Source organism: Neobacillus rhizophilus (genome assembly GCF_018343535.1).
Taxonomy (GTDB): Bacteria; Bacillota; Bacilli; order Bacillales; family Cytobacillaceae; genus Neobacillus; species Neobacillus rhizophilus.
Genome location: NZ_JAGYPF010000003.1, coordinates 115343 through 173013 on the forward strand (window position 1 = coordinate 115343; position 57671 = coordinate 173013).

Sequence of the window (57671 nt, forward strand, 5' to 3'; positions counted from 1 at the left end):
TCATCGATGCCGGCTTTTCACATAGAACATGCTTGCCATGCTTTGCCGCTTCCATCGTCCATTGTTTATGTAAATGATTTGGAAGCGGGATATAGACGGCATCGATCTCGGGGTCTTGAAGAAGCTCTTCATAGCTGCCGTAGCATTTGGGAATGTTAAATTTCGCCGCTACTTCCTCCGCTTTTCCGCTTCCGCTGGCGATAGCAGCCACTTCCGCATTTTGCGCTCGGCCAAATGCGGGGATTAACTCTCTTTGGGCAATTTTTGCAGTACTTAAAATACCCCAACGAACCTTTTTCATTTCAAATCATCCTTTATATTTTAGAATTAAACACCAAAGTAGGCCATAAAACACCGTCAACATGAACTGTAATCCCTGTTGTTTTTTTCCCTCCTGCTACACCGTTTGATAGTCACCCTATAATCCTCAAAGGGCTTTCCTAATAGTTTATTAGAGAAAGGATGCCGAGTAGTCAGCATCCTTGTCCATTAAAAGCTTTTTCTAAAGAAAACTCGCCGATTGGCGAGCCCCTAAGGGCGGTTCATGAGGCGTAGTTGCACTTATGCATTAAGAAAGTATAAAGCTTTCGGCAGAAAGTTTATACTTCTTATTAGCCGGAATATTAAACCTTCAGTATATTGGAATCGTTTGCAGGTTTACTTCTATCCTAGCATATCCTTTTTTATCAAATCAATAATTTATTCAGTAAACAAACAAATTTTCCGAATATATTGTAATGAACAAAAAAACGCCTAGAGCAGAATTACTCTAAGCGTTTTTTCTCCATATTTTCACCGTTACTATTGTATACTTCTTTTACCGCAATACTCTCGCTGCACTTGAGAATTTGGATGGGTCATAAGATGCAATCTTCACCACATCACCCGTTTGCGGCGCATGGATATACTGACCGCCGCCAATATAAATACCGACATGATAAGCAGGGCTACCCCTAAATACTAAATCTCCTGGCTGCACTTGGCTTGGTGAAATTCTTGTTCCAACACCTTGCTGGGAACTGGACACTCGTGGAAGATTGATCCCAACTGCATTTCTGAACACGTACGAAGTAAATCCAGAACAATCAAATCCACTCGGCGTTGAACCGCCCCAAACGTAAGGAACACCTAAGAATTGTTTTGCATAAGAAATAACCTTATTTGCCGCATCAGGGTCAGATGGATTAGCAGCTGCAACCGTTGGTGCTGGCGCTGGGTTTGAAGCAGTTTTGACAGAAGACTGCTGCACCTGCGCTGGCTGTTGCTGCTGGGCCAAACGAGCTTGGCGCTCTGCCTCTTCCCTTGCTGCTATTTGAGCCTGACGCTCAGCCTCTTGTTGAGCAGCGAATTGGTCCTGTTGGCCTTGTAATTGGGTTTGAGCTGCCGCCAATGCCTGCCCAACTGAAGCCTTATCTTCTTCAATCTGTTTCTGTTCAGCAGCTAATTCTACCTGGCTCTTTTTTAAATTAGCTAGCTCATTTTGAAGTTTATCTTCTGCATCTGTTAATGCTTGTTGTTTTTCCTTTAACCCGTTTAGTTTATCAGTGTCATTTTGAATAATTTGCGAAATCGCTGAAAAGCGTGTTAAAAACTCAGATAGATTATTAGAAGAAAGCAAAACCTCTGCGTAAGCGGCGACCGAGATTTTACCCTCTGACTGAATACTTTTTAACCGCTCGGTATAAGCCTGTTTGTAAGCTTCCAAGTCATTTTTTGCTGTTTCAATTTCAACCTTGGATTTTTCGATTTCCCCTTGTTGAGTTTGAATTTGGTCGTTCAATTTTTGACTTTTCTCTATCGCTAAGTTAATTCGGTTATCTAATTGTTGAACTTGTGTTTCAAGGTCATCGACATGCCCTTGAGTCGCATTTATTTGACTTTGTGTGACTTGTCCTGGTTCTGCAAAAGCAGGTGTTGCTTGTATCAAAGATGCGAGGACGACAGCCGATACTGTATATGTAAAAAATTTTTTTATCATCACAAATCTCCTCTAACTACCTATTATTATTTCAAATTCTTAATCTATTATTAGTTTATATTCCCATTAGACTAAAAACAATGAAACTGTCGGATTTGTAATGTAATTGTAATTTTATGTAGAAAAATATTACAAAAATTTCGACATCCCCCTGTTTTTTACTTTTTAAAGACAAAAAAAACCCAAATAAATCTATTTATTCGGGTGGAATTTAGAAAGCTAATAGGAGCTGCTTGAGATTGTGTTAAAGAATATTTACTAATCCCTCAGGAAAAATCCCCTTTTTAAAATCCAGCCAGGTGCTTTAAGCAGAGATAATACGAATTTTGAATATCTCTGTACAACTTCGTATCATTTATAGCAAGGGGGAAGGGTATCATCCACAAAGCGATGACTCAACTCAATAATCCAAATATGTTTATTTTTATCAACAGCCATATCCACTCCTAAATCGCCAAACAGCTTCCCTGATTGCTTCTCTAAACATTCAGCCGCACGACAGGCAACAGTGAAGAATTGCTGTTTCAGGTCCTCAGTTGTTTCCGATGTCAATCCTAAGCTTTCCTGTAAAGTATAAAAAGCCGGTTGAACGGTACCGCCATTACTATGATTACTAACAATGCTCCCCGGCACGCCGTTTTTTGCCACCCAACCAGTACATAGCCATTTTCCTGTTTGGTCTTTGGCAAGGTACAAACGGTAATCAATGACTTGATTATTGTAGAAATTCAAATCAAGCTTTTGCTGGATTATATGTTGTTTTCTTCCAATCTTGTTGGAGGAGACATTAATGATAATATTTCGAAGAAGATTATTTAATCCTAATGACAAAGGTGAGGAACTTTCCCTCACCTTTTACTTTATACAATAAGTCTAATTAATTCATCTTTCATTTCGACACTCACATCTTTGCTTGGAATCACATCTAAATATTGACCGGAATTGGTAATGACTACCGGAGTTTTAACATCGTAGCCTGCTGCTTTAATTCTTTCAATGTCAAATTGAATCAGCAAGTCTCCCTTTTTAACGGTATCCCATTGTTTAACATGCGCAGTAAAAAATTGACCGTTCAGATTAATGGTATCTACCCCAACATAAATTAAGATTTCAGCCCCATCTTCTGATGTAATACCAATAGCGTGATCAGTTGGAAAAAGAGTGGTAACCATACCATCCACCGGAGAAACCACTTCTCCCTTGGATGGATCAATGACAATGCCTTTTCCTACCACTTCAGTTGAAAATAACGGATCTTCAATTTTGGTTAAAGGAATAATTCCTCCGCTTAATGGGCTAAAAATGGTTTCTCGTTTTACACCCGCTAGTCCAAATTCTTTAATCGTTTTAGCCGATTCAGCGTTATTTTTTCCTTCATAGCCAATCACTAATGTAAGAACCAGTGCAAGTATTAACGCTGCAATAGTCCCAATTAAATAGAGTCCGATTGGTGTAAAGACAGGAATAGACAAGAAACTCGGGAGAGCAAAGGCAGTCCCTTTTACTCCAAATGCCCCATTAATAGCTCCACCAATTGCTCCGGCTATTGCCACAATTACCATCGTTCGTTTGTACCGTACAAGGATACCATATGTAATGATTTCAGTTGTCCCAGCTAAGGCACTAGGAATAAGCCCAGATCCAGCGAGTGTTTTCAAGTCCCTATCCCTAGTTTTTAAGAGAACCCCAAGGCCCATCCCAATTTGCGCAAATGGAGCAGCAGCTACCATCGGGCTAATCGGGTCACCGCCAGTTGCTAAATTAGCAATCATGATTGGAACAACTGCCCAGTGAAGACCTAATATGGTCAAGAATGACCATCCAGCCCCCAGCACTGCTCCAGTCAGAATGCCGCTTTTTGCACTTAGAAATTTGATCACCAATGCTAAGCCCCCTCCCACATATGTACCAAAAGGGCCAAAAACAAGTACGGTCAAGGGAACAATAATAGCTAATGAAATAAGAGGATTCAAAAACATTTGTAAGTCTTTATATATCACTTTTTTCAAAAACTTATCTAAAACGGCATAAATGGAAACAGCAATTAATATAGGAAAAACGGTTGAGGAATAGTTCGCCAATATAACCGGAATCCCTAAGAAATCTACGTTTTGAGCTTTTGATGCAACTAAATCCGTATAATGGGGTTCCAATAGTGCAGCACCGATCGCACCACCAACGTAGCCATTAGCTCCAAGTTTTGTGGCTAATGTGATGCCGAGAAAAACTGGGAAGAAGTAAAAAATAGCATGTCCAGCTGCAGAAAGAATGGCAAAGGTTCCGCTTTTAGGAGATATCCACCCTAATGTCATTAAAATTGATAATAACGCTGAAATTAATCCGGATCCAGCAAGAACCCCTAAAATAGGCGCGAAACTTCCACTGATTACTCCTAATATTTTATTCATGACCGTTTCTTGTTTTTCTTCAGCAACATCTCTCGAAGTATTAATCGCGTTCACATTTATGATCTCCTTGATTGAAATTTACGTTATCAATTGTTCCTATAGTAAGAACTTTACAGCGGGTACTTCTTCTTATAATTACTCTTTCTAATAAAATCATCCTTAACTTTGCCTATAAAAAATAAAACCATTCGTAAAGAACACTTTTACGAATGGTTTCTAAAAAATTTTAGCTTTTGCTAGTTGCGTACGGTTTCTGTTGAGCACACAAAAACTTGAGATTGTACGTTTTCTTCACTTGGTTTGTTGACAAATAATGAACAGATGAACAAAAAGACTGAAATTCCTGTAACAAAGTAGAAGGCATATTTTACACCTGCCGCTAATATTTCTGCTTGCGAGGCATCGGGAACATCGCTGGCAAAGCCAGTTTGACCTGCAGTAAGCAAAGTAATGGCAATCGCTGTACCTGATGCACCAGCAACTTGGTTTAATGTATTCATAGCAGCTGAGCCATCTGCATAAAACTCACGCGGCAATGCATTAAGTCCATTTGTTTGTGATGGGATCGTTACCATCGTTAACCCAAAGAATAAAACCATAAATGCTATGACAATTTGCCAAGCAGGTGTTGTCGCTGAAATAGAAGCAGCGAAAATAATATTACCAATCAATACAATAATGGATCCTGCTAATGCTAATTTACGCGGTCCAATTTTATCAAACATCGTTCCAACAATCGGTGACAGAATAACATTGACAGCATTACCTGGCAGTAATAATAGACCAGCCACTGCAGCACTAAATAATAAAGATCCCTTTAAATACATTGGCAATAAAATAGATGTTGATAAAATGACTAAAATACTTAGGAACATCATCGCTGTTCCTAATGTGAACATGGGATACTTGAATACCCCTAAATTAATCATCGGCTTATCCATTGTATTTTGACGAATTCCAAATAATACAAGGGCAATAATCCCTACTAGTAAAGGTGCCCATACTAATGGAGCAGTAAAAGGTGCACCTGCCATAGAAGCCAGACCATAGATTAATCCGCCAAAACCGATTGTGGATAAAACAATGGATAACGCATCGATTTTAGGTTTCGTAATTTCCCCTACATTTTCTATTTTCGCTACAGCAGTAAGAGTCAGTAGTACATAAAAAGCGGCGCTAATCCAGAAAATATAATGCCAGCCTAAAGTGCTAATAACGACCCCTGAAAGTGTTGGTCCTAAAGCTGGACCTAATGTAATCACCAGACCCATAATTCCCATGACTACTCCGCGTTTATGAATAGGGAAAATCACTAAAAGTACACTTACCATGACCGGTATGATAATACCTGTGCCGATTGCTTGAACGATACGGCCAGTTTCTAAAATTGCAAAACTTGGAGAAATGGCTGTTAGAATCGCTCCTACTAGCGAAATAACAATTCCCCCAATAACTAATTTACGAGTACTAAACCATTTCATTAAAAGGGCTGAAATAGGCACTAATATAGCTAATGTTAATAAATATCCTGTTGTCAGCCACTGTGCAGTAGCCGCTTGAACAGCAAATTGATCCATGACATTTGTTAATGCCATATTTAAGGCTGTTTCACCAAATAATCCAATAAAGGCACCTAGCATTAAGATCGCTGCCATGACCTTAGGACTTTTTACTTGTATTTGCGTTTTCATAAAACTCTCCTTCGTAAATTAATAAGACCAATCTTGTAAAACCCGGAAATAATTGTTAGTGATTCACGGGCCAGTAATTGTATCTTTTTCACCCAAATTCAGCTGATTATTTTCAATCATTCCAATCAGCTTGTGTTCCATTCCCGTTGCACACCCCCACATACCAACGGACCAGCTAACTATATCAAAAAATTTTTTCTAACGTCAACCAAGTTGACAAAAATTTTTTTTAATGTTAATATGGTATTATCAACTTAGTTGACATCAATTTGAATTGGAAGTGATTAAATGTTTAGTATTGGAGATATGGTCATCTATTCCGTACATGGCATATGCAAAATTGATGATATTTGTGAAAAAACAGTATCGGGTAAAACAAGCCTGTATTATGTATTACATCCTACGGAAGGCAATAATCATTTAACAATTAGTACTCCAGTTCATAATAGTAAAGTAGTTATGCACGAACTTCCTGATAGAGAGGAAGCAAATGAAATAATTGAGTCCTTTAAATATCCGGGGGTAAAATGGAATGACAAACCTAACGTACGGCACCAGTTATATTCCAACATTGTAAATACAGGTGAACGAAAAGAAATTGCTAAATTGGTAAATACGCTTATGAGGCAAAAAATTGAAGTCGATCTACTCGGAAGAAAACTTTACGAACAAGACCGCAAACTTTTGGACACTGTACAAAGCATCTTATTTAAAGAATTAGCTATTTCGTTGAATACCACTTCTGGTGAGATAAATGAAATGATCATTGATTTGATAACTGAAAGTAAATAAAAAAGTGTTTTTAACGGTATAAAAACCTCCTCTTGTTTATCACAAGAGGAGGTTTCTATTTAACCTAGCAATGTTTATTCTATTCCCCAATCTAACTTTAATAGCTCCTTAAGGATTTTCACTTGTTCAGCACCTATTTTTTCTGCAATTTTATTCTCAAACTGTTCTTTAAGAGCCGCGTTTTTTTCGTAGCATTCTTCCCCTAAGACTGTTAACTGGATACACTTCTCTTTCTTGTTGTTTTCTGCATTGCTAATCTCCACTAATCCTTTTGCAGCAAGGTTTTTCATAAATTTATGAGTCGCCTGGCGGGAAATTTCTACATTTTTCGTAACATACGAGATGGTAGGTCTCTTTTTATAAATCCTGGCCATGATATACCACTCAGAATTTGAAATATATATATCACTTTGGTCATTCCATGCTTTCTCCGAAATTCTTCTGACCAAAGTATGACGCTCGCTTAATAAATCTATAAGGTCTAAATTTTGTAATCCAGAGGCGGAATTCAAACGATTCACTCCAATCATCATCTTCGCCACTTACTATACAAAATTCCGTTATAAAATGTCAACTTGCTTGACATCTATTCATTGCAACCTATTTAGCATTCACATCCGGTTGATGAATCCCAAAAATATTCCCTTCGGTATCCAGATAGTATCCTTGCCAGGCCATCCCAGGCAGGGCATATTTGGGCATAGCAACCTTGCCGCCATGCTCAAGAATTTTAGCTTCAGTTACGTCGTAATTTTCCACTCCCATTGTACAAGCAAAAGCATTTAAAGCTTGGTTTGTTTCCGGCGGAGCACTTTGACGTTGCATCAAGGCACCATTAATTCCAGGTTCGTCTTCACTCCCTGTCACTGCTCCAAAGTAAGGCATTCCAGCATAGTCACTCCAATCTTGGAATGTCCATCCGAATACCTCTCCATAAAACTTCTTTGCCCGTTCCATATCATTCACATGAATTTCAAAATGAACTAATCTTCCCATGATAAACCTCCTAATATTATAAAAAATTTTCCTTTAAATCTATTCGTCTGTTATCTTGTAATTCCCTCTCTATTATCGTGGAATTTTTGGAAAAATATTCAATTATCCTTCATGTTCCAAGCTTCAGAAAATTGCTGCGGCTGTTGTTGTATAAGTACTAACCTAATGCCACATCTAGAATCATCATCAACACGAAACCAACCATTAAACTCATGGAAGCCAAATCTTTATTGCCATTTTCTTGTGAACCTGGAATCACTTCTTCCGTCACCACAAAGATCATGGCCCCAGCCGCAAAACTTAATGCATAGGGTAATAATGTTTCAATAAATGAGACAGCAAATGCACCAAAGAGAGCAGCAATCGGTTCGACCATGCCCGAGAATTGGCCGTACAAGAAGCTCTTTCTTCGAGACATTCCCTCTCTTCTTAGTGGCATGGAAACCGCAACGCCTTCTGGAAAGTTTTGAATACCGATCCCAAGGGCCAGCGTCAAAGCTCCCGCTAAAGAGGCTTCTGTACCCCCATTTGCAAGCGCACCAAAGGCAATCCCGACAGCCAGCCCCTCTGGGATATTATGCAATGTGATCGCGAGTACCAACAGTGTACTCCTTTTTCTCCCTTTCGGATGATAACCCTCCGCTTTACCAATAGGCGAATTCGGATGAAGATGGGGTAAAACTTTATCGATCCCCCATAAAAAAATGCCTCCTATTAAAAATCCAAAGGCGGCCGGAAACCAAGTTCCTATAGGATGATTTCCAGACATTTCGATGGCCGGAGCCAGTAATGACCAATAGCTGGCCGCAATCATGACATCGCCCGCAAATCCTAACATACTATCCATTAATCTTTGGTTGATTGCTTTCGTGGCAAAAACCAGAGCAGCCCCAATTGCAGTCATCCCCCAAGTAAATAGAGTAGCTATGAAAGCTTGCATTATAGGATTGAATTCCTGAAAAAACTCCACCATTATGTTGGGCCCCTTTTTAAGAAGAAATAATGTTATCAAATCATTACCAATCATTATTTCTAGATTTTTGAAATTTACTCTTTTTATATATTCTGAGTGCTTGCAGCCATAAGGGAGAAAGTTACCTGAGCTATTTTTCCCCCTACCCAGGTATGGTACACTTAAAAAGTGAAGAAGTTTGAAATAATTAAGAGGTGGCAGCAGTGAAAACAGTCGTAGTAATTGGCGGCGGTATTACGGGGCTATCAGCCATGTATGAATTGCAAAAATGGAAAAAGGCGAATCAAGCAGATATGAAGCTTGTTCTGGTTGAAGCGTCCAATCAGTTGGGCGGAAAAATCCGTACTGTCAAACAAGATGGCTTTATCATGGAGGCAGGAGCAGATTCCATCGTGGCCCGTAAAATGGAGTCCATGCCTATCTTAGAGGAACTTGGTCTGGAGAAAGAAATTGTCTACAATGCAACAGGCCGTTCGTTTATTTATGCAGATGGAGAATTGAAGCCCATTCCGGTGGATGCAGTGTTCGGAATTCCAGCAAGCATTGAATCGCTGGCAAAAAGCACGCTCGTTTCAGCTGAAGGAAAAGTGGCTGCACTGAAGGATTTTTATTCAAAAAATGAAACATTCACCAAGAATGACTCTATCGGTTCCTTTCTGGAGCATTTTCTTGGAAAGGAATTGGTTGAAAAACAAATTGCCCCTGTCCTTTCCGGCGTCTATTCTGGAAAACTTAGTGACTTAACTATCGCCTCCACCCTTCCATATTTAATTGATTATAAAGAAAAATACGGAAGTATCATCAAAGGCCTCGAAGCCAATAAGCAGAAATTTACAGGCGGAGAAAGGAAGTTTCTTTCTTTCCAAAATGGCTTAGGCTCGCTTATAGATGCGTTTGAGGAAAAGCTTGATGAAGTGGAAATTTTACTTAATTCAAATGTCACGAAAATAGAAAAAGAAGGCAGTAATTACCTAGTGGTTCTAAACAATCTGGAAATCATCGAAGCGGATTACGTTATCCTTAGTATTCCGCATACGGCTGCTGAATCCTTAATCACTGACCCGGACCTGTCAAAAGATTTCGCTGGGTTGAAAAACAGTTCATTGATAAGTGTGTATGTTGGTTTTGACGTGCCTGACAGTGTCCTTCCTGCTGATGGAACAGGGTTTATCGCCGCGAATACAGATGAGTTGTCCTGCAACGCCTGTACTTGGACAAGCCGGAAATGGGAGCATACATCAAAGTCAGGGAACCTGCTTGTCAGATTGTTTTATAAAAGCAGCCACCCATCCTTCGCTTCATTAAAGGAAATGGACCAAGAAGAACTACTCAATGTTGCGCTTAGCGATATTAACAAAGCCCTTGGCATTACCGCCAAGCCTGCTGACAGTGAAATCACCAAATGGACCGAGCAAATGCCGAATTATTTGATTTCCCATCCTAAAAGTGTCGAAGCACTAGAAAGCAAAATGGCAGCCGCTTACCCAGGGGTTATCCTTGCCGGTTGTTCTTACTATGGCGTGGGAATCCCTGATTGCATTGAAAACGGAATAGATTCAGCAAGAAAGATTATTCACACATTCTAACATTTAGAGGATAGCTGCTTTTATTCAGCTATCCTCGTTTTAAATCAAACATTATCAAACCGGTAATTCAACTATAAAAGTAGTCCCTTCATTTTCCTTACTGCTTACTTGAATGTGGCCGCTATGCAAATCTATGATCGTTTTGACTATTGACAAACCGAGCCCTGTACCTTCAATAGTTCTTGTTCGTGCCTTGTCTGCCCGATAAAAGCGGTCAAAGATCCTGTCTAATTCCAAATTATTCATCCCTATTCCTGTATCATCAAAAGTCACGTATACGGATTGTCCTCTTTTTTCAATGGAAATATCAATAGTCCCATTTGGTCTATTATATTTCATGGCATTGGACAGAAGGTTATCCCAGACCGTATTCAGCATGGAGGGGTCCCCGACAATCTCGATATCCGGCAGGGAATAGCTTAGCATTATCTCTTTTTCATTTATTGCCCATTGATGATTTCGCACCAATTCCTTTATTTGCGCACCGACATTAAATGGATTTTTCCTTAAAATATCCTCATTTCGATCTAGCGAGGCGAGAAGCAATAATTGCTTTGTTAAGGTGGAAAGCCTGCTAATTTCACCATTAATGATGGATAAATATTGTTCTCTTTCTTCTTTACTTAACGATTGATTTTCTAATAGGTTCGTATATCCTTTAATATTGGAAAGCGGCGACTGGATATCATGAGAAATATTCGAGATAAATTCCTTTCTCATGTCTTCCATTTGTGCTAATTTTCTCGCCATCCGCGAAAAACTATCGGATAGTTCTCCTAACTCATCATGGCGGGTACTATCCAATTCCACATTAAAATCACCATTTGCCAGTGATTTTGTGGCTTTTGTCAGGTTAGAAATTGGCTTCACCAAATATTTTGTATTAATCAGGACCATTACGATGGTCAAAGTAATTGCTAGTACAAGGATCCAACCAAATAAAATGTGCATCTCGTTGAAAAGGAACTTGATATCCGGCCTAATAAAAAGAGCATAGCTTCTTCCTTTATGTTGCAATGGAACACCGATAGTATTCTTTAGTTCATCAGCAAAAAAGCCTGTAACAAATGTTTCCTGTGGAAAATGAAGCATCCCGTGAAAAATATCGCCCTTTAATACATCCTGTTGAGTGGAAACTGGAAGACTTTTATCCCGAAACGGATCACCAAAAAAGGTTCGGTTTCCATCCTTATCTACAAGGTAAATTTGATAACCGACTTTAGTGATGCTTTTTAGATACTCTGTCAGGCTAATCTCAGGATGCGCCTCAGCAAAGGCAGCAATATCTAATGCCACCTTTGTGTTTTTATCGTCATTATAAGGCTTCAATTTTTGCTGGTAATAGATATTGGATATGACAAAAGCTAAGATAAAGCTTATCAACATCATTCCAATCGTAATCACGATAAATTTCACATAAAGTGTTTTCACTAATGTTGGACCTCCAATAGATATCCGATACCACGGATTGTTTTTATTTGGAAGTCATGCGTCAGCTTAGAAAACCGTTCTCGCAATCTTTTTATATGAACATCTACTGTTCGCGCATCCCCTTCATAATCCAAGCCCCAGATTTGTTCAATAAGGTGTTCTCTGGAAAAAACTTGCTTAGGATTAGATGCGAGATAATATAAAAGTTCAAATTCCTTTAAAGGCAAGAGTAATGTTCGGTTTCCACTCTGAACTTCATAGCTCTTTTTGTTGATTGTTGTACTGCCAACTCTTACGATCGATTCATCTATTTGATGATCATATCGCCTTAACAAAGCTTTAATACGGTATGTTAACTCCCTAGGTTCAAAGGGCTTAACGAGATAATCATCTGTTCCTGCTTTAAATCCCTGCTCTTTATCTTCGATTTGATTTTTTGCCGTCAAAAGAATAACTGGAATGTCGTAATCTCTACGAATCTCTTTTGTCAATTGATAGCCATCCATGAATGGCATCATTACATCCACTACTGCTATATCACAAGCATCCTTTTTCAGCATCTCCAATGCGTCCATTCCGTTCTTCGCCTGGAATACCGTATAGCCTTGTTCAGTTAAGTGAATATTTAATAGCCTTAATATATTGATATCATCGTCTACAATTAAAATATTTGGCATTCATGGTTCTCCTATTTTTCTATATCCTAAAAAATTAAACTGCACTTGGCAAAATCTGGCCATCACTCATTTTAATAATACGGTCAGCAAATGACAGCATTTCCTCATCGTGAGTCACCATTAATGTCGTTATGTTTAGCGTTTTTGTTAAATTGCTGATTAACGTCATCACATCTTTAGACCTTTTTGAATCTAAACTGGCAGTGGGTTCATCCGCAAAGAGGACTTTTGGTTTATGGATTATGGCGCGGGCAATGGCAACTCGCTGCCTTTCTCCTCCGGATAAGGAAGCCGGGTAGGCATTTTTCCGATGATCCATTTCGACTAATTTTAGGATTTTATCAATTTCCTTTTTTTGCTCACGTTTCTTTAGTTTAGATTCAGATACATCCAACATTAGCATCAACTGCTCTTCTACGGTCAGAAAAGGTACCAGATGGGCAAATTGAAAGACGAACCCGAAATTATTAGCTCGGATTTTTCGCACCTGTTCTGAACTCATCGTAGTAATATTTTGCCCTTCAAATATTACTTGCCCGTCTGATGCCGGCTGGAGTCCTGCCGCTATCGTAAGCAGTGTGCTTTTCCCAGAGCCCGAAGCACCCACTAAGGCGGTTACCTCACCTTCTTTTAAAGAAAGGTTAATTCCCTTTAGGATTTCCTCGTTAATTTCACCGATTGAAAAAGTTTTCCGTACTTCATCAATTGTAAATATAGTCATATTATACCTCTCCTTGTTGAATCGCCTGCAATGGCTCGACTTTTTTTATTTGAATGCCAGATAGTGTAGCCCCAATAAAGCCAATCAATAGGAAAATGACGGACAATTGTACTGTTGTTACAAGGGGTAGATGAAAAGGCAATCCTTTAGGTGCTGCAATATTAAATATTTGGCTTAGGGCAACAGATAAACTAAGCGAAATGGCTGTTATAAAAACCATTTGAGTCCACATCATTTTAAACAACGCACTCGTTTTGACACCAATTGCTTTAAGAATACCGTACAATCCAATTTTTTGAACGTTCATCATGTAGAAAAAGATGGCAAACAACATTCCACTAATGACTACCAAAAACCAGATGATCATATTAAGTGACATCTGTTCCGCTTTATAACTCGAAATAGTACTTAGAAACTGATTGTTCGAAAAAGCTTGTAAGCCTGCGAATGATGGTGCTCCATCCCCTCCTGGTATAAAAATCAATTGCATATCGTTAACCCGGTACATTTCTTTGTAGTCCTCCATATTGATAAAGGCAACTGGTGCATGGCTGAATTTTTGGTTATCCACAAAGCCTTTAACAACAAACTTTCCATTATACTGATTGTTTGTAAAAGTATCTCCTATTTTAATACCCTCTTCTTTCATCGACTTGTCCAGGATGATTTCTCCCTTTTTCACATTTTTAAACAGCATTGAATCGGTTGATGTAACAAAGGCTACGCTTCGCTGCTTCCCCTCACTGTCATTCAAAAATCCCATTTGAATGGAAATTGCTGCAGCGTTTTTTTGCTTGTTTAAAACTTTTTCTTGGACACTGTGATTTATTCTTGAAAGGTTGTAGTTTTTATCTGCTTCTTTGGTCATATAAAATGTTCCATCGGGCAGTTTTTTAATTAACGCTGCATTATCTTGTGATAATCCATTGGCCAAGCCAGATATAATAAACGTGAGTAAACTGACGAGAAAAACGATCGAACCTAATATCAAAAACCGCGCTTTATTTTTCTTCATTTCTTTCCAAGCAATGTTCATGTTCATACCTCCAATTCCTTAATGACATCCTTAGTTTATAATCGCTGTGTGAACAGACGGTGAACAGGAGGTTACATTAAATGAAAACTCGCCGATTGGCGAGTCCGTTAGGACGGTTCATGAGGCGTAGTTGAATTTATGCTTTTTGCTAAATAAAAAAAGAAACAATTTCTAATCGCTAGTTTAGAAACTGTTTCTTTTCTTTAGATTGACATTCCTTATAGTAACCCGACCATTTTCAGGCCGTGGAAAATTCCATTGTCATCAACGGATTTGGTTACATATTTTGCGGCTTTTTTCACCTTTTCTTCTGCATTCCCCATTGCCACACTATTCTCTACGGTTGTGAGCATTTCCATATCATTCAGTGCATCGCCAAAGGCATATTGCCGTTCCGGAGGAATTCCTAGTTTTTCAGCTATTCTTTCAATTCCTTTTGCTTTTGACCCTCCCTTTGGAAGAACATCAACAGCGAGGGGATGCCATCTTATATAATCAAAGTCATGGAAATCCCGTTCGTATTGTTTTTCTTCACCTTCCGTACAAAACAGGAGCGTTTGAAACAAATCTCGCCCTTTGTAATAGTGCGGGTCGTGCGTAGGAGTTCGATCGATTTTTAATGTTCCAATGCTTTCATTAATGTAGGCATGGTCCGGCACATTGGCTTTCATATCCTCATGGTCCATGAAGACAACAGGATGATTATTTAAAAGCGCCGTTTCAGTTAGTTTTTCCAACGAAATCGTATTCAGTGGATTGGTATATAAAACTTCCCCGTTTAACACAACATATTGACCGTTGTAGCTTACATATGTATTTATATCCAATTCTTCTCGCAAATCTTCAAACATAAAAGGAGCCCTTCCGGTAGCAATTGCGACAACATGTCCCAGTTCCTTTAATTTAAAAACTGCCTCTTTTGTCGCTGCAGGAAGCTCTTTTTTTGAGTCAAGCAACGTTCCGTCTATATCGAAAAAAATCACGCTTTGTTTCACATTCTGTCCCACTTTCAAAGTATAATATTTAAAAAGTTCGTTTCTTTGTAACATTCCCAAATATTTGTATTCACAACCGTTTGCTTCAATTCATTTATAAGTCTAAATTATGAAACCCGTTTCATGTCAAATGAAAAGAAAAAGGGCTATAATGCCCCTTTGTAACCTTCATCTTCATCGAGATATACATAATTTTCAAAAACTGCTGGGATTCTTCTCCCAGCAGTTTTTTTATTGTGTATAATCTATCCAATCCAACTAGAGTGTCGTCGATTCCAATCGAAATCCTTCCACGACCACCTCTTCATCAACTTCGAGCAGTAAGCATCGTTTTCCTTCGAAGGTGATATATTTGACATTTTTCAAGTCTTTCGGGTTGATGGTTACCTCAGCAACCTTGGTGCTGATTTTTATCGTTTTTGGAACTAAACTGCTCGCTTTGAATTCATGTTTTTCGTCCGCTACGACACTTTTGAAAGCATGTTCCACTTTGGCCGTATCGATATTTTCGACACCGCTGACTGTCAAAATCCGTTCGATGTCCCGATAGTCTAATGTAGGGATTTCACTTTCCTCGTTTTCTATATTCTCTTGTACTACCCTGTCGATTTCCTCGTAAACATTTGAAATAACCGCGGAATCTACTTCGTCTCCTATTACTTCTTTTAAGACCTGATCAAAACTGTCCTTATCTTCCTGAGCGGTAATGATGTCTTCACAATTGAGAACCTCTTCAATAAATGTGAAATCAGGTTGATTTGCTTTCCCCGCACAGTAAAGAATATGGTTCACATCTGCTGCATTGTCATTAAATGCTGGGAACAGAAAACCCGATAATGGAGAGTCTAAATTAATAATAGGATCCACAAAATTATAGGATTTGAATTCTTTCTCGATATAATCAAACATTAATGCCTTTTTCGGTTGATCGGTTTTATTTAGGCTGCAAAGGATAATTCCGCTGGAATAAACCTCATCATCCCCGCCTTCTTCGGACTCCTGGTTCCGCTTCTTCGTCTGTTTTCGGTATTCTGCCCGAATAAATGTTACAACTGTATCAAATTCATAAGCCCCACGCGCAAACATTTTTGTGACGATTTCCAGCATGTATTCCTGCCAGTCTTCCGAGTCTGCCTGCAATCCTTCGTAGAGGAATGATTGTGTGCTGTCTTCCACATCACGCCTGAACTTCAGCTCAAACAATTTGGCATCAAGATGGCCTGTCAAAACCTTTTTAAAGTTTTTCAAAAACAATTCCTGCGTTTCCTGTTCTAACATTTGAAATGGCTGGCTGACTTGATGGTAGATCTCGCCTGATTCTTTCTTTACATAAACATTGAAGATTTCATGAATGTTCATCCGATAATTGTCCAATTTAAATTCCTTGCGGATATTAGCAATGTCTTTTTTATTCATTTGTCTCATCTCCCATCCCTGATTATACTGTCTAAAAAAATATTCGGAAACCTCTATCCTAGCTATGCTTGTACAATTTGGTTTGATTCGTAGACGTGGATTCCTGAAGTGCCTTTTTGCGCAATACGAATCATTGCACCAGCTACCGTTTCTGCATGTACAGGCTTGTACTTTTTCAGTGTTCCTAAGAAGAGAGGGGACAGTATACTAGAAAGGACTGCCGAAATGCGTTCTCCGAATCGAAACTCCTCCCGGTTACCAAGTAAAAGCGATGGCCGGAAAATGTGTAGTGCGGAAAGGCCAAGTCCAAGCAATTCCTTCTCAACCTCTCCCTTTACGCGAATGTAAAATGTCCGGGACGCGGGATTTGCTCCCATTGATGTTATAATGAGGAACTGCTTCGCACCCTGGGCTTTTGCCATTCGGCCAAGTGCCAGCGGATATTCATAGTCTACCAAGCGGAAAGCCTTTTGGCTGCCTGCTTTTTTAATCGTCGTTCCAAGAGCGCAAAACACATCCGCTCCCGCTAAATCTACATCCGACTGCTCCAATCGGTTGAAATCGACGATCTTCTCCTGCAGTTTTGGATGGGCAATCCCTGTTGGCCGCCGGACAATAAGCGTTACAGCTGTGTATGCCGGATTGATTAGTAAAAGATGTACAAGCTCCTTTCCTACCAAGCCGGTCGCCCCAGCAACAACTGCTTTTTGATTCATCCTATAATTCCTCCCAATTTCCCACTAAAAATCTCTTTAAACAAGCTTTTTGTCAATATCTGACGTGTCAACGTGATCGCCAAACCAATCTTTAAGCTTTTCTTTTGCTTTATTTTTTATATCCTCATCAATATACATAGCAACTTGTAATAGCGCGACTCCTAACGCTCCCAAGTCATCCGTGTACCCGACTCCAACTGCAACATCAGGAATTAAATCTAATGGCAGGATGAAATATCCCAAAGCGCCTATAATGATGGTTTTTGCTTTAGCCGGTACTTCCGGCTTTTGAAGTGTATAATATAAGAGCAAAACTGCATATACAACGGATGAACCCGCCTTTTTGGCAAATTTCTTTAATTTATCCCAGAACTTATCATCGGAATAATTTTGACCAGAGGCTTCCATTTGTTTTTTGACATCTTCTTCGTTATTAGCCACTTTCCACAATCCTTTCATTTGTTCATATCATTATTTTACCTCAATTTATTATCATTAGTAGAGTAAGAAACTGATTTCAGAGGGATAGCCTTTCGGCTATCTCTTTTACTTTCAGTTCCTCCTCATCAAACCGTACGTGAAGTTTTCCCTCATACGGCTTTCCGACGTTCTTCTTTCTTTGGCTTTACGGAGACTAACTAGCCAATTTCACTAATAAATGACCAATTTCTTTTCGTACGTCTATTAAATTCCCATGTTTCATACGACTATTTCTTTTCTTGTTATAGAATAATGTTAGGCGTTCTAACACATACCAATCAATCCGATTAAGCCATTTCTTTGCATTAAGTGATATGAGATAGTAATTTTTGAAACCTTGTAGTTTCTTGTTTAATCCGATCACCAAGTCATGAATATCCATGTACAATTTTGCCCTTGGCTCAGTGTATGCCTTAATTTTTGCACGCATTTTCTTCATTGCGTTCTTTTTCGGGATGTGTGACATCACAAATAATGTGTAACCGCCTTTCCGACGGATTGGAAACTTCCTATTATGAAATCCTAAGAAGTCAAAACCCTCTATATCATCCCAAAGATGAACCAATCTTGATTTATCTCGATTAATTGAAAGGTCCAGTTTTCCCATTATTGCTTGAATAACTTTAATGCTTTTAAGTGCATGTTGTTTAGTGTTGCACATGATGACGAAGTCATCCGCATACCTGACCAGTTCACCTAAATGATTAAATCGCTTCTCCCAAATTTTATCCATTGTGTTTAAATAGATATTCGCTAACAGCGGGGAGATAACACCACCTTGCGGTGTTCCAGAAATCGGATTTCTAATCTTACCTTCTTCCATGATGCCCGCCTTCAGCCACTTACGAATTAGCTTTAGAACTCTGCGGTCACTGATACGTTGTTCGACCAATTTCATCAATTTATCTTGGTTGATGTTATCAAAATATCCTTGGATATCGACGTCTACTACCCAAAAACATTTCTTACTCGCTTTTCGTATCTTTGCCATGGCTTGATGAGCATTACGTTTAGGACGAAAACCAAATGAGCAATCATGAAAGTCAGCCTCAAAAATAGGTTCAATAACCATCTTAGTAGCCATTTGTGCAACTCTATCTTTAATGGTTGGGATTCCTAATGGACGTTTCTTCCCGTCATCCTTTGGTATGTAGGTTCTTAGGACTGGATTGGGATGATATCTGTTCTCTTTCAACTCTAGGTAGAGTTCGTTCAAGAACTTCTTCTCTCCGTATTCCTCGACGATATTTACAATCGATTGTCCATCTACGCCCCCACTGCCTTTCTTTCGTTTCACACGTTGCCAGGCTTCCCATAGGATATCAGGACGATAAATTTTGTCATATAAAGCATGAAATCTACGGCTAGTGTTTTCCTTGGCACAAAGATATAACGTCTTCCAGAGTTCTTGAGCTTTTACTTTATTGGTGTAGTTAGCCATTTTCTTGGCATTCACTGACTCTTACCTCCTTCCAACATATGAACGAAGTAGGGTATTGGCTTTTGCCGTCCTTCCCTAGACAATGTTATGTTGTCATTGTCATCATTGGTACTATGACCCCCTCCGACTCCCTCTCATCCATTCACCACTTCGTTTACACTTATAGGTTTCTGCTTTACTTTCGTATGAAAGTGACGAGGAGGGTATCCCCAGTTCCGTTAATTACTTTCCTAACATGTCGCTCCCCTTACCCCGAGAGATTCCTTGGTGCTGCTTTCCCAAGTTCTTCACACCTTCCATGGTCTTCGCCCATATACTCAAGGCTCGACTTCTCTTTAGCCACCGACGGTGGGTTCCTTTGACGAGACGGCAGGATTCACTTAATGTTACAACCTGTTAGTTTGCTCGCACTCTGCTAGAGAGTTACTTTGTCACAGGGCTTCAACCTTAGAGTTTCTTCACCAGTTGCCTGTCAGCTACTGAGCGTCTTGGTACTTACTCAGATTGGACTTTCACCAATTAGCAATTAACGGCTTGCTGGGCACGCAGTAAAAAAGGAACCTCGTCCAATGAACGAAAGGTTCCTTTCTAAATGTATTTAACATCATTTTATTCTAATAAACATCGCGCAGGTAACGTCCTTGCTTCTGCAACTCCTTCAGATATGCCTCGGCTGCCTCACGGTCAAGCGCACCTTCTTTTTCTATCACAGTAATTAGCGCATCGTTGACGTCTTTCGCCATATGTTCCTTATCTCCACAAACGAAGAAGTAAGCGCCTTTTTCCAGCCATTCAAATAATTCTTTGCCATGTTCAAGCATTTTATGCTGTACATAAACTTTTTGATCTGAATCACGGGAGAAGGCAGTATCAAGCTTTGTCAGAACCCCATCTTTTTGATAGGTTTCCAACTCTGCTTGGTATAGGAAATCTGAAGCTGCATGCTGGTCCCCAAAGAATAACCATGTGCGGCCAGCTGCTTTATTAACGGCACGTTCCTGGATAAAAGACCGGAACGGTGCAATGCCAGTCCCCGGGCCGACCATAATAATATCTGTATCAGCGGACTCCGGCAAATGGAAGTGTTTATTTGCCTGAACAAAGACTGGTAAAGTATCTCCCTCTTGAACACGTTCCGCACACAAAACAGAGCAAACTCCTTTTCGCTCACGTCCATGTGATGTGTAGCGAACAGCACCAATAGTTAGATGAACTTCATCCGGATTAGCAGCAATACTGCTTGCAATAGAATAGAGTCGCGGCGTCATTTTTCTTAATAAAGAAACGATCTCCTGTGCAGAAGCCTTCCATGGGCCAAAATCACGTAACATATCAAGCAGATCTCGCCCATAGCAATATTCCTTTAACTGAGCAGCATTTTCAACCAAAATAAGCTTTTGCAGATCTTCGTTTTCTGTGAATGTTGCTGCCTGTTGTAAAATTTTCTTCGATAGCAGTGTAATTTCAAAGTAGCTTGTCAGCGCTTCCTTAAGTGACAGTGTCTCACCCTGCTTGCCAACCGTTACTTCCGCTTCTTCGTCCCAGGTCATTTCCTCAAGAAGGGCAGCCACAAGTTCCGGGTCATTTGCAGGGACAACGCCAAGTGCATCACCTGGATTGTAAGAAAGACCAGAACCTTTTAATGATAACTCAATATGCCTTGTTTCTTTACTAGAGCCTGACCCATTTAAATTAATATTTTTTAGAACCTTTGCCTGAAAAGGATTAGTCCTTGAAAATGGCTGGATGTCACTTTTGGTATTTTTAGTATTTTCTAAAGTAAGTTGCATTCTCCATTACCTCCAAAAGTAATATATATCTAAGATAACATACCACTATCATATCAGATGTATGGTTTAACACACACTGGTAAATAATTTTAAAATTATTGAAAAAATTATTTTTTTGGTAGGATTTAATGATGTAAAGAAGGAGATAGTCAACAAATGGCTATCTCCTTTTTAATGATGAATATTATCCCTAACCATACGTAAGTTTAACTTTTAATATGTTCCAACAAGTATCTTCCCGTGATCGAATGCTCTGAATTGATGATCTTTGATGGTGTACCCTCGACAACAATCTGGCCGCCCTTGCTGCCTCCGTCCGGTCCCATATCAATGATCCAATCCGCTTGGCTGATTACGTCGAGGTTGTGCTCGATGACAATCACGGTATTGCCGGTATCCACAAGGCGGTTCATGATTCCTAAAAGGTGACCGATATCTGACATATGCAGGCCGGTCGTCGGCTCGTCCATCACGTAAATGCTTCCCTTTTTATGCAGCTCGCTTGCAAGCTTGATCCGCTGACATTCCCCGCCAGAGAGCGTGCTAAGCGGCTGACCGAGTGTAAGATAGTTCAGCCCCACATCACTCATCGCCTGAAGCTTTTTCACAACCTCTTTTAGCTGAAAAAAATCCAACGCCTGCTCCACGGTCAGCTCCAACACATCTGCAATTGATTTGCCGTTCAGCTTGTACTCGAGTACCTCTTCCTTAAACCGCCTACCTTCGCATACTTCACATGGCAGCTTTACACTGTCGAAGTATGAAAGGTCCTTATACACAACACCCAGTCCTTGACAGTTCTCGCAAGCCCCCTTGGAATTGAAGCTGAACAATCCTTGGTTAACTTTGTTCGCAGAAGCAAACGCCTTGCGCACGTCATCCATGATGCCTGTGTAGGTCGCGGGATTCGAGCGTGTTGATACTCCAATCGATGATTGGTCGATGACGATTGCATCCGGATGCTGGCTAAGGAATACGTCGTTAATCAGCGTACTCTTGCCTGAGCCGGCGACACCCGTAACGACTGTCAGCACTCCGGTTGGAATATCTACACTCACGTTCCTTAGATTGTGCAGTGTGGCATCCTTGATAGACAGCTTGCCTGATGGCTGCCGTGAGGTCTGCTTTAGCTGGAGCGGCCGCTTCATATGGGTGCCTGTCAGTGTGCCTGACTCCAGCAGTCCTGGGAAGCTTCCTTCATACACGATGGTACCGCCGTGGCTGCCAGCGTGAGGCCCGACGTCGACGATATGATCTGCCACCTTAATTACATCGGGATCATGCTCGACAACAAGAACGGTATTGCCCTTGTCGCGAAGCTTCTGAAGCAACCCATTTAACCGGTGTACATCACGGGGGTGTAAGCCAACGCTGGGCTCATCGAAGATGTAAGTGACATCCACCAGACTGCCGCTCAGATGCTTCACCATCTTGACTCGCTGCGACTCTCCGCCGGACAATGTATCAGTCACACGGTCCAGCGTCAAGTAGTCTAGTCCGATATCCACCAGATGCTGCAGCCGCTCCTTTAGTGATTTGACGACCGGAGCGGCTGCAGGAGCATTAATCTCTTTAAGGATGCGGATCAGCTGCCCGACCTCCATAGAAGACATTTCAGCTATGTTAAGTCCATTGATCCTGCAGTCCAGCGCGGCCTGACTGAGTCTCGCACCGTGGCAGCTGGGACAAATCCCCTCGGAGATGTACGGTGCAACTGCTTGTTGTGTGCGCTCGGAATACGTCTTTAAATCCTTTTTGATGTACTTGTTGGTGAACTTCTCGATGACGCCTTCCACTGTAATATTAACGGTCTTCCCGCCAAACTGTGTCGGCACTTTCCTCGCCTTGCTGTACAGAAGTTGTTTCAGCTCCTCCTCCGAATAACACTGGAGCTTCTTGTCGGGATCGAATGACCCCGACTGCAGGATCATGTTCCATTCCATGCTGTCCACCGAATAGCCCGGCAGCATGATGGCCCCTTCATTCAACGATTTTGACATGTCCAGTGCCTTACTCATGTCGACGGACATACTGCGGCCAATCCCGTTGCAAACTGGACACATACCTAGCGGATCGTTAAACGAGAAACTCGACGCACTTCCTACATAAGGCTGACCCACTCGCGAGAAGAGAAGACGGAGAAGAGGCGAGATATCGGTAATCGTGCCCATTGTAGAATGGGAACCTCCACCCAACCGTTTCTGGTCGACGACAACCGCCATGCTAAGATTTTCAATGGCGTCTGCATCCGGTTGCGGAAAACTCGGCAGAAAGGTACGGACGAATGTACTGAAGTTTTCGTTCAGCAGACGCTGGGATTCGGCGGCAACGGTATCGAAAACGATTGACGATTTGCCAGAACCGGATACTCCAGTAAAGATAGTGATTTTGCGCTTGGGAATACGTAAAGACACATCTTTAAGGTTATTTTCCCGAGCGCCACGGATTTCTATATATTCTTGGGTCATAAAATAACTTCCTTTACTCGTATTAAGGTCTTTATCGACCGAATCTGTTAATTCGTTCCATTACTTATTAATAGAACTTGTAAACTGAAAATCTAATGATATTTCTGCCATTAATTTTTCATTTTTGACAAATGGTATTTGTTTTATTCTCCTATCATCAAGTATATAGGATTAAGCTTCAAAAGTAATGATCACACAAAAAGGGCGAACCCCCATTTTTCTTTTAAGGTTTCGCCACTTATTCGCTCACTATTTTTGTTTATAACACCTTGCTTAAGAAAGCCTTCGTTCTATCATGCTGTGGGTTGCCGAATAATTGATTCGGTTCATTTTCTTCGACAATATACCCACCATCCATGAAAATGACACGGTCTCCAACTTCTCGGGCAAATCCCATTTCATGCGTCACAACCACCATCGTCATACCTTCTTTGGCAAGCTGTTTCATAACTTCTAAAACGTCTCCGACCATTTCCGGGTCAAGTGCAGAAGTCGGTTCGTCAAAAAGCATGATTTTTGGATTCATGGCCAATGCCCTTGCGATGGCAACCCGCTGTTTTTGTCCGCCGGACAGTTCTCCCGGATAGCTGCCTGCTTTTTCTTTAAGTCCTACCTTATCAAGTAATTCAAGAGCCTTTTTTTCAGCTTCCGCTTTATCTTTAGAAAGAATTTTAATCGGCCCTAACGTGATATTCTCTAAAACAGTTTTATGAGGGAACAGATTAAATTGCTGGAAAACCATTCCAACTTCTTGTCTGACTTTATTGATATTAATTTTCGGATCAGTGATATTATGTCCGTTAATCACCACTTCGCCGCCTGAAATTTCCTCCAGACGATTTAGACAGCGAAGGAATGTACTCTTTCCCGATCCAGAAGGACCGATTACACAGATAACTTCTTTTTCTTGCACTTCAGCATTAATATCTTTTAATACCTCTAGGTTCCCGAATGACTTTCTTAAGTTTTTTACAGTAATAATGCTCATCGCACCTCGATCCTCCTTTCTATAAAGTTAGCAAGTATGGTTAATAGATAAATAATGATAAAATAAATGACACCTACAGTCAGCCAAATTTTAAAGGCTTCAAAGGTTGCAGCTGCCTGTATTTGACCCTGTTGTGTTAAGTCAGCAATACCGATAACGGATAAAAGAGAGGTGTCCTTTAAACTAATAATGGATTGGTTTGTAATAGTAGGAAGCATTCTTCTAAACGCCTGAGGCAGGATAATGAAACGCATCGTTTGTGCAGACGTAAAACCAATTGACCTAGCTGCCTCTGTTTGCCCCTTATCAATTGATTGAATACCCGCTCTGATAATCTCTGCAAAATATGCCCCAGCATTGATCGCAACAGTGATGATACCCGCTGTCGTATTGTTTAGGGAAACCAAATGCAGTGAATTTATTCCAAAATAAATAAAAAATAACTGCACGATAAATGGTGTTCCGCGAATGGCGTCAACATACACCTTCGCAATCCATTGCAAGATTTTAATAGGTGCAAGCCGTAACATGGCCATTAATAAACCAATTAAAAACCCTAGAATAATAGCAATAACAAATATATAAAGCGTGACTTCAAGTCCTTTTAATAATATTGGTAATGCTGCCGTTATAATATCCACTCTTTTTCATCCCCTTTCTAGAAGAAAAAGCGCGCTGTGAGCGCGCCCTATATTTGATATTTATTTTTTGCCAAGGTATGTTTCTACAATTTTATCGTATGTTCCGTCTTTTTTGAGTTCTTCAAGGCCTTTATTAATCTTCTTTAATACATCCTGATTTTGTCCTTTCAGAACAGCAATTCCATATTGGTCGCCATTTAAGCGATCACCAACGATTTTCAATCCAAGGTCTTTTTGGGCAATAGCATAAGAAATTACAGGATAGTCTTCGATAAGCGCATCTGCATTTCCATTAGAAACTTCCTGGAACATTGCCGGGCTATCGTTGAATTGAACGACTTTAATTTCTAGTTTTGATGCATTATCTTCAGCATATTTAGCACCTGTTGTTCCTTTTTTAACAGCAACAGTTTTTCCTTTAAGGTCATTAACTGATTTAATAGTTGAATTGTCTTTTTTAACAACAACTGTTAAACCTGCATCAAAATACGGAGTTGAAAAATCTACTACCTTTTTTCTTTCATCTGTAATACTCATTCCGGCAATGGCTACATCAAGCTGGTTAGCTTGCATAGCTGGAATAATTCCACCAAAATCCATTGGATTAAGCTCAATTTTAATGCCCTGATTTTTCGCGATTGCATTAATCAAATCGATATCGATACCCTTATAATCATTTCCATCTTTATATTCAAATGGAGGATATGTGGTATCCACGCCAACCTTATATACTTTTTCACTACTAGTTTTCTCCCCCGATGTTTCCTTGCTTCCACATGCTGCGATAAAGATCGTAAGGATTAAAAATAAACTAAATAAACCAATCTTTTTCATTCAATGTACCCCTTTTTAGATTATTTTTAATATAAATAACATTAACACTTTATTAATATATCATACCTAAAAAACATATAAAACTATTAGTTTTTGGTAAATTGAATATTTTTCAAGTATTCCATTATCTTTTATTTTACCAATTTCAGATTTTGTTATTTATATATAACAAATATAGTTTTGTAAATTCCTTTCGGGAAATGAAAACAGGCAGTACCCATTATTGGTTAGCTGCCTTCTATTTTAGGCTATGGGCTCACTTTTTAGATTTTTTGAAAACGTCACAATATATCCAAATCATTCAATAGGAAGCACATAACAATTGTTGAATTTTAAAAGTAGAGAAAGTGGGGTGAATTTAATGCCTTGGTTGATAAAGAAAATTCGGAATGGGATTTGGTATCGGCACGGGAAAGTTAGATATCGTATTTGGCTTGACGAAGATAGATACATTATCTCTGTAACGAATGGCGAAATAACCGTTCATGATTGTTATGGCAGTACACATGAAACAGCTAAAAACTTAGCGCTATTTAAGCTTCATCAAGCATTAAGCGATAAAGATAAAAAACGAAAATGGATTACCAAAGGGAATGGATATGAATTATTTCGGATTAAATAAAAGACAAAGCCCTTCCATCCATTTGGAAAGGCTTTTTTTCATCGAATATACTAATCGTTTAATCCCTTTCCATCGAGAATTTTCTCCATACATTTTTCAATCCTTGACACCCGAGTTTTGGATTGTTTGGGTGCTGAAAAATGAAGAATGTATGCTCTTTTCCGCCCCGGCGTCAATGCATCAAAAGCAGTTTTCAAGGCAGGGATTTCATCAAATTTATTTTGAAGTTCTTCAGGAATTGGCTCTGGATTCGTTTTAGTATTCACTTTCAAACCGGCTTTTTCCGCTTCAACGGCTTCATAAATATACTCTTTTAAGACTGGTTCGAGCTCAACTATTTGCTTAACATTGGTGAACTTTACCAGGCGTCCCGCCTGCGTATTTTCCCCGGGCTTTTCTAGAATCCGATGGGCATCTTTTAACAGAGCACCTTTAAAAAAACTAAGTGAACAGTATTCTTTAAAAGCACTTAATATCAGTACATTACTTTGCTGAAATGTGTAACAAGGAACTCCCCATTTCAATTCTTCTGTCAACCCGCAGTCAAGAACAATCTTCCTTAATTTCGCTAATTCTTCCGGCCATTTGTTGACTTTACAGTCGGGAGTAGCCCCCAGCGGACAACGCATACAACCATCAATTAAATATTTATCAACCTTAGGATTCATTCACTGTCCCCGTCCCATCAATATTGTTCTCAAAGTGATCAAGCAATGAACGCACTTCATCTGTTGATTTCGTGTTCATTAATTGATTTCTTAATTCACCAGCTCCACGGAATCCTTTGACATAAATTTTGAAAAAGCGATGAAGCCCTGTGATTGAACGCGGCAGTACTTCCGCATATCGATCTTGAAGATCAAGCTGCAGTCTTAAAAGATCAAGGTATTCTTTACTGCTATGCTCTTTTGGCTCTTTTTCAAAAGCAAAAGGATTTTTAAAAATACCTCGCCCGATCATAACGCCATCAATACCATATTGTTCAGCAAGTTGCAGCCCAGTTTGACGGTCAGGAATGTCTCCATTGATTGTTAGTAGCGTATTCGGTGCGATACGGTCACGTAATTTTTTGATTTCCGGAATTAGCTCCCAATGCGCATCTACTTGGCTCATTTCCTTTCGTGTACGTAAATGAATAGAAAGGTTCGCAATATCCTGTTTTAAAATATGTGTTAGCCACTCCTCCCACTCCTGAACCTCCTTATAGCCAAGTCGTGTTTTCACGCTGACAGGCAGTCCGCCCGCCTTTGCTGCTTGAATAAGTTCTGCCGCAACGTCTGGACGCAGAATAAGGCCACTACCTTTCCCCCTCGATGCCACATTCGGTACAGGGCAGCCCATATTAATATCGATGCCTTTAAATCCTAGCTCTGCCATGCCAATACTCATTTGGCGGAAATATTCGGGATTATCCCCCCAAATATGTGCCACCATTGGCTGTTCATCTTCTGTAAAAATCAAACGGCCACGCACACTTTTCATGCCCTCTGGATGACAATAGCTATCCGAGTTTGTAAACTCTGTGAAAAATACATCCGGTCGACCGGCTTCACTTACTACGTGACGAAAAACAACATCTGTCACATCTTCCATTGGTGCAAGTATAAAAAATGGTCGTGGTAAATCACGCCAAAAATTTTCTATCAATTCAAACTCAAATCCTCTCATTATGGATATATTCAGTACTCGGCAAAAAAATATAAAGCCAAATGTTCCACTTCTTTTACACTTATATCATGCTTTATTACTTATTATCAAACACAAAATGTTCCTTTCAGGCGATGGTTCAATTTCCCAAATAAAAATAAACCCAGTCTTAAGACTGGGCAAGTTTTAACTAATTTAAAATAAGCTTAACCACACACTCCACATGTGCCGTCTGCGGGAACATGTCCACCGGCTGTATATATTTTACATCATATTTGGTACTTAATGTTTGAATGTCTTTTGCCAAGGTCGATGGATTGCAAGATACATAGATAAGTTTCTTGGCTTCAACTTGGAGAATTGTTTGAATTAGCTGCTTATCAAGACCGGTTCTTGGCGGATCGACAACGATAACATCTGGTTTCCAGCCCTTTTTGACCCATTTCGGAAGAACTTCCTCCGCTTTTCCTGGGACGTATTTCGTGTTAGTAAATCCATGGCGTTTAGCGTTTTTCTTAGCATCCTCTATAGATTCAGGAATCACGTCCATACCACGGACTTCCGCTGCTTGGTCTGCTAACCACAGGCCAATGGTGCCTACACCACAATAGGCGTCAACAACCTTTTCTTTCCCCGATAGTGCTGCTGCTTTTTTAACTTCATCATATAACCTCACAGTTTGGGTCGGATTTAGCTGGAAAAATGTTCTAGCGGAAAGTTCGAATTGCAGGTCACCCAAAGTCTCTTGAATAAAATCTTCGCCAGCAAGCGATAGCGTTTCTTCTCCAAAAATGAGCGAAGTTTTTTCACCGTTAATGTTCTGGACAATCGATTTCACATTAGGAAGCTGTTTTTGGATTTCTTGAAGGACGAGCTCTTTCTTTGGCAGTTCCTTTTGTGAAGTAATAAGAACAACTTGAAGTTCGCCTGTCTGCACACCCACCCGGGTAACGATTGTCCTGACGATCCCTTTTCTTGTTTTTTCATTATAGATAGGTATTTGTAAGCTCTCTAAAATTTGCTTCACTTTGGCGGTTGCTTCGTTTGTCTGTGAGTGCTGGACCGCACATTGGTCGATGTTGATTAACTGATGGGAATTTAGGCCATATAACCCTGCCAAGACTTTGCCTTGTTTTTCTCCGACCTGAAAGCTGCCTTTATTGCGGTAACCCCAAGGATTTTCCATTCCACTCGTTTCGCGGATATCAAGTTTTTCAATGTTGAGCTTTGTATGGCGCTCAAGCGATTGAATTACGATATCGCGCTTTTCCTTAAGCTGCTGATTATAGTCCAAATGCTGCAACTGGCAGCCACCGCAAAGGTCGTACACAGGACAAAGCGGTTTCACACGGTGAGGCGATTTGATGCGGATTTTCTTTATCTTGGCTTCAGCATGTTTCGGGTGGATTTTTGTTGCCTCGACAACCACTTCCTCACCAGGCAGAGCACCAGGCACGAAGACAACTTGCTTTTTAAAATAACCGACACCTTCTCCGTTGATGCCGAGCCTTTTGATGGTCAGAGGGAAGGTCTGCTTTGGTTGTATTTTGATATTTTGTTCTGTTTTCATAAAGTTCACTCCAAATTATTCAATGCTTCTCCATAAATATAGGGAAGCGTAGCTTAGATACGGTACCCAGCCATGTTTGTATTGTTCCATTTCTTCATAAGTCGGCTTTTTTTCAAGCTGGTATAGTTTTTTGATGGCATTTTGAATACCAATGTCAGCCATTGGAAAAAGATTAGGTCGGCCTAGTCCGAAAAGGAGAAAATTCTCCACCGTCCACCTGCCAACGCCTCGAATTTTCATCAGCCTTTCGAAAATTTCCTCATCCGGCTGCTTTTTTAGATTATCGAGGTCGAGACCATTTTCAACAATTTCTTTGGCAATTCCAATCATGTATTCAGCCTTCCTGCCGCTGATTTGCAGTCGCCTTAACTCTTCCACCGTTAACCCAGCGGTTGTTTCCGGCTGTGGGAAAAACCACACTCCATCTATCTCATAGCCGAACGTTTTCACAAATCGCTCGGTCAGCGTATAGGCAAATTTCATATTAATCTGCTGGTGAATAATGCATTTTAACAGTGACCCGAACAAATCGAAATCTAGAACCAGCGGGGTGCCAACGAAAGCATCAAATATTTCCTTTAAGTCTGTTTTTTCAAAGTGGTCATGGACTTTCGCTAAAGAAACATTCCATTGAAAAATTTCCCCTGTGCGCTGGATGATTGCATCTTTGTCGGCATCACTTTTTCCTGAAACGGTGAAAGCCGGTTCGTGGATTGTTCCAGTTGCCGTTACCTGTACTGCATGCAAGCTGCTCCCGATTACTATCGGGATTTGAATTGTACGTTTGGCTAAGTCGAGTACCTTCAAAGGATCCGGCGCATGCCTTTCCAATACACGGTCAAAATTATAAGGACCGTCAATACGTATGGCTTCTTGCCACATATGGGCTCCATCCTTTAGTATTTTCCCCGTATTATAGCATGAAACAGAAAAAAACCGAATTTCAATGAAATTCGGTTACTTCTTTTTCACTTTCTTCTTCTTCTCCTTCGGTTTCATCATCAAATGGTCAAGACTTTTGAATTTGTATCCTTTCTTTTTCATATCTTGGATGGTTTTTTCTAGAGCATCCGCGTTGTCTTTCGAAACGGAATGTAAAAGAATGATTGCACCTGGATGAACTTGCCTCATCATATTGTTGTATGAGTAATGCCAGCCCTTTTGGCTGTTTACGTTCCAATCGACGAAAGCCAGGGACCAAAAAATATGCGTGAAGCCCTCTTCTTTTGCAATTTGCATTGTTCTTTCACTAAAAACACCGCGCGGCGGGCGCAGATAGTGCATTTCTTTTTGACCAGTAATCTCCTTGGTTTTGTCCCTTACTTTTCGCAGTTCTGTACGGACCCTTTCGTCACTAACGCGGGTAAAGTCAGGATGGTGCCAGGAATGATTCCCGATGATGTGCCCTTCATCGACAATTTGTTTAGAGAGTTCCGGCTGTGACAGCAGGAAATGCCCAGTCACAAAAAATGTCGCCGGCACTTTTTCTTTTTTTAGGACCTTAAGAATCTTAGGAAGGTGCCCATTTTCATAGCCGCTGTCAAAGGTCAGATAGATGATTTTTTTATTCGGGTCGCCTTTGTAAACTGCCCCGTATTTGGCAAGAATTTCGTCATATTCTGCCCCTGCCTCCGGCGGCACTTCATCGACTGCTTTTTTAAATCCCCAATGGATCGGTCGATTCGGCAGCGCTGCATATGTAAGAGTCGGTAACAATAGGACCATTATGCTAAGTAAGCACAATAATTTTTTCATCCAAATTTCCCCCAATATTGTTTTTTATAGTGTTTGTTCTCGGGGGGAAAACATAATTAACATATAAAGGAAAATGGGTTTATTTTGGTTGGTAGTAAATGCGGCCTTTATTAGATCCGGTGGATGGGAGTTTTTTAAGGTTTAAGAAATAGGTAGCCTGCCTTGAAGAAGGAATATGTAGAAATTCACGTAATTCTCTATTTGTTATCGAATTTTTTATAATTAAAAAATGGTCATTGATTGCTTCGATGTAGGCATCCTGAGAAAGCAGCTCGCATACTGGGCAATACCATTTCTGCCTTCGATATTGCATCGGGATATGTAAGCATCGTGGACAACAAACTCCCGGAATAATTTCCTTTATTCCAATATCGAATTTTCGTAATACATCAATTTTAAGTGGAGTGTGTTTACTTAAAACCAGCCTTTTTATTTTTCCAATTGTTTTCTGATCAATTCTTTCTGCGGTGTAACGGATCTCCAGTTCTTCGATCTTTCTTAAAAGATTGCCTACTTTTAATATCTTTTTTTCTGCTTCATGGTATCCTGGTGCAATCTTGATTATACTTGAGGACCTTGTCATTACAGCTAAAACCTCAACTGGAGCTGCTGGTAATTGGTATTTTTCGAGCAGGTATTGTAAAAGGATTTTATGACGTATTGCCTGTGCTAACTGATTATCATATACCTCTTTTGATTCATTCACCTCCTGTATTAATTGGTCCTTTTCAATTGTAAGTGTCCCTGCATAGTTTTTGGATTCAATAATAAGAGTTAGTTTAGGGGAAAGAAGAAGTGCATCTATTTGAAAGTAAGTATTTCCAATAGGGAGACGAAGGCCATGAAAAATGTGATATTTTTTGTCAGGAATTAATCCAAGAAAATAGCGAAGTTTTTTTTCACCATGGTAGCCAGAATTTAAATTTCTTATTTCTGTCTCAATTTTAGGCCTTTTAGGATGATTTTGCGTTATTCTTCTTATTAGTGCTTCTGTTTGTTCCAGCGGAATAGGTTTATAAAGCTCTAAATCAAACAAAATGTTCCCTCCTTAAAAGTTATCCCCGATATTTTCGACAGAAAACGTCAATATCCCTGCTGAATTTTTGTAATTGTGTATTTTATTTTTGTGGTTGAAAATATATCTACAAATTTTGGAGAGATATCTACAATTTCGTAATTTTATCTACCAAATTATTAAGGATATCTACAAATTACCGGAACATATCTACAAATCGTCCCTAAGGACCCTTTTCGGAGGAAAATCCTGGTACTAATTACACCGATTTTTTAACCGAAACTTGTCACTTGAAAGGATATCTACAAAAATTCGGATGATATCTACAATTTTTCAAATATATCTACAAAATTTCCGAGGATTTCTACAATTTCCGGAACATATCTACAATTCCCCGCTCAGCACCCACAAAAAAAGATAGATCCGCATAAGCGAATCTATCCCAATCCCAAAGATCTTATTTAAAAACCGGCTCCTTAAACTGCGCCAATTTCTCCAATGAAGATTTGTCAACATCAGCATGTAAGCTGTTGCCGTGGGAATCCATCGTAACAACCGCTTTGAAGCCTTCGACACGTAGATGCCACATCGCTTCAGGAATACCAAATTGCATTAAATCAACGCCCTCGACGCCCTTGATACAGTCAGCATAGTACTGGGCAGCGCCGCCAATGGCGTTCAAATAAACTCCGCCATGCTCGGCCAAAGCGGCCAATGTCTTAGGACCCATTCCGCCTTTTCCGATAACAGCGCGGATGCCAAACTTCTTCATAATGTCGCCTTGGTAAGGCTCCTCACGGATACTTGTTGTTGGGCCGGCAGCTTTCACGTGCCATACGCCGTCTTCATCCTTCAGCATAACCGGGCCACAGTGGTAAATCACTTGACCGTTTAAATCAACAGGTGCATCGTGGTCACTCAAATACTTATGAATCGCGTCGCGGCCAGTATACATCATGCCATTGATTTGCACAACGTCACCGACTTTTAAAGCACGAATTTGCTCTTCAGTAATTGGCGCCTGCAACGTGATGACTTCCTGTTCAGAAGCAGCAGCAACTTCTTGTTCTGCCCCCTCCTGTGCGAAATCAATGAACTCGCCCTCTTGGTAAGCCCATTCCACAATTGCGCCAGTCTCAGGATCAACGGAAACACCCATGCGGCGGTATGCCCAGCAGTTGTAGGCAACGGACACATAGAAGCTGGCAGGAATGCGGTGCATGACGCCGATTTTACAACCTAGCAAAGTCGCTTCGCCACCAAAGCCCATTGTGCCGATCCCTAATTTATTTGCATTTTCAAGTACATACTCTTCCAATTTACGAAGGTCTTCATTTGGATTCACATCATCAACCGAACGGAATAACTGTTCCTTTGCCAAATCATAGCCGGAGGAACGGTCGCCGCCGATGCCGACGCCAATGAAGCCTGCAGAACAGCCTTGTCCCTGTGCTTGGTAAACAGAGTGCATGATACACTTGCGGATCCCATCAAGGTCGCGCCCTGCGCGTCCAAGTCCTTCTAATTCACAAGGCAGGCTATACTGAATGTTTTTGTTTTCGCAGCCGCCGCCTTTTAAAATCAGCTTCACATCAATATAATCTTTTTCCCATTGATCAAATTTAACAACCGGAACGCCAGCACCTAGGTTGTCGCCGCTGTTGGCACCAGTCAAAGAGTCAACAGCGTTAGGGCGCAGCTTGCCCTCTTTTGTTGCTTGAATAATCGCCTTTTTAATGGCTTCTTTTATTTCTAATTGGTTGACACCAACTGGAGTTTTAATTTTAAAAGTAGGAAGTCCTGTATCCTGGCAGATTGGTGACACCTGGTCGTCCGCCATTTTAATATTGTTAGTAATGGTAGCTAGGCTCATTGCAGCGCGAGTCCCGGCATTTTCTTGTTCCTTCGCTGCCTTGATAGCGCGGCGCACATCCTTTGGCAGCTTTGTGGAAGTTTCAACAACTAGCTCGTACATGCTTTCTTGGAATTTCTCGATATTCACGTGTCGGTTTCCCCTTTCCCTATTTTCCCCTAATTATGCATAATTTTTTACAACTTTTTGACGGTTATAATTATACTCCTATAGGCGGGAGATTTAAAGGATTTGGATGTAATCGATTTCGTGGAAACTTTTTCTCAAAAAAATGAGCCTGCTATTTAACAGACTCACTTAATTCACGGTTATTAAATTCTCTTATTTTTGATTCCAACTCGTCAATCATTGTAATCAGACGGTCAATATCGTCTAAATCAGTATCTTCCGGGTCGATGGCTTCGAGAATGTCGAGAAACATATTAAGACGATGCTTTAAAAAGTCTAATTGGGAATTTTTATTATGAGTGGGACTGCCCATCGTAAATTCGCTCCTTTTTTTCAATTGCCTTTTTCATCCTAACCAAATTTCAGTGGTTTGGCAATCTTCTTTTTTTAACTGAAAACGCGTCGATTGGCGAGTCCGTTAGGACGAAGACAGAGGCGTAATTGAATTTATGCGTTAGGAAATTATAAATTTGTGAAAAATTATAATTTCCTATTAGCTAAAAAAGCTCCTGCCGGAAACATTGGCAGGAGCTTCTTCAGAAAAAATTTATCGTGGACGTTCGGATGCGAGAAATCCAAAGGAAACATAGTCCTGCACAGGAATCCAAGCACCGATTCCCTGTGAGGTTACGTTTTTGATGACGATGAATTTGCGGTTTCCTTTTAACATTAAGTAGACTTCACCGTAAGTTACTTTTCCCTTTTCATTCACGGCAGGCGCATAGGCATAAAGGTAGCCAAGCCGGTTCGAAGGGATGTTATAAATGTGATCGTTCTTTGTACCGGCACCGATAATTGTATCAAATGCGAGCGGTAGATTCGTTTTTTGCATCGCCTTTAAAATAATCATTTTCTTCACGTCTTCGGCATTCGGAATTTTAGCCGTTAAACCGCCTCTGACGATTTTCTGCGCTTCCTGAACATATTTAATTTGATATGGGGCGTTGCCGCCGCGATTATCAAAGTAATTCGTATTGATTTTTTGATACTCCCAATTTGTTGAGGTTTCCAAAGACTCATAGTTCAAAGGCCACTGGCCAAGGTAAATGATGGCACGGTAGCCGACAGCAAACGGAGTGCCGTTTATGCTTGATTCGTTAAGCATGCGAATAAGGTCAGGGTTTTCAATTTTGACCTTTGAAGAATTTATAAGCTTTTTTGTCAAATCACTTGGCTGTAGAAAAGGCAAATCCTGAGTCGAATTAGGATATGTATTTTCCTTTGTGATATTCCTAACCGAGGATGGAATTTGGGTCTTTATCGGTTCCTTTTTGACAGCAGTTTTTTCAGAGAAGACAGACGGTATGAAAGAAATCATTAATACAAAAATTAAAAGACCCGAGGCAATTTTTTTCAAAAGAAAAACTCCTTTCGCAAATAGCATAAATAATCTGCTAGTAGTTTCCTCGGAGTTGGGCCATATTATCCATTGGCAAGCACCGCTTTTGCAAATTTTCTCAGTGTCCTAATCCTGTATCTATTTGGGTAGTCGAAAAGTAATAAAAATGTAATAATCTGAACATTTACAAAATTCAAATTAACAGTTATAATAAACTTAACTTTCAAAAAGGAGGGCTGCAATCAATCGACATAGCTTACTTAGTTTTTAATTATTTATTAAGGAGGTTGGGATACTCTTATATATGCATTCAACAGTCGTGTTTTTCCTAAACTAAACATGAAGGTTGGTGGTTGATGGTCCCAAATAAAAGCGATTGATGAATTACCCTATATGAAAGAATGATCGGTCCAAAACATAAGATTTACTCAGTAGGATAAAGAAAACTCGCCGATTGGCGAGCCCCTAAGGGTGAAGACAGAGGCGTAGTTGCACTTATGCGTTAAGAAAAGACTCTAAGCCAATCGGCTTGGAGTCTTTTTAGTGTCTGCATAATTGATTATAAGAGGTAAAAACCAATCCCCATAATGACATAGGCGGCAAGTAAGGTGAGCCCTTCGAACCAGTTGGTTTCACCGTCGTTAGAAATGACAACCATCAATAAGACCGACGAAACCATTGCGATTAGTTCCTGCCAGCTGAATAGTAATGGCATGGATTTTTCAAAAAACAAGGAAATCAACACTAATACCGGTGCGACGAACATCGCAACTTGCAAAGTGGAGCCGATGGCAATTTCCACAGCAACGTCCATTTTATTTTTAAAGGCCATTAACACCGCTGAAGCATGCTCTGCCGCGTTTCCGACAATGGCTACAATGATAATCCCGATAAATAGCTCCGTCCAGCCAAAGGATTCCGCCACAAATTCGAAGGTATGAACGAGATTCTCGGAAATGTAGGCAACCGCCAGCGTTGCTATAAGCAACACCAGGATGGCTCTTCCTTTCCCCCACTCCGGCTCTTCATCATGATGCTGAGCCTCGTTATCACTTTGATAAACCCCACGATGCGTAACAAGCTTAAAAAATAAAGCTGCGAGGTAAAGCAGGATTAAAATGACCGAGATTCCGACACTCAGAGATAATTTCTTAGTATCATTCATATCCATTGAAAAAACTTCCGGTATAACAAATGCAATCATCACCGCAAACATTAGCAATCCGGAATTATGGCGGGCATCATAGACGTTAAACTTCTGCCGCTTGTATTTCAAGCCGCCGATAAAGAAGGACAGGCCTGCAACGAGCAGCAAATTCCCGAGCACCGAACCTGTCAACGAAGCAAGGACAACCCCGACAAGCCCCGCCTTTAAGGCAAACACGGAGATAATCAGTTCGACGGCATTTCCAAAAGTGGCGTTCAACAGACCGCCGATACGCGGCCCTGCCACAATGGCTAAGCTTTCCGTTGCCCGCCCCATATAGCTTGATAAAGCAATGATCGTTAAACAGTAAATAATAAATAGGAAAATACTTGGCCAATGCATCAGTGTCCCAATAACTGAAACGGGGACCCCGATAAATGTCAGCAGCATAAAAATTTTATTTGTCACCGATTTCCCTCCATCTATGTATTTTAAACGCTTCTCTTTTTTATCATTCTTTCCATTATACCCAAATTTTTCAAACTAAAGATTACCATTTAAAGGAATGGACTTGCAACATTTTTCTTGCAAATAAAGCATATTCTCGTTTACCATCATTAGGAAGAACGTCTGAAGTAGAGGAATATTCAATGAAAAATAATTATCGGTTTACCATCCTAGTCAGCATTGTGGCCATCTCGGGTTTCTCGCAGGGAATGCTGCTGCCGCTGATTGCGGTTATTTTTGAAAAAGGCGGGGTGTCTTCCTCATTAAATGGACTTAACGCAACCGCTCTTTACATTGGAATTTTGTTGGTTGCCCCTTTTATGGAATTACCGTTACGAAAATATGGCTATAAACCAATCATTATTGTGGGTGGCGGGCTTGTATTTACTGCGCTTGCTTTATTTCCGTTATGGAAGGCCTTTTGGTTTTGGTTTTTCCTAAGGCTGATGATTGGAATTGGCGATCACGCGCTACATTTTGCGACACAAACCTGGATTACATCCTTCTCTCCTCCGGATAAACTTGGCAGGAACGTTTCCTTGTACGGGCTTTTCTTTGGCATTGGTTTTGCCGCCGGTCCGCTGATGACACCGCTGGTCAATCTAAATGAAGCCCTGCCATTTATAGTATCTTCCATTCTATGCTTAATCGGATGGGGATTTGTCTTTGTACTAAAAAATGAATTTCCTGAACAGGAAGTCAAAATTAATTCTTTTTTTTCGATGATCAAACAGTTTACAAAAGCCTTAAAATACGGCTGGGTTGCTTTTTTACCAACATTTGTTTATGGCTTTCTGGAAGCTTCCTTGAACGGAAGCTTTCCTATCTACGCCTTACGAATGGATTTAGCAGTATCGAGCGTATCCCTAGTTTTATCGGGATTTGCCATTGGCAGCATTATAACCCAGCTGCCATTAGGACTGTTAAGTGACCAATATGGGCGGAGGAAAGTTTTAATGACAGTTCTTTTTCTCGGCTTTTGCAGTTTTACAGCCGCCAGCTTTCTTGAACATTCATCATTTGGTTTATTCGTGACTTTCCTTATCTCCGGCATGCTCGTTGGATCTACTTTCTCATTAGGAATCAGCTTCATGGCCGATTTGGTTCCAAGAAACCTGCTGCCGACCGGAAATTTATTATGCGGCATCTTTTACAGCCTTGGAAGCTTAGCCGGCCCAGTTATCGGCGGTCTATTTATTAAGTATTTTCAAAACGTCAGCTTCTTTTATATTATTAGTACGCTGCTGTTGTTTGTCTCCTTCACTATCTTTATGTTTGGAAAAAGAAACGTCTTTATTCCGCACCAAGAAAATTCTTAGCGCAAAACCATATCATTCTCATAAAATGTATGGTAGAATGAAAACAAATAAGAATAATTCTAATCTGCAAGTTCTGCTGTCATCCCTTGATGACAGCTTTCGTGTTTTTTAAGGGTTGTGATTTTGATTATTTTTCTCAATTAGATTTTATTAAAGGAGAGTGACAAGCATGGTTTCCGAAACAAAAGTTCTCACGAAGGGAATTCCAAAGACCAGTTTTTTAGAAAAAATAAAACCGCAAGCAGAATTGATTGCTGCCGGGTTAAGTGGTGTCTTCATCCTTGCAGGCTGGCTTCTCGATAAAAACGGCCAAGAAGCAGAATCAATTGTTGCCTATCTGCTCGCATTCGTCATCGGCGGCTTTGCCAAAGCAAAGGAAGGCATTGAGGCAACCTATGAAAACAAAGAATTAAATGTTGAAATGCTGATGATCTTTGCTGCGATTGGTTCTGCCATTATCGGCTACTGGACAGAGGGGGCTATCCTCATCTTTATTTTTGCTGTCAGCGGAGCAATGGAAACCTACACGATGAATAAAAGCCATAAGGAAATTTCCTCACTCATGGAGCTGCAGCCTGAAGAGGCCGTTCTGATCTCCAGCGGTTTAGAAAAGCTTGTATCTGTATCTGAACTTCGGGTCGGCGACCTGATTCTCATTAAGCCGGGTGAACGGGTTCCGGCCGATGGAACGATTGTCAAAGGGCATACAAATATCGACGAAGCCGCGATTACCGGTGAGTCAATGCCTGTGTCCAAAGGCGAACAGGAAGAGGTGTTTGCCGGAACTGTGAATCTGTCCGGCGCCATTACCGTCAATGTTTCAAAGGAAAGCAGCGATACTCTTTTTCAAAAAATTATTCAGCTCGTGCAATCGGCCCAAAGTGAAAAGTCGCCGTCACAGCTTTTCATTGAGCGCTTTGAAGGAACGTATGTTAAGGTCGTCCTGCTTGTAGTATTGGCGATGTTCTTCGTACCACACTTTTTGCTTGGCTGGGACTGGAACGAATCCTTTTACCGGGCGATGATTTTATTGGTGGTAGCCTCCCCATGTGCGCTGGTGGCTTCGATTATGCCTGCCACTTTATCGGCTATTTCCAATGGAGCAAGGCACGGAATATTGGTAAAGGGCGGAGTCCATTTGGAAAACCTCAGCCATCTAGGAGCCATTGCTTTCGATAAAACCGGTACTCTTACAAAAGGCAAACCGGTCGTCACACAAGTTATTGTTAAGAATGGACTTGATAAAGACAGCCTAATTTGGAAAGCAGCTTCGATTGAAAGTCACTCCAATCATCCGCTTGCACAGGCGATTGTGAAATATGCGAAGGAAAACGTTTCTAAGGAGTTATTTCACCCTGACAGCCTTGAGGACGTCCCAGGCTGGGGAATTAAAGCTGTAGTAAATGGGGAACAGTGGAAGATTGGTAAAGCTGCGTTTGTCGGTAAAGAAATAACGGAGAAATTCGCGGACGGTCTTGCAAAAGATCTTGCGAGCCAGGGTAATACCCTTGTTTATGTGGAAATTGACGGAGAATTAAGTGCCGCAATTGGCTTGAAGGATGTTGTCCGCGAAGAAACAAAGCTTGCTATTGACCACTTAAAAAAACAAGGCATTCATACGATTATGCTAACCGGTGACAGTGAAAAAACGGCGAAGGCGATTGCCGCAGAAAGCCACGTCGCTGAATTCTTTGCTGAATGCCTGCCGGAAACAAAAGTGGAGCATCTGAAAAAGTTAAAAGACAAATATAAAAATGTCGCAATGGTCGGTGACGGTATCAACGATGCCCCGGCACTTGCCATTGCCAATGTCGGGATTGCCATGGGAGAAGGATCGGATGTGGCCCTGGAAACAGCAGATATTGTTCTTATGAAAAGCGACCTGCCACGTATTTCAGAAGCCATTCGGTTGTCACAGCGAATGAACCGGATCATTAAGCAAAATGTTGTTTTCTCCATTGCGGTCATCATGGTGTTGATTTCGTCGAACTTCTTTCAGATTATCGACCTGCCATTTGGCGTCATCGGCCATGAGGGCAGCACAATTCTGGTCATTTTAAATAGTTTACGGCTTTTAAAATAAGGATGGGGGCCACTTGCAAGTTGGGAGCTGTTATCCGCAAGTGGACAGTGCTTTCGCAAGTTGGGAGCTGCTATCCGCAAGGTGGAGCCCGCCATGCGCAAGTTGAGAACCGCTATCCGCAAGTGACAAGCGCCTATCCGCAAATTAGGCAAACATTAAGGACCGGGTACAAAAGTACCCGGTCCTTTTCTATAACTATAACCATTAATGGTATCCGTTTGACCCATTAGCGGATCCTGATGTCTTATTCCCTTTGCTGCCTTTGCCTTTTTGTTTCGTGCCGCCGTCTTTTTTTGTATGCTTTGTCAAAGTCCAAACCTCCCTAGTAATGAAGTAGTCCCCAATCCTAGTTTGGACAGATAAACGATTTTCATAAAGGTAAGTATTAGCAGTTAGAACGTTTTTCTTCACTGTAGAATGCATTGATTTCGCCGCCTAAAATGATGATAAAGGCAGAAATGTACAGCCAAAGCATCAACACAATAATTGCTCCAATACTACCGTATGTAACCGAATAATTGCCGAAATTCCCCACATAGTAGGATAAGCCTAGCGAGGAAATGATCCAGCCAACGGTCGCAAAGGCGGCACCTGGAAAGGCACTACGGCAGCGCAGTTTAACATTTGGGGCCACCCAGTATAATCCTGTAAAAATTAGAAATAAAATAATCGCGCTGACAGCCAGGCTTAATGTATTCCAAAGTTTTAAAAATTCACTTGAATAGCCAAATTGGGAAAATAAAAACAAACCAATTTCCCTGCCAAACACCGGCAGAACAATGGCAACAATAAAAACCAAAATCATCCCGAATGTCAGCAAAATGGCCATGCCGCGGGAAACAATAAACGGGCGGCTCTCCTCCACATTATAAGCCTTGTTAAAAGCCCTCATAATCGCATGAATTCCATTAGAGGACGACCAAATCGTCCCGATTACCCCGAAAGAAAGCAACCCGCTATTCCGGTGACTCATGATTTCACTTATATTTTTTTTAATCAATTCCATAGCATCTTCCGGCGCAAAGCCACTAATTATCCCTAAAACATCTTGTTCGTGAAAAGGGAGATATGGCATTAGGGAAAAAATTACAATTAAAAGTGGAAACAGTGAAAGAAGAAAATAATAGGCTAACTGCGCACTCATTCCCGGAAGATCATCCTCGTCAATCCGGTGCCAAAGCAGGCGGATTAACGAAGAGCGAACATTTCCTTTGTCCTTCATTATCACCTCTCCTTTATTCAGTTATATTCTTTCTCTGCAAAGATTTCCTCCACCATATCAGCTTGGTCCTCATTTTTAAAAGATTTCTTTGTCTCTTTGATTGTCTCGGTCACTTTAGGTGTCAGGTCGCGAAGCTCATCCACCTTATCCATGATATAGGAGATATCTTCTCCCGCCTGTTCGACGGTATCCATAATTTTCTCTGCCGTTTCCTTTACCTTCCCGACCATTTCACCCGGATGCCGGACAACATAGGACACCTTTCCGGAAACTCTTCCCACGTGTTCTTTCATAATTTGCCGGGTTTGTTTATCGAAAAGGCTGACCGCTCCGCCAGCAATGGCTCCAATCAGCATTCCCTGCCAAAATTTATTCTTTGTCATCTTAACCTCTCCTTGCTTAATCATAAAAATGAATGAAAATTATTCCAATGAATTTACCTATCATTTATTTTGCTTTATCTAGAGAGGGTATGCAAGTCTGGCACTAATTTTTATGTATTGACATCATCCATTGAACATGAAAAGATTAAATGGAAACTAACCGATTGGCGAGTCCGTCAGGACGAAGACAGAGGCGTAGTTGAATTTCTTCTTTCTTATTGGCTAACATATGAATTTCTGAAAGGGTGACCGAAATGGATTTATCGCTGAAGTCGTTAGAAAATGTTGAATATATGATTGAGCAAATTAAAGAGAAGTTAAAGGTTTTGAATCTTGGTGCGATTAAGCCTTCCCATTTTGATGAGGAAATGTATGAAGAGTTGAAAGAGATTTATGAAATGGTAATGAAAAAGAATTCCTTCAGCCCTAATGAAATGCAGGCTCTAGTTGAAGAATTGGGAAACTTGCGTAAAAAATAAAAACAGACCTCGAACGAGATCTGTTTTTATTTTTTAATCTTGATCAGTTAAAATGATCGGGCCATCTCTGGTGATGGCGATTGTGTGCTCATATTGGGCGGAATAGGTGCTATCGACAGTCCTTGCTGTCCATCCGTTGGAATCCATTTTGGTGAATAATAATCCGATATTCACCATTGGCTCAATCGTAAATACCATTCCCTCTTTAATTCTTGGGCCTTTACCTGGCAAACCGTAATGCGGTACATCCGGCTTTTCGTGAATCACTGCTCCAATCCCATGTCCAATAAAGTCGCGAACAACCGATAGTCCTTCACTTTCCACATAAGTCTGGATGGCATGACCGATATCGCCAATCCGGTTGCCTGGAACCGCTTGTTCAATTCCCCTGTACAAGGCTTCCTTTGTAACTTTTAACAAATGCTTAGTCTCTTCGGAAACTTCGCCAACTGCGTAAGACCAGGCTGAATCAGCCAAGGCTCCGTTGTAATTAACAACCATATCAATCGTGACGATGTCCCCTTCCAGCAATGGGTCTTTGCGCGGGAAGCCATGGCAGATTTCATCGTTAATACTTGCGCATGTTGCGTATTCGTAGCCCTTATAACCTTTTTGTTCCGGAGTAGCATTATGCTTTTTTAAAAATCCCTCCACAAACTGATCAATTTCCCAAGTGGTAATCCCTGGCTTAATCATTTTGGCAATTTCTTTGTGACAGGCAGCGAGGATTTCTCCTGCCTTTTTCATTGCTTCGATTTCTCGTTGTGACTTTAAGACAATCATGTAATGTTCCCCTGCCTTTTTGAATAAATTCTTTTGTTTGGAGACCGTTTTGTGCGAATCCTGGTATATAAAAACGATTACTTTATGACATTTTTGGCAACACTTTAATATTAACGCTAACGGACTTATTTTTCAAAACTACTTTCTCAATATAAAAATTAATTATTCAAATTTCGATAATTTGCCATATTCCTTTGTTCTTAATATGGTACTCTCAAATTCTTTTTGATAGAATGATGTTATAAATTATTTTTAGGTGTGTGAGAATTCATGATAGGTGACCGCGTAAAGAAATTCCGCCAAGAGAAGAAGATGTCACTTTCCGAACTAGCAGAGCAGGCAGGAGTTGCAAAATCCTATTTAAGCTCGCTTGAGAGAAACCTTCAAAAAAATCCGTCCATACAGTTTCTTGAAAAGATTGCCGGTGTATTAAACATTCCAGTTGAACATTTTATACATGAGCAGATTGACAAGACGGAATTGGACAATGATTGGATGAATTTAGTAAAAGAAGCCATGACCTCCGGTGTTTCAAAAGATCAATTCCGCGAGTTCTTGGAATTTAATAAATGGCGGAACAATCAAAACAACAGTTAAAATGTATAAAAAAAAGGCATCCTACAAAAATTCTTAATTTTTGTAGGATGCTTTTTCATTTTGGTATGTAACGAATTGTTCCGATTGGTGATTACCGCTTAGGAAATTTCGAATATCTTCTACCGATAATCCAATCTTCTTAGCTTCCATAATTAGTACCAGCCACTCCTTGTCAAGCTTCTCCATCTGCTCAATCCCCAAATTCATTTTAACAACCCCCTAAAATACTTACCCGTATTTCAGGCAGCCCGGCCATCATAGCTTCTCCTATTTCCACCTTAGACCCTCGGCTTTGCGTCCTTGATTTTCACCAAGTTTGCCTTTTTCTGAAAAATAACTGTCTATTTATTATTTCATTAGTTCATCTTTTCTAGGACTAAATTCACACTAACTCTTTAGTAAGTTCATTATAACTAGTCCTTTTATAACAAAGTGTTAGTTTTTGTCAGCATTTTTAATATTCCGAACCTCTTTTTTAGACATTTTTTGACAAACCCCCACACTTTTTCCTCTAATTACCATTACCTAAAATTGGAATATATAAATAATAGAGAATTTAAAGTCGAATATTCTCCTAATTTGTGGGAAGAAAAATTTTCTTTATTTATTTTGGGCTCTGATTTTATGACGAAAACATTTGTCTAATTTGTGACGATTAGCATATAATATTAACAACATAACAAAACACAGAATATTATTAATATTCCGAATAAAAATAGAGGTGATAGGCATTGACCATTGTTCATGTGTTAAACTTTTCAATCCCCATTGCTTTTATGGTATTTGCAGGTTATTTCTTAGACCGCATCTGCAAGCCTGCCAAATTAGAAGAAAAAGCTGGTGAAGAGGAATTGTAAAAATTCTCTCCTCGCCAGCTTTTTTTACTAATCAGAATTTATTTAAACCGTTTTTCTACCTTTTGTTCGTAATTTTTAAAAATGGACGAATTTGTTTTCGCCCCCCGTTTTGACATCAATTGATTAAAGCGAAGGAGCTTTTCATTTAACTTTTTTTGCAAATCTTCTTTCTCGCCGCTGTCGTCACATTTTTTGATGAGATCCTCGATGCTCATCATCTCTTTGCGTAAATGGTTTTCCTCTTCTGTAAAGCCAGCATTTTTCATGATTTTGTAAGCCATCCGAAGCTCTTCAGGAATACCTGATAAATCATCAAGCTTAAGGGGTTTTCCATATCCAGGAAGGTTATCAAATTCACCATCTTTGTATGCTTTTTTAATCCGATCTTCTGAGACAATATGAAACATATCCATGTTCTTGCCCTCCTTTTTTAGCATACTCACTATATTTATTATAACAAAGCTCCATTTCGGTTGAAAAATAAATCGGTAATGTTTTCAGCTTTATTGGGGCATGCTACAAGCGATAACGAAAGGAGTGTTAGACTTGGCACGTGGAGAACATTTTAATCATAAAAACAAAAACCATCCGGGTGAATTCCCCAAGAACACCATGACCGAGAGTCATGCTGAGCAGGCAATCGGGGATGAAGAATTTATTGTCACCCAGGAGGCCTTCAAAAATAGAATTGAGGAAGAGGACACCAGGCAGGATACCGCCCGCCTGCTTCCTGAGCAGACAGAGTAAAAGGCGTGAAGAGTTTTCACGCCTTTTTACACTGTTTATTTTTCGAAGCTTAATTTCTTCATAAACTGAGAAAATTCCACGGTTTTCAGCCATTCTGCCAGTCTTTCGATATCCTTTGAGAAGATGCGGTCCTGGTTAATGGATGCCACCTGCTCACGACCTTTTTCATAGAAGTTCTTCGTATGGGTCGCCATTTTCTCTACACCGCGATATTCGACGGCCTGCATGGCGCAAATCATCTCAATCGCAAGGACTCTGCGGGTATTTTGGATTATTTGATATGCATGCCTTGATGCAATCGTCCCCATGCTTACATGATCCTCTTGGTTTGCCGATGATGGAATGGAATCCACACTTGCTGGATGTGCCAAAGTTTTATTTTCTGAAACAAGGGCAGCGGCTGCATACTGCATAATCATTGCCCCTGATTGAAGGCCTGGCTGCGGGCTTAAAAACGGCGGCAGATCGCTTAATTGCGGATTAACTAACCGTTCCACACGACGTTCCGAAATATTAGCAAGCTCTGCTACTGCGATTTTCATAAAGTCCATTGCAAATGCAATTGGCTGCCCGTGGAAGTTTCCACCGGAGATGACCTTTTCCCCGTCATCAAAAATCAATGGGTTATCGGTCGCTGCATTCATTTCGATTTCCAGCTTTTCTTTTACATAATCAAGGGCTTGCCAGGAAGCACCTTGAACCTGTGGGATGCAGCGAAGAGAGTAAGCATCCTGAACCCTCAGTTCTCCCTGCATCGTTGTTAATAAGCTGTCACTCAAATAGCGGCGGATTCTTGCTGCTGTATCAATCTGTTGCTGGTAGCCTCTTGCCACTTGAACCTCTTCTGCAAAAGCATCGAGAATTCCGTTTAACCCTTCAATCGTCATGGAGGCAATCAATTCACTTTCGAAAGCAAGCTGCTCTGCTTCTAGGTATCCGACGACCCCCATAGCTGTCATGGCCTGCGTTCCGTTAATGAGAGCAAGACCTTCTTTAGCCTCAAGTGTTAGTGGGAAAAGACCTTCCTGCTGAAGTGCTTTGCCTGCTTCCACACGCTCGCCTTTATAGAATACTTCGCCTTCACCTACAACCACTAATGCCAAATGGGATAATGGCGCCAAATCCCCGCTAGCACCTAGTGAACCCTGCTGTGGAATAACCGGAATAATGTCTTTGTTAGCTAGCTCAATCAGTCTTTCAATGACTACCGGACGAATGCCTGAGTAACCTTTTAACAGGGCATTGGCACGAAGAACGACCATTGCTTTTGACACCACTTCTGGGAATGGCTCCCCTACTCCACAGGCATGCGAGCGGATTAAATTCAACTGCAGATCCTGTACATGTTCTTTATCGATAAGTACATCGCTGAACTTTCCAAACCCGGTATTGATTCCATAAACCACTCTACGCTCAGAAACAATTCGTTCCACTGCTTCCCGGCTCTTGGCTGCTGCCTCCATGCTTTGTTCCGAAGCGCCAACCTTTTGGCCGCGGTACAATACTTCCTTCATTTGCTCCAATGTTAGACTGTTACCTGTTAATGTGATCATTTCTCTCCACTCCTCTATTACTTTAGTAAGATAAAGAAAGAGGCTGGATTCCATTTCTGATTAGATTTGGAATCCAGCCTCTTTAATAAACGTTATAAAATTTTGAACGGTTCTTCGGCGCTGCCTCATGATTTTTTCACCCATTCTAAAAATTATTATTAGTTTGATAATATTTTATGTGACAGATACCTTGCCTGTCAACCAAATTTTCTGAATTTTAGCGCATTATCACTTTAGCAGGATAATGAATGAAAGAGGCTATTCATAAAGAAATTCAATCTTCTTGAATAGCCCCTTAAGTATGGTGTTAATCAAACTTCAACCCTTTTAACGCGTCAGCCAACGCACTATTCAAGGGTTCTTCATCTTTGTGCTGGTTCTTTAAATATTTTTGTACTGTCCGTTTATCCACTTTCCCACCGGATTCTTTTTTCCGGCGTTCTTGGAAAACAGAAAGTTTTTCACGATATCCACATTTACATGCGAAGATTTGGCCCTCACCCTCGCCACGAAGCTCAAGTTTTTTATGGCATTGTGGACAGCGTGCGTTTGTAACACGTGAGACATTTTTACGATGCCCACATTCCCGATCCTGGCAAACGAGCATTTTTCCCTTTTTTCCATTCACTTCAAGCATTGGTTTTCCACAATCAGGACAATTTTTTGTAGAAATATTATCGTGCTTATATTTTTTACTGCTTGCTTTAATTTCAGCCACGATTTCTTTAGTGTAGTTTTTCATTTGACCGATAAACACTTCTTTTTTCAACTTGCCATGCGCAATTTGATCAAGCTTTTGTTCCCACTCCGCTGTTAAAGCAGGGGATTTTAGCTCTTCCGGCACTAAATCCAGCAATTGCCGGCCTTTGGAAGTAATATGAATGTCTTTGCCCCGCTTTTCGATTAAGAACGAGTTGAATAGCTTGTCAATAATGTCAGCACGTGTTGCGACCGTTCCCAGTCCACCTGTAGATTTTAATGTTTCTGCGAGCTGTTTATTGTTTGTTTCCATGTACTTTACAGGGTTTTCCATTGCCGAAAGCAATGTCGCCTCGTTAAAGCGTGCTGGGGGATTTGTTTGTCCAGCCGTTTGCGCGATTAGTTTCACATTTAATGTGTCGCCTTTTTCGATGCGAGGTAAAATCTGTTCTTTCAGATCATCTGCCACATCATCATCTTCAAAGCGATTATTGTAAACTTCTTTCCAGCCCATTGATAAAATAGTTTTTCCGCGAGCCACGAAGTTCTCATCACCAATTTTGGCCCGGAGCGTTAACTGCTCGTACTCGAATGCCGGGAATAATACCGCTAAGAACCGTTTTACGACTAAATCATATATTTTACGCTCTTTATCTGTGAAGGCTGAGAAGTTTACATAGCTTTCTGTTGGTATTATCGCATGATGATCGGATACTTTGCTGTCATCAACAAAAGCTTTAGTAGCTTTAATAGGCTTACTTAAGACCTTATTAGCTAATGGACGATATTCACCTATTGCACATGCTTTCAACCGTTCAGGGAGTGTTCCGACAATGTCAGAAGAAAGGTAGCGCGAATCGGTACGAGGATACGTTAAAACTTTATGCTGCTCGTACAGCTTTTGCATAATGTTTAACGTTTCCTTAGCAGAGTAGCCAAAGATTTTATTCGCATCTCGCTGCAATTCTGTTAAATCATAAAGACCCGGGGAAAAAGACTTCTTAGGCTTTTTCTCAATTTCCGTTACAATCGCATTTTGTCTGCCAAGCTTTTTGACAATCGACTCAATTTTTTCTTTATCGAAGCTTCGGCTGTTTCCTTTTGCATCCTGCCAAGTCAGCCTTAGTTGGTTGGATGTTTGAGCTTCAATACCATAATAGGTTTGTGCTCTGAAGTTTTTGATTTCGTCCTCACGTGCTGCAATCATCGCAACAGTAGGTGTTTGTACACGTCCGCAGTTTAGTTGGGCATTGAACCTGGTCGTTAAAGCACGTGTTGCATTCAGCCCAATATACCAGTCAGCTTCTGAACGTGCGACAGCTGAAGCATATAAATTGTCATAAGACTTACCAGGCTTCAAGTTTGCAAAACCATCTTTAATCGCTTTATCAGTAACAGATGAGATCCATAGACGTTTAATGGGTTTATTGACTTTTACTTTATCAATAATCCAACGTGCAACTAATTCTCCCTCTCTCCCTGCATCAGTCGCCACGACTATTTCGTTGACATCATTTCTAGTCAGTTGACTCTTAACGGCATTAAACTGTTTCCCGGTCTGCCTAATTACTGTTAACTTCAAACGTTCAGGCAGCATTGGCAGATCTTCTAATTTCCATGTTTTATATTTCACATCATAATCTTCTGGGTCAGCAAGCGTGACAAGGTGTCCTAGTGCCCAGGTAACGACATATTTATCGCCTTCTAGATACCCATTTCCTTTTTTATTACAATTAAGCACACGTGCAATATCACGTGCGACAGAAGGTTTTTCAGCAATTACAACACTTTTTGCCATATTTAAAACATCCTTTCAAATTACAGTAAGTTAAATATAGCATACGTCTCTAATGGATTCAGTAATTCCGAAACTTCAACTACATTATTGCTAAGAAGTGATGGGATAGCTGACTCTTTTTTTTCTTGTATTCCCTTCCACTTGAATAGTATGATAAATTGGCACCATTTTTGGAAATGAGGATATTATTCATGCGGATTAGAGATTGGGATACGAATTTAAAGGTTCGCCTGTTCGGTGAGGCGGCCATGAATATTACTTATTGGATGTTCTTTCCGTTTCTGTCGATATATTTTGCAGAGGAATTCGGCAAGAGCAAAGCTGGTTTGTTATTGGTTTTTTCACAAATATTTGCGGTGGCAGCTAACCTGTTGGGCGGCTACTGTGCCGACCGATTTGGGCGGAAACGAATGATGGTTCTCTCTTCCATCGGGCAAGGATTTTCCTTTTTAGCTTTTTCAGCAGCAAGTTCTCCCTGGTTTCAGTCCCCCATACTTGGATTCGCAGCGTTTGCGGCGGCCGGTGTTTTCGGCTCCTTTTATTGGCCAGCAAGCCAGGCCATGGTTGCCGACTTAGTGGAGGAAAAACACCGCGGCCAGGTATTCGCCATATTTTATACATCTATCAATATTGCAGTAGTCATCGGCCCTATTTTAGGCGGGATTTTTTATGCCCATTACCGCTTTCAGTTATTGCTTGCTGCTGCGATTGTTTGTATGATGCTTGGCATTATATTAGCAAAATTAACAAAAGAAACAGTGCCCGTTCAAAAAACTTCAGCTTTATCCGTCGACGGAAAATGGTACTATTTTTTAATCAATCAATTTCGGGATTATGTAATAATTGTACGGGATAAAACGTTTCTCTTGTTTATCGTGGCGGGGGTTTTAGCCGGCCAAACATTCATGCAGTTGGACCTATTGTTTCCTGTGTATATGAAGGATGTTGTTCACAATCAAAATCTACTTTCCTTTGGGGATTGGTCATTTAAGGTTGGCGGCGAGCAAGCCTTTGGGTTAGTACTCGCAGAAAACGGTCTTCTAGTTGCGTTATTAACTGTCATCGTGACCAAATGGACAGCTAATTTTAATGAAAGAAATATTTTCGTATTTTCATCGGTTGTATATGGAGTTTCATTGATTCTGTTTAGCCAAACGCAGTGGATTTGGGGATTGATTTTGGCAATGGCGGTATTTACTTTTGCAGAATTAATGGGTGCAGGTCTACAGCAAAGCTTTGTGTCCAAACTCGCTCCCGAGCATATGCGGGGACAGTACTTTGCTGCCGCGAGCCTGCGCTTTACGCTCAGCCGTACCATTGCCCCGTTGTCCATCCCAATGACGGTTTGGATTGGATACAACTGGACATTTTTTGTACTATTTTTGCTTACTCTCCTCAGCGCCTTCTTTTATTGGCTGATGTTTTATTCATTTGAAAAAGAATCTATTAAACTGGGATCCTAGCATAGCAGGCTTTAATTATTGTTCAAATTTCAGACAAAAAATTGTACTAAATTATTCACAATTACCCCTTCTAGTATTATACTTAGAGTGTAAACATTACATATTTCAAAGGCGGTGGACAAAGTGGAATTGTCAACATTTATGGCTCCCACTTCATTGTCAGGTATTATTACATTTATCGTTTTATTTTCCGCGGGGGTATATTTTAATATAAAGGTTTATGGAAGCAAACTTCAGTAGGAACACTGTTCCTGCTGTTTTTTTTTGCCTAAAAATACACATTACCTCTATCATTTTCTTTTTTAAAATAAAAACGCTACAATAAAAGAAGATTCTGATAAAGGAGATTATACATATGAGTCAATTCCAGACAAACCTTGAAAAATACGCAGAGCTTGCCGTTAAAGTCGGCGTCAATATTCAAAAAGGTCAAAGCTTAGTGGTCAACGCTTCCTTGGATTCTGCCGAGTTTGTTCGCTTGGTCGTCAAAAAGGCTTATGGAGCGGGTGCCCGCAATGTCATTGTCAACTGGACCGATGATGTAGTCACGAAAACAAAATATGAATTGGCACCGGATGAAGTCTTCAACGAATACCCGCAGTGGCGGGCAAAAGAAATGGAAGAATTAGTCGGGCAGGGTGCAGCCTTTATGTCGGTGGTGTCTTCAAGCCCGGACTTGCTAAAAGGTGTAGACCCGCAGAGGATTGCCAATTTCCAAAAAGCTGCCGGAAAAGCAATGACTAAGCATCGTCAAGCGATACAATCAGACAAGGTCAGCTGGACGGTCGTCGCCTCTGCCTCCCCTGCCTGGGCTGCCAAGGTATTTCCGAATGAGCCCACTGAAAAGCAGGTTGAAAAGCTTTGGGAAGCCATTTTTAAAGCAGTCCGTGTGGATGCAGAAAATCCAGTCGAAGCCTGGAAAAAGCATGATGAAACCCTTCATGAAAAAGTCAAATACCTCAACGAAAAACGGTATGCAAAGCTGCATTACAAAGCACCTGGCACAGATTTAACGATCGAGCTGCCGAAAAACCATCTTTGGGTTGGCGCAGGCAGTATCAACGAAAATGGTGTGGAGTTTATGGCGAATATGCCGACGGAAGAGGTATTTACAGTTCCGTTAAAAACTGGCGTAAACGGCACCGTCGCCAGCACGAAACCGCTCAGCTACGGCGGAAATATCATCGATCGTTTTTCGATCACCTTTGAAAATGGCAAAATTGTCGGAGTAAAAGCAGAGGAAGGCGAAGAAGTTTTGAAGCATCTTGTGGAAACCGATGAAGGCTCCCACTATCTGGGTGAAGTGGCACTAGTTCCGTATAACTCGCCAATCTCCCAATCTAACATTCTTTTCTTCAACACTTTGTTTGATGAAAACGCCTCAAACCATCTTGCCATTGGCAGCGCTTATTCTTTCTGTATTGATGGCGGCAAGAAAATGTCATCTGATGAACTGAAAGAAAATGGACTGAATGAAAGCATCACCCACGTTGATTTCATGATTGGGTCAGCTGAAATGGACATCAATGGCATCACCAAAGATGGACAGACAGAACCTATTTTTAAAGCAGGAAATTGGGCATTTTAATCCAAAAAAAAATGAAAGAGCAGGCACACCTGCTCTTTATTGACTATAAATGACCGATCCATCCGGTTTTTTCACAATCTCATCACGCATTTTGGTTAGCTTCGAAACAGTGTCATTCGGAATCAGTAATCCCAGCAACTTTGAAATTCCCAGTGTATTCAATAAGCTTTCTTCTATTTTTACCAATTGGTTAGTCAGAGTCGTATCTGTCGGACATACCTGATTTAGATCGACCTTTTTCGCCAATGCTTCATCGATTAATTGCAAACCAAGCTCCTTCGTAATTACACCGTTTGCAGACTGAAGCTTTGAACAAACCGTCTGCACCGTTTGATTTGCCGTATTAACCGTACCGTTTATCACCGGTTCTAACGGTTTGATGACAGGTTCCAACTGCTGAACGACCGGATCAAGCGGTTTTAGTGCAGGCTTAAGCGGATTTAAAGCTGGTTCCAGCGGCTGCAATACCGGATCCAAGACGGTCTCAACAGGTTTCAAAACTGGATCAAGTACACTAACAACCGGGTCTAGCGGTTTCAAAACCGGCTCTAAAGGCTTTGTCACTGGACTTAGCGGGTCCGTGATTCCACCAATTACGTCCTGAATCGGGTCAGTAATTTTTCCAACCAAATCCTCCGAGGCCCCAGCAGTGTTGCTATCAGCACAGGTAAGCGGCAGGTGTCCCGACATGATTTTTTCAATTTCCTTTTTCAATTGCTCCAAAGGAAGCTTGCTTAAATCTTGAAGGATTTGCAGCTGGTCCGGCTTTTCAGGGCCAGCGTTTCCTGAAACCGTTTTTAGTGTCAATTGATTGATGACGCTGTCATCTGACTCCATATAGTGAGCCACCATCGTAACATTTTCCATCCCTAGCTGTGGGACTGTTTCTGCCGCATGGATACAGGCTCCTTTAAAGGAAATGGCCGAGATATCAACTGTCATTCCATATACGGTAACTGGTCCTTTTGCATTTAAGACAATGCTTATTGGTCCGTTGCCGGAATTAACCCGCTTTGTTAATTTCATACCATATATCGTGGCCGATTTATATTTAATTTGCAGCATCGGCTTTTTGTCAGTTGCGGATGTTTCTCGCTCTACAATGGAAGCTGACATCCCAGTCCCAACCACTCGGTCTGCCTCAATGATAAAGCCTTCCATATCGGTTGTTGTTTCTGCCCTAGCACCGTAACTAAAAGAGAAGAGCGAGAAAAACATGATCGCAACACTGCAGCTTATCAAGAAAGATTTGTTTTTCCACCACATAATTTGGTCTCCTTTAGAAGGTGAAGGTGTGTTGAACGGTTTCTTCGACACCGCTTGACCTTGTAGACTTCACTTTAGCCGGTCCCAAGTGCCATGCTGTCAAGAGCGAACCTCCGATAATTCCAAAGATTGTTCCAAAGAGAAACCCGCCTAACGCCCCTATTACAGATAATATCGATAGGAATATTGTAAAAATCCCTAGAATTCGTGACGCATTAGGGAAAAATAAGGCAATGATTCCGATTAACGTTATCATCCCGCCAAATAATAAACCAATAACGGCAATCGACCCAGGAAGGAAGGTGCTTAAATATAAGTTTAACGGTACCCATAAAATCATCAGCCCGCTTATAATTGTTAGCATGGCACCCCAAAACGGCCGCTTTTTTCGCCATTTTTTCATACTAGTTCCCTCCTTATTTTTTAATTCTTTCTACAGTCAGCTTCATTCCGTTCATATTAATCGTTTTCTGAAATAGATAATGAGTTTTTAATTTGGCATGCTCTAATGTGATCGTGGACGATTTTTGCTGGAATTGCTTTTGCCAGTCATCACTGTGATTCTCCTCGAGGACCAGGTTCTGGAATTTTGCATCTGCTTCAATAAGGCCAGCATCATGCTGCAGTCCGCTGATTTGAACTGGCTTGGAAGCCTGAATCTTGACGCGAATCCACTCACTTCCTACTTTAAAATCCTTGTATAATTGCAAATTGGTAATCGTTAAATTTTCAATAAGGTTTGTTCCTTGTGGTGCTGAATCCTCAGAACTTGTTTCCCCCATCTTTGGATAGAAGGTATACCCTGTTCCTTCTAATTTATCAAACTCAACATAGAAATCACCTACACCCGCAATTGGTACTGCATAAGCGACACCAGAAATGCCGAATGACACTAAAAGCAGTCCGAGCGCTAAAAACCCCGCTGTCAATGCAGACCAGAAAGCTTTCTTACTAATTGTTCCTTCAAGTTGAACCGGATTCTCCATAAAAACCCTCCTACAATTCCGAATATTTAAATAATAATCACTTACTTTACCTTACACTTCTTTCAAGACAACTACAATCACTGAAAATATCGGAAATTTATAGGTACCCCCGTCAAATGTCGGGGGAATACTACTAAGGGCGTATTGGAAATTTTTCCAATCCATATTATTATATAAATATAGATTGTCCGGAGGTGGAAGCTTTATGGAAGAAAAAGTGGAGCGGCTTTTATTAAAAGGACTTTCCATTCTTTACGAGCTAAGTTCACCCTTTTTAAAAGAGTGGAAGGAACTTATGCCCTCATTAAAATATCGCAATCAAAGTTTAGTAGATGAAATTGATGTCATCATTCAGTTCGCTATTAAAGATGTATTTCAAAATAAAAACCTTAATGCTGATTCTTTTATCCTATCCTTGCTTGCAGAATGGCAAAAGCGTTTTTCCAGCAAGTATGATGAATATGAAGCCCTTTCCCTTATCACAACCATTGAAAATATGTTTCACAAGCTTCTGGACAAAGATCCGGAGTCCACATTTCTTGACCATCAGGCCATTCAATCCTTTTTCATAAGAATACTTGACCAGGCACTGCTCAGTCAGGACATGGAATACCGAAACGACAACAGCGCAAAAATCATTATTGAAACTAATGTTCTCCCAATGAAGTGGGTTGCCATTGTGAAAAAAGACAAAGAAGAGTATGTGATCGATAGCGTCGTCTGTTCCAATGAGAATCCAGTAGACAATCATTTGCTTGAAATGTGTAAAAGCTTAAAGGCCCGGGAAACCGGCCACCTTTCCATGGCAATTGAAAGATTAATTGGCCAAAACTCGGGTGATTCTCCCCTTATCCAAATTCCTTGCTTAAATGACACCCTGCTTATTTGCCTTGAGAATGAGAATTTTCAAGTAAAAGAACAGCAAATCGTTTTTATTAGAGAAATGTATCTTCATCAGCTAAAGCTTTACCATTTGGAAAGCAAAATTGATTGGAAAAATACTTCGCTTTTATTTTTACAGCACCTGCTTCTTTCCCGCAGTGCAGGCGATGCCGTTAATGCGATTACGACAGGCTTAGTGGAATATATGCCGTTCGAACGCTGTGCCTTATTTTTATACAATCAATACGAAGAAAAAGGGATTGGCGTTTCCGGACATAACGTCAGTACATCATCTGTTCAGCAAATTAGGGAGGAGATTTTTAAACTTCCCCTAATTAAAAAGTATTTAAATTCGTTAACGCATTCACAGCCGCTCTATTTTTCCAATGCTGCAGAAGTACTGCCGGAAAAATATATTCACGAATTTAAACTACGGTCGTTAGTGGTGCTGCCTATTTTTGTTCCGACAAAAAACAAACTGATTGGAATCGCCATCTTGGACCAAGGGGAATATTCTGATTTTCTTGTGTCGAATCAAACCTTAACCACACTGATTAAATTTGGCCATTACGCTGGGGAATTGCTGTTTTCCATTTGGGATGAGGCACTCCAGCAGTTCGGAAGCTTTGACACACTGTTAACACCTCGGGAGAAAGACGTGCTAAAGCTGATTGCCGAAGGGGCTTCCATTAGTGAAGCGGCTAAGGAGCTCCATTTAAGTAGCTACACAGTGCGTGATTACGTGTCAGTTATTATCCAAAAGCTCGAGGCAAAAAACCGAACGGATGCGGCTGTTAAAGCAATCAAAATGAAGTTAATTTCATAAGACTTTTATCACGGTTGCAGATAAACTCCATTTATGGTTACAATTATATATTGGACCATTTTATGGAGGTTGAAATGTATGTGGAATGAGTTTAAGCAATTCGCAATGAAAGGTAATGTCATCGACTTGGCAGTCGGTGTGATTATCGGCGGGGCGTTTGGGAAAATCGTCTCCTCGTTAGTTGATAATGTGATTATGCCAATCATTGTTTTATTAACTGGTCAAGTAGACGTGAAAGATCTGGCCTTTAAAAGTATTAAATACGGAGTATTTATCCAAAACATTATCGACTTTTTTATCATTGCCTTCACGATATTTCTTTTTATCAAGTTTTTAAACCGTTTCAAGAAGAAGGATGAGGTAAAAGAACAAGCACCGGTAAAAGTAGATCGCTCAGAGGAATTGCTTGCTGAGATTCGTGATTTACTAAAAGAAGACA

The 57671-nt window shown here is 40.6% G+C and carries 55 protein-coding genes and 1 riboswitch (2 of these 56 running past the window's edge); of the genes, 13 read left to right on the plus strand and 42 right to left on the minus strand.

Features of this window, described 5'->3' with window-relative positions; all coding sequences use genetic code 11:
* The 5 genes from KHA99_RS14035 to KHA99_RS14055 form a co-directional block, all read right to left on the minus strand.
* Window positions 1-301 carry the 5' portion of a Gfo/Idh/MocA family protein gene (locus KHA99_RS14035; protein WP_213118116.1) on the minus strand. It extends 695 nt beyond the left edge of the window, so 301 of the gene's 996 nt are visible here — the first part of the coding sequence; the start codon lies at window positions 299-301; the stop codon falls past the left edge of the window.
* A 516-nt stretch (window positions 302-817) separates the two neighbouring features.
* Window positions 818-1978, minus strand: coding sequence for a C40 family peptidase (locus KHA99_RS14040; RefSeq protein WP_213118117.1), 1161 nt, complete (start codon window positions 1976-1978; stop codon window positions 818-820).
* 351 nt (window positions 1979-2329) lie between these two features.
* Window positions 2330-2809, minus strand: a complete 480-nt coding sequence (locus tag KHA99_RS14045; protein WP_213118118.1) for a YheC/YheD family protein — start codon at window positions 2807-2809, stop codon at window positions 2330-2332.
* Window positions 2810-2838: 29 nt separating this feature from the next.
* Window positions 2839-4440 (minus strand): glucose PTS transporter subunit IIA, encoded by a 1602-nt coding sequence (locus KHA99_RS14050; RefSeq protein ID WP_213118119.1) that lies wholly within the window; start codon window positions 4438-4440, stop codon window positions 2839-2841.
* Between the two features lie 182 nt (window positions 4441-4622).
* Window positions 4623-6077, minus strand: coding sequence for an MDR family MFS transporter (locus tag KHA99_RS14055; protein ID WP_213118120.1), 1455 nt, complete (start codon window positions 6075-6077; stop codon window positions 4623-4625).
* A gap of 288 nt (window positions 6078-6365) precedes the next feature.
* On the opposite strand from KHA99_RS14055, the gene KHA99_RS14060 reads away from it, so the two are divergent.
* Window positions 6366-6869, plus strand: a complete 504-nt coding sequence (locus tag KHA99_RS14060; RefSeq protein ID WP_213118121.1) for a CarD family transcriptional regulator — start codon at window positions 6366-6368, stop codon at window positions 6867-6869.
* A gap of 74 nt (window positions 6870-6943) precedes the next feature.
* On the opposite strand, the gene KHA99_RS14065 is transcribed toward KHA99_RS14060, so the two are convergent.
* The 3 genes from KHA99_RS14065 to KHA99_RS14075 form a co-directional block, all read right to left on the minus strand.
* Window positions 6944-7399 (minus strand): MarR family winged helix-turn-helix transcriptional regulator, encoded by a 456-nt coding sequence (locus tag KHA99_RS14065; protein WP_213118122.1) that lies wholly within the window; start codon window positions 7397-7399, stop codon window positions 6944-6946.
* A 70-nt stretch (window positions 7400-7469) separates the two neighbouring features.
* Window positions 7470-7865, minus strand: a complete 396-nt coding sequence (locus tag KHA99_RS14070) for a VOC family protein (protein WP_213118123.1) — start codon at window positions 7863-7865, stop codon at window positions 7470-7472.
* Window positions 7866-8022: 157 nt separating this feature from the next.
* On the minus strand, window positions 8023-8838 hold the full coding sequence (locus KHA99_RS14075) for a ZIP family metal transporter (RefSeq protein ID WP_213118124.1): 816 nt from the start codon (window positions 8836-8838) through the stop codon (window positions 8023-8025).
* Between the two features lie 203 nt (window positions 8839-9041).
* Here KHA99_RS14075 and hemG point away from each other — a divergent pair, with 203 nt between their 5' ends.
* Entirely contained in the window at window positions 9042-10424 is a 1383-nt protein-coding gene (hemG, locus tag KHA99_RS14080) for a protoporphyrinogen oxidase (protein WP_213118125.1), read from the plus strand.
* 54 nt (window positions 10425-10478) lie between these two features.
* On the opposite strand, the gene KHA99_RS14085 is transcribed toward hemG, so the two are convergent.
* From KHA99_RS14085 to KHA99_RS14150, 14 genes are all read right to left on the minus strand, one after another.
* Window positions 10479-11855: a HAMP domain-containing sensor histidine kinase gene (locus KHA99_RS14085; RefSeq protein ID WP_213118126.1), complete on the minus strand. Its 1377-nt coding sequence runs from the start codon at window positions 11853-11855 to the stop codon at window positions 10479-10481.
* A complete protein-coding gene (locus tag KHA99_RS14090; protein WP_213118127.1) occupies window positions 11855-12532 on the minus strand; it encodes a response regulator transcription factor in 678 nt (225 codons plus the stop codon). Before KHA99_RS14090 ends, KHA99_RS14085 begins: the two co-directional genes overlap by 1 nt.
* A 34-nt stretch (window positions 12533-12566) precedes the next feature.
* Entirely contained in the window at window positions 12567-13253 is a 687-nt protein-coding gene (locus KHA99_RS14095) for an ABC transporter ATP-binding protein (protein WP_213118128.1), read from the minus strand.
* A 1-nt stretch (window position 13254) separates the two neighbouring features.
* The gene (locus tag KHA99_RS14100; RefSeq protein WP_213118129.1) at window positions 13255-14289 is read right to left on the minus strand and encodes an ABC transporter permease; all 1035 of its coding nucleotides are present in this window, start codon (window positions 14287-14289) and stop codon (window positions 13255-13257) included.
* A 218-nt stretch (window positions 14290-14507) separates the two neighbouring features.
* Entirely contained in the window at window positions 14508-15284 is a 777-nt protein-coding gene (locus KHA99_RS14105) for a Cof-type HAD-IIB family hydrolase (RefSeq protein WP_307852069.1), read from the minus strand.
* A 258-nt stretch (window positions 15285-15542) separates the two neighbouring features.
* Window positions 15543-16700: a DUF4317 domain-containing protein gene (locus KHA99_RS14110; RefSeq protein WP_213118131.1), complete on the minus strand. Its 1158-nt coding sequence runs from the start codon at window positions 16698-16700 to the stop codon at window positions 15543-15545.
* A 62-nt stretch (window positions 16701-16762) separates the two neighbouring features.
* Window positions 16763-17416, minus strand: coding sequence for an oxidoreductase (locus KHA99_RS14115; RefSeq protein WP_213118132.1), 654 nt, complete (start codon window positions 17414-17416; stop codon window positions 16763-16765).
* Window positions 17417-17452: 36 nt separating this feature from the next.
* Window positions 17453-17824 (minus strand): YkvA family protein, encoded by a 372-nt coding sequence (locus tag KHA99_RS14120; RefSeq protein ID WP_213118864.1) that lies wholly within the window; start codon window positions 17822-17824, stop codon window positions 17453-17455.
* 226 nt (window positions 17825-18050) lie between these two features.
* The gene (gene ltrA, locus KHA99_RS14125; RefSeq protein WP_213116059.1) at window positions 18051-19352 is read right to left on the minus strand and encodes a group II intron reverse transcriptase/maturase; all 1302 of its coding nucleotides are present in this window, start codon (window positions 19350-19352) and stop codon (window positions 18051-18053) included.
* A gap of 599 nt (window positions 19353-19951) precedes the next feature.
* Window positions 19952-21127 (minus strand): sulfite reductase subunit alpha, encoded by a 1176-nt coding sequence (locus tag KHA99_RS14130; protein ID WP_213118133.1) that lies wholly within the window; start codon window positions 21125-21127, stop codon window positions 19952-19954.
* 206 nt (window positions 21128-21333) lie between these two features.
* Window positions 21334-23595, minus strand: a complete 2262-nt coding sequence (locus KHA99_RS14135; protein WP_213118134.1) for an ATP-binding cassette domain-containing protein — start codon at window positions 23593-23595, stop codon at window positions 21334-21336.
* Between the two features lie 259 nt (window positions 23596-23854).
* A complete protein-coding gene (locus tag KHA99_RS14140) occupies window positions 23855-24583 on the minus strand; it encodes an amino acid ABC transporter ATP-binding protein (protein ID WP_249366682.1) in 729 nt (242 codons plus the stop codon).
* Window positions 24580-25224 (minus strand): amino acid ABC transporter permease, encoded by a 645-nt coding sequence (locus tag KHA99_RS14145; RefSeq protein ID WP_213118135.1) that lies wholly within the window; start codon window positions 25222-25224, stop codon window positions 24580-24582. The genes KHA99_RS14140 and KHA99_RS14145 overlap by 4 nt, the downstream gene beginning before the upstream one ends.
* Before the next feature lie 60 nt (window positions 25225-25284).
* The gene (locus KHA99_RS14150; RefSeq protein ID WP_213118136.1) at window positions 25285-26058 is read right to left on the minus strand and encodes a transporter substrate-binding domain-containing protein; all 774 of its coding nucleotides are present in this window, start codon (window positions 26056-26058) and stop codon (window positions 25285-25287) included.
* 361 nt (window positions 26059-26419) lie between these two features.
* Between KHA99_RS14150 and KHA99_RS14155 the strand changes: the two genes are divergently transcribed.
* The gene (locus KHA99_RS14155; protein ID WP_249366683.1) at window positions 26420-26680 is read left to right on the plus strand and encodes a hypothetical protein; all 261 of its coding nucleotides are present in this window, start codon (window positions 26420-26422) and stop codon (window positions 26678-26680) included.
* Between the two features lie 50 nt (window positions 26681-26730).
* On the opposite strand, the gene KHA99_RS14160 is transcribed toward KHA99_RS14155, so the two are convergent.
* The 10 genes from KHA99_RS14160 to cax form a co-directional block, all read right to left on the minus strand.
* Window positions 26731-27348 carry a YdeI/OmpD-associated family protein gene (locus tag KHA99_RS14160; protein WP_213118137.1) on the minus strand — a complete coding sequence of 206 codons (618 nt, stop codon included), beginning with the start codon at window positions 27346-27348 and terminating at the stop codon, window positions 26731-26733.
* Window positions 27338-28348, minus strand: coding sequence for a tRNA dihydrouridine synthase (locus KHA99_RS14165; RefSeq protein WP_261363800.1), 1011 nt, complete (start codon window positions 28346-28348; stop codon window positions 27338-27340). The genes KHA99_RS14160 and KHA99_RS14165 overlap by 11 nt, the downstream gene beginning before the upstream one ends.
* A 169-nt stretch (window positions 28349-28517) precedes the next feature.
* A complete protein-coding gene (gene rlmD, locus KHA99_RS14170) occupies window positions 28518-29897 on the minus strand; it encodes a 23S rRNA (uracil(1939)-C(5))-methyltransferase RlmD (RefSeq protein WP_213118138.1) in 1380 nt (459 codons plus the stop codon).
* A 15-nt stretch (window positions 29898-29912) separates the two neighbouring features.
* Complete coding sequence (locus KHA99_RS14175) at window positions 29913-30779, minus strand: DNA-3-methyladenine glycosylase family protein (protein ID WP_213118139.1); 867 nt, start codon at window positions 30777-30779, stop codon at window positions 29913-29915.
* 75 nt (window positions 30780-30854) lie between these two features.
* A complete protein-coding gene (gene pdaA, locus KHA99_RS14180; RefSeq protein ID WP_213118140.1) occupies window positions 30855-31652 on the minus strand; it encodes a delta-lactam-biosynthetic de-N-acetylase in 798 nt (265 codons plus the stop codon).
* Window positions 31653-31731: 79 nt separating this feature from the next.
* Window positions 31732-32688: a nuclease-related domain-containing protein gene (locus KHA99_RS14185; protein ID WP_213118141.1), complete on the minus strand. Its 957-nt coding sequence runs from the start codon at window positions 32686-32688 to the stop codon at window positions 31732-31734.
* Window positions 32689-33124: 436 nt separating this feature from the next.
* Window positions 33125-34669, minus strand: a complete 1545-nt coding sequence (locus KHA99_RS14190; RefSeq protein ID WP_284037318.1) for a fumarate hydratase — start codon at window positions 34667-34669, stop codon at window positions 33125-33127.
* A gap of 151 nt (window positions 34670-34820) precedes the next feature.
* Window positions 34821-35021 carry an SE1561 family protein gene (locus KHA99_RS14195; RefSeq protein ID WP_213118869.1) on the minus strand — a complete coding sequence of 67 codons (201 nt, stop codon included), beginning with the start codon at window positions 35019-35021 and terminating at the stop codon, window positions 34821-34823.
* 234 nt (window positions 35022-35255) lie between these two features.
* Window positions 35256-36065 carry a YfkD famly protein gene (locus tag KHA99_RS14200; RefSeq protein ID WP_249366684.1) on the minus strand — a complete coding sequence of 270 codons (810 nt, stop codon included), beginning with the start codon at window positions 36063-36065 and terminating at the stop codon, window positions 35256-35258.
* A gap of 541 nt (window positions 36066-36606) precedes the next feature.
* Window positions 36607-37662, minus strand: a complete 1056-nt coding sequence (gene cax / locus KHA99_RS14205; protein ID WP_284037317.1) for a calcium/proton exchanger — start codon at window positions 37660-37662, stop codon at window positions 36607-36609.
* Here cax and KHA99_RS14210 point away from each other — a divergent pair.
* Both KHA99_RS14210 and KHA99_RS14215 read left to right on the plus strand, forming a co-directional pair.
* A complete protein-coding gene (locus KHA99_RS14210; RefSeq protein WP_349654934.1) occupies window positions 37656-39020 on the plus strand; it encodes an MFS transporter in 1365 nt (454 codons plus the stop codon). The two genes, cax and KHA99_RS14210, sit on opposite strands and share 7 nt — an antisense overlap.
* Before the next feature lie 169 nt (window positions 39021-39189).
* The gene (locus tag KHA99_RS14215; RefSeq protein WP_213118143.1) at window positions 39190-41103 is read left to right on the plus strand and encodes a heavy metal translocating P-type ATPase; all 1914 of its coding nucleotides are present in this window, start codon (window positions 39190-39192) and stop codon (window positions 41101-41103) included.
* A gap of 385 nt (window positions 41104-41488) precedes the next feature.
* On the opposite strand, the gene KHA99_RS14220 is transcribed toward KHA99_RS14215, so the two are convergent.
* Both KHA99_RS14220 and KHA99_RS14225 read right to left on the minus strand, forming a co-directional pair.
* Window positions 41489-42325 (minus strand): YihY/virulence factor BrkB family protein, encoded by an 837-nt coding sequence (locus KHA99_RS14220; RefSeq protein WP_213118144.1) that lies wholly within the window; start codon window positions 42323-42325, stop codon window positions 41489-41491.
* A gap of 17 nt (window positions 42326-42342) precedes the next feature.
* The gene (locus tag KHA99_RS14225; RefSeq protein WP_213118145.1) at window positions 42343-42708 is read right to left on the minus strand and encodes a YtxH domain-containing protein; all 366 of its coding nucleotides are present in this window, start codon (window positions 42706-42708) and stop codon (window positions 42343-42345) included.
* A gap of 254 nt (window positions 42709-42962) precedes the next feature.
* Between KHA99_RS14225 and KHA99_RS14230 the strand changes: the two genes are divergently transcribed.
* Entirely contained in the window at window positions 42963-43187 is a 225-nt protein-coding gene (locus tag KHA99_RS14230) for a DUF1128 domain-containing protein (protein WP_213118146.1), read from the plus strand.
* A gap of 33 nt (window positions 43188-43220) precedes the next feature.
* Here KHA99_RS14230 and map read toward each other — a convergent pair whose 3' ends face one another.
* Window positions 43221-43970, minus strand: coding sequence for a type I methionyl aminopeptidase (gene map / locus KHA99_RS14235; protein WP_213118147.1), 750 nt, complete (start codon window positions 43968-43970; stop codon window positions 43221-43223).
* A gap of 270 nt (window positions 43971-44240) precedes the next feature.
* Here map and KHA99_RS14240 point away from each other — a divergent pair, with 270 nt between their 5' ends.
* Window positions 44241-44567 carry a helix-turn-helix domain-containing protein gene (locus tag KHA99_RS14240; RefSeq protein WP_213118148.1) on the plus strand — a complete coding sequence of 109 codons (327 nt, stop codon included), beginning with the start codon at window positions 44241-44243 and terminating at the stop codon, window positions 44565-44567.
* Between the two features lie 33 nt (window positions 44568-44600).
* On the opposite strand, the gene KHA99_RS14245 is transcribed toward KHA99_RS14240, so the two are convergent.
* On the minus strand, window positions 44601-44774 hold the full coding sequence (locus tag KHA99_RS14245; RefSeq protein WP_372447602.1) for an anti-repressor SinI family protein: 174 nt from the start codon (window positions 44772-44774) through the stop codon (window positions 44601-44603).
* Between the two features lie 32 nt (window positions 44775-44806).
* Window positions 44807-44898: riboswitch (cyclic di-GMP riboswitch) on the minus strand.
* A 400-nt stretch (window positions 44899-45298) separates the two neighbouring features.
* Here KHA99_RS14245 and KHA99_RS31205 point away from each other — a divergent pair.
* Window positions 45299-45424 carry a hypothetical protein gene (locus tag KHA99_RS31205; RefSeq protein ID WP_261363801.1) on the plus strand — a complete coding sequence of 42 codons (126 nt, stop codon included), beginning with the start codon at window positions 45299-45301 and terminating at the stop codon, window positions 45422-45424.
* Between the two features lie 38 nt (window positions 45425-45462).
* Here the strand turns inward: KHA99_RS31205 and KHA99_RS14250 are convergent, their stop codons facing one another.
* The gene (locus KHA99_RS14250; RefSeq protein WP_213118149.1) at window positions 45463-45837 is read right to left on the minus strand and encodes a DnaJ family domain-containing protein; all 375 of its coding nucleotides are present in this window, start codon (window positions 45835-45837) and stop codon (window positions 45463-45465) included.
* Window positions 45838-45961: 124 nt separating this feature from the next.
* Between KHA99_RS14250 and KHA99_RS14255 the strand changes: the two genes are divergently transcribed.
* Window positions 45962-46171 (plus strand): hypothetical protein, encoded by a 210-nt coding sequence (locus KHA99_RS14255; protein ID WP_307852093.1) that lies wholly within the window; start codon window positions 45962-45964, stop codon window positions 46169-46171.
* Window positions 46172-46206: 35 nt separating this feature from the next.
* On the opposite strand, the gene hutH is transcribed toward KHA99_RS14255, so the two are convergent.
* Window positions 46207-47724, minus strand: coding sequence for a histidine ammonia-lyase (gene hutH / locus KHA99_RS14260; protein ID WP_213118151.1), 1518 nt, complete (start codon window positions 47722-47724; stop codon window positions 46207-46209).
* A 307-nt stretch (window positions 47725-48031) separates the two neighbouring features.
* Window positions 48032-50221 (minus strand): DNA topoisomerase III, encoded by a 2190-nt coding sequence (locus KHA99_RS14265; protein ID WP_213118152.1) that lies wholly within the window; start codon window positions 50219-50221, stop codon window positions 48032-48034.
* Between the two features lie 191 nt (window positions 50222-50412).
* Here KHA99_RS14265 and KHA99_RS14270 point away from each other — a divergent pair, with 191 nt between their 5' ends.
* A complete protein-coding gene (locus tag KHA99_RS14270) occupies window positions 50413-51684 on the plus strand; it encodes an MDR family MFS transporter (protein ID WP_213118153.1) in 1272 nt (423 codons plus the stop codon).
* A gap of 355 nt (window positions 51685-52039) precedes the next feature.
* The gene (locus tag KHA99_RS14275; protein WP_213118154.1) at window positions 52040-53272 is read left to right on the plus strand and encodes an aminopeptidase; all 1233 of its coding nucleotides are present in this window, start codon (window positions 52040-52042) and stop codon (window positions 53270-53272) included.
* Between the two features lie 36 nt (window positions 53273-53308).
* Here KHA99_RS14275 and KHA99_RS14280 read toward each other — a convergent pair whose 3' ends face one another.
* From KHA99_RS14280 to KHA99_RS14290, 3 genes are read right to left on the minus strand one after another with little or no spacing between them, the layout of a single operon-like run.
* Window positions 53309-54538 (minus strand): hypothetical protein, encoded by a 1230-nt coding sequence (locus tag KHA99_RS14280; RefSeq protein WP_213118155.1) that lies wholly within the window; start codon window positions 54536-54538, stop codon window positions 53309-53311.
* Window positions 54539-54551: 13 nt separating this feature from the next.
* Entirely contained in the window at window positions 54552-54941 is a 390-nt protein-coding gene (locus KHA99_RS14285; RefSeq protein ID WP_213118156.1) for a DUF6114 domain-containing protein, read from the minus strand.
* Window positions 54942-54954: 13 nt separating this feature from the next.
* Window positions 54955-55524, minus strand: a complete 570-nt coding sequence (locus KHA99_RS14290) for a DUF6230 family protein (protein ID WP_213118157.1) — start codon at window positions 55522-55524, stop codon at window positions 54955-54957.
* 205 nt (window positions 55525-55729) lie between these two features.
* Here KHA99_RS14290 and KHA99_RS14295 point away from each other — a divergent pair, with 205 nt between their 5' ends.
* Window positions 55730-57232: a response regulator transcription factor gene (locus KHA99_RS14295; protein WP_213118158.1), complete on the plus strand. Its 1503-nt coding sequence runs from the start codon at window positions 55730-55732 to the stop codon at window positions 57230-57232.
* Window positions 57233-57310: 78 nt separating this feature from the next.
* Window positions 57311-57671, plus strand: the 5' portion of a protein-coding gene (gene mscL, locus KHA99_RS14300; RefSeq protein WP_213118159.1) for a large-conductance mechanosensitive channel protein MscL. Its footprint extends 32 nt past the window's final position; only the first 361 of its 393 coding nucleotides appear in the window; the start codon lies at window positions 57311-57313; its stop codon lies off the right edge, out of view.

Excerpts from the sequence above, each read along its gene's own strand:
- KHA99_RS14150 (WP_213118136.1), bottom strand. The coding sequence starts at position 26,058 with ATGAAAAAGATTGGTTTATTTAGTTTATTTTTAATCCTTACGATCTTT.
- KHA99_RS14245 (WP_372447602.1), bottom strand. The coding sequence starts at position 44,774 with ATGAATTTGGGGATTGAGCAGATGGAGAAGCTTGACAAGGAGTGGCTG.
- KHA99_RS14290 (WP_213118157.1), bottom strand. The coding sequence starts at position 55,524 with ATGGAGAATCCGGTTCAACTTGAAGGAACAATTAGTAAGAAAGCTTTC.
- map (WP_213118147.1), bottom strand. The coding sequence starts at position 43,970 with ATGATTGTCTTAAAGTCACAACGAGAAATCGAAGCAATGAAAAAGGCA.
- KHA99_RS14175 (WP_213118139.1), bottom strand. The coding sequence starts at position 30,779 with ATGTGGCAAGAAGCCATACGTATTGACGGTCCTTATAATTTTGACCGT.
- KHA99_RS14055 (WP_213118120.1), bottom strand. The coding sequence starts at position 6,077 with ATGAAAACGCAAATACAAGTAAAAAGTCCTAAGGTCATGGCAGCGATC.
- KHA99_RS14090 (WP_213118127.1), bottom strand. The coding sequence starts at position 12,532 with ATGCCAAATATTTTAATTGTAGACGATGATATCAATATATTAAGGCTA.
- KHA99_RS14160 (WP_213118137.1), bottom strand. The coding sequence starts at position 27,348 with ATGAATCCTAAGGTTGATAAATATTTAATTGATGGTTGTATGCGTTGT.
- KHA99_RS14220 (WP_213118144.1), bottom strand. The coding sequence starts at position 42,325 with ATGAAGGACAAAGGAAATGTTCGCTCTTCGTTAATCCGCCTGCTTTGG.
- KHA99_RS14140 (WP_249366682.1), bottom strand. The coding sequence starts at position 24,583 with ATGAGCATTATTACTGTAAAAAACTTAAGAAAGTCATTCGGGAACCTA.
- KHA99_RS14250 (WP_213118149.1), bottom strand. The coding sequence starts at position 45,837 with ATGGATATGTTTCATATTGTCTCAGAAGATCGGATTAAAAAAGCATAC.
- KHA99_RS14165 (WP_261363800.1), bottom strand. The coding sequence starts at position 28,348 with ATGAGAGGATTTGAGTTTGAATTGATAGAAAATTTTTGGCGTGATTTA.
- KHA99_RS14060 (WP_213118121.1), top strand. The coding sequence starts at position 6,366 with ATGTTTAGTATTGGAGATATGGTCATCTATTCCGTACATGGCATATGC.
- pdaA (WP_213118140.1), bottom strand. The coding sequence starts at position 31,652 with ATGAAAAAATTATTGTGCTTACTTAGCATAATGGTCCTATTGTTACCG.
- KHA99_RS14215 (WP_213118143.1), top strand. The coding sequence starts at position 39,190 with ATGGTTTCCGAAACAAAAGTTCTCACGAAGGGAATTCCAAAGACCAGT.
- KHA99_RS14095 (WP_213118128.1), bottom strand. The coding sequence starts at position 13,253 with ATGACTATATTTACAATTGATGAAGTACGGAAAACTTTTTCAATCGGT.
- KHA99_RS14230 (WP_213118146.1), top strand. The coding sequence starts at position 42,963 with ATGGATTTATCGCTGAAGTCGTTAGAAAATGTTGAATATATGATTGAG.
- KHA99_RS14280 (WP_213118155.1), bottom strand. The coding sequence starts at position 54,538 with ATGTGGTGGAAAAACAAATCTTTCTTGATAAGCTGCAGTGTTGCGATC.
- hutH (WP_213118151.1), bottom strand. The coding sequence starts at position 47,724 with ATGATCACATTAACAGGTAACAGTCTAACATTGGAGCAAATGAAGGAA.
- KHA99_RS14120 (WP_213118864.1), bottom strand. The coding sequence starts at position 17,824 with ATGGAAGCCTCTGGTCAAAATTATTCCGATGATAAGTTCTGGGATAAA.
- rlmD (WP_213118138.1), bottom strand. The coding sequence starts at position 29,897 with ATGAAAACAGAACAAAATATCAAAATACAACCAAAGCAGACCTTCCCT.
- KHA99_RS14265 (WP_213118152.1), bottom strand. The coding sequence starts at position 50,221 with ATGGCAAAAAGTGTTGTAATTGCTGAAAAACCTTCTGTCGCACGTGAT.
- KHA99_RS14110 (WP_213118131.1), bottom strand. The coding sequence starts at position 16,700 with ATGAATAAAAAAGACATTGCTAATATCCGCAAGGAATTTAAATTGGAC.
- KHA99_RS14225 (WP_213118145.1), bottom strand. The coding sequence starts at position 42,708 with ATGACAAAGAATAAATTTTGGCAGGGAATGCTGATTGGAGCCATTGCT.
- KHA99_RS14240 (WP_213118148.1), top strand. The coding sequence starts at position 44,241 with ATGATAGGTGACCGCGTAAAGAAATTCCGCCAAGAGAAGAAGATGTCA.
- KHA99_RS14275 (WP_213118154.1), top strand. The coding sequence starts at position 52,040 with ATGAGTCAATTCCAGACAAACCTTGAAAAATACGCAGAGCTTGCCGTT.
- KHA99_RS14135 (WP_213118134.1), bottom strand. The coding sequence starts at position 23,595 with ATGACCCAAGAATATATAGAAATCCGTGGCGCTCGGGAAAATAACCTT.
- KHA99_RS14075 (WP_213118124.1), bottom strand. The coding sequence starts at position 8,838 with ATGGTGGAGTTTTTTCAGGAATTCAATCCTATAATGCAAGCTTTCATA.
- KHA99_RS14295 (WP_213118158.1), top strand. The coding sequence starts at position 55,730 with ATGGAAGAAAAAGTGGAGCGGCTTTTATTAAAAGGACTTTCCATTCTT.
- KHA99_RS14270 (WP_213118153.1), top strand. The coding sequence starts at position 50,413 with ATGCGGATTAGAGATTGGGATACGAATTTAAAGGTTCGCCTGTTCGGT.
- KHA99_RS14100 (WP_213118129.1), bottom strand. The coding sequence starts at position 14,289 with ATGAACATTGCTTGGAAAGAAATGAAGAAAAATAAAGCGCGGTTTTTG.
- KHA99_RS14070 (WP_213118123.1), bottom strand. The coding sequence starts at position 7,865 with ATGGGAAGATTAGTTCATTTTGAAATTCATGTGAATGATATGGAACGG.
- KHA99_RS14040 (WP_213118117.1), bottom strand. The coding sequence starts at position 1,978 with ATGATAAAAAAATTTTTTACATATACAGTATCGGCTGTCGTCCTCGCA.
- KHA99_RS14155 (WP_249366683.1), top strand. The coding sequence starts at position 26,420 with ATGCCTTGGTTGATAAAGAAAATTCGGAATGGGATTTGGTATCGGCAC.
- KHA99_RS14065 (WP_213118122.1), bottom strand. The coding sequence starts at position 7,399 with ATGATTGGAGTGAATCGTTTGAATTCCGCCTCTGGATTACAAAATTTA.
- KHA99_RS14285 (WP_213118156.1), bottom strand. The coding sequence starts at position 54,941 with ATGAAAAAATGGCGAAAAAAGCGGCCGTTTTGGGGTGCCATGCTAACA.
- KHA99_RS14130 (WP_213118133.1), bottom strand. The coding sequence starts at position 21,127 with ATGCAACTTACTTTAGAAAATACTAAAAATACCAAAAGTGACATCCAG.
- KHA99_RS14115 (WP_213118132.1), bottom strand. The coding sequence starts at position 17,416 with ATGAATCAAAAAGCAGTTGTTGCTGGGGCGACCGGCTTGGTAGGAAAG.
- KHA99_RS14195 (WP_213118869.1), bottom strand. The coding sequence starts at position 35,021 with ATGGGCAGTCCCACTCATAATAAAAATTCCCAATTAGACTTTTTAAAG.